The 55,710-nt window shown below is 70.3% G+C and carries 55 protein-coding genes (1 of these 55 running past the window's edge); 35 read left to right on the top strand and 20 right to left on the bottom strand.

The genetic code is table 11. The annotated features are described in order from the left end of the window. Positions 1–18: 18 nt before the first annotated feature. The 3 genes from IEY69_RS12160 (at position 19) to IEY69_RS12170 (ending at position 2,358) form a co-directional block, all read left to right on the top strand. On the top strand, positions 19–462 hold the full coding sequence (locus tag IEY69_RS12160) for a LapA family protein (RefSeq protein ID WP_189073422.1): 444 nt from the start codon (positions 19–21) through the stop codon (positions 460–462). Between the two features lie 91 nt (positions 463–553). Beyond that, a complete protein-coding gene (gene accD / locus IEY69_RS12165) occupies positions 554–1,408 on the top strand; it encodes an acetyl-CoA carboxylase, carboxyltransferase subunit beta (protein ID WP_189073423.1) in 855 nt (284 codons plus the stop codon). After that, positions 1,405–2,358, top strand: a complete 954-nt coding sequence (locus IEY69_RS12170) for an acetyl-CoA carboxylase carboxyltransferase subunit alpha (protein ID WP_189073424.1) — start codon at positions 1,405–1,407, stop codon at positions 2,356–2,358. Before accD ends, IEY69_RS12170 begins: the two co-directional genes overlap by 4 nt. 565 nt (positions 2,359–2,923) lie before the next feature. Here IEY69_RS12170 and IEY69_RS12175 read toward each other — a convergent pair. Next, positions 2,924–3,682: a hypothetical protein gene (locus IEY69_RS12175; protein WP_229783912.1), complete on the bottom strand. Its 759-nt coding sequence runs from the start codon at positions 3,680–3,682 to the stop codon at positions 2,924–2,926. Positions 3,683–3,724: 42 nt separating this feature from the next. Here IEY69_RS12175 and IEY69_RS12180 point away from each other — a divergent pair, with 42 nt between their 5' ends. Further along, positions 3,725–4,960 (top strand): MFS transporter, encoded by a 1,236-nt coding sequence (locus IEY69_RS12180; protein WP_189073426.1) that lies wholly within the window; start codon positions 3,725–3,727, stop codon positions 4,958–4,960. A 208-nt stretch (positions 4,961–5,168) separates the two neighbouring features. Further along, positions 5,169–5,804, top strand: coding sequence for a LysE family translocator (locus IEY69_RS12185; RefSeq protein ID WP_189073427.1), 636 nt, complete (start codon positions 5,169–5,171; stop codon positions 5,802–5,804). Here the strand turns inward: IEY69_RS12185 and IEY69_RS12190 are convergent. Further along, a complete protein-coding gene (locus tag IEY69_RS12190; RefSeq protein WP_189073428.1) occupies positions 5,799–6,320 on the bottom strand; it encodes an HAD family hydrolase in 522 nt (173 codons plus the stop codon). The genes IEY69_RS12185 and IEY69_RS12190 overlap by 6 nt on opposite strands. A gap of 149 nt (positions 6,321–6,469) precedes the next feature. Then, on the bottom strand, positions 6,470–7,369 hold the full coding sequence (gene ttcA, locus IEY69_RS12195) for a tRNA 2-thiocytidine(32) synthetase TtcA (protein ID WP_189073429.1): 900 nt from the start codon (positions 7,367–7,369) through the stop codon (positions 6,470–6,472). 140 nt (positions 7,370–7,509) lie between these two features. On the opposite strand from ttcA, the gene IEY69_RS12200 reads away from it, so the two are divergent. From IEY69_RS12200 to IEY69_RS12210, 3 genes are all read left to right on the top strand, one after another. Continuing rightward, positions 7,510–7,932 carry a hypothetical protein gene (locus IEY69_RS12200; RefSeq protein ID WP_189073430.1) on the top strand — a complete coding sequence of 141 codons (423 nt, stop codon included), beginning with the start codon at positions 7,510–7,512 and terminating at the stop codon, positions 7,930–7,932. Between the two features lie 251 nt (positions 7,933–8,183). Further along, entirely contained in the window at positions 8,184–10,586 is a 2,403-nt protein-coding gene (locus IEY69_RS12205; RefSeq protein WP_189073431.1) for a transglycosylase domain-containing protein, read from the top strand. Positions 10,587–10,831: 245 nt separating this feature from the next. Then, positions 10,832–11,071, top strand: coding sequence for a hypothetical protein (locus tag IEY69_RS12210; protein ID WP_189073432.1), 240 nt, complete (start codon positions 10,832–10,834; stop codon positions 11,069–11,071). An 80-nt stretch (positions 11,072–11,151) separates the two neighbouring features. Here IEY69_RS12210 and pnp read toward each other — a convergent pair whose 3' ends face one another. After that, positions 11,152–13,323: a polyribonucleotide nucleotidyltransferase gene (pnp, locus tag IEY69_RS12215; protein WP_189073433.1), complete on the bottom strand. Its 2,172-nt coding sequence runs from the start codon at positions 13,321–13,323 to the stop codon at positions 11,152–11,154. 158 nt (positions 13,324–13,481) lie between these two features. Here pnp and dkgB point away from each other — a divergent pair, with 158 nt between their 5' ends. Further along, positions 13,482–14,291: a 2,5-didehydrogluconate reductase DkgB gene (dkgB, locus tag IEY69_RS12220; protein WP_189073434.1), complete on the top strand. Its 810-nt coding sequence runs from the start codon at positions 13,482–13,484 to the stop codon at positions 14,289–14,291. 91 nt (positions 14,292–14,382) lie between these two features. Continuing rightward, positions 14,383–15,456: a M36 family metallopeptidase gene (locus IEY69_RS12225; protein ID WP_189073435.1), complete on the top strand. Its 1,074-nt coding sequence runs from the start codon at positions 14,383–14,385 to the stop codon at positions 15,454–15,456. 72 nt (positions 15,457–15,528) lie between these two features. Here IEY69_RS12225 and IEY69_RS12230 read toward each other — a convergent pair whose 3' ends face one another. After that, complete coding sequence (locus IEY69_RS12230; RefSeq protein ID WP_189073436.1) at positions 15,529–16,206, bottom strand: winged helix-turn-helix transcriptional regulator; 678 nt, start codon at positions 16,204–16,206, stop codon at positions 15,529–15,531. A 138-nt stretch (positions 16,207–16,344) separates the two neighbouring features. Here IEY69_RS12230 and IEY69_RS12235 point away from each other — a divergent pair, with 138 nt between their 5' ends. The 9 genes from IEY69_RS12235 to IEY69_RS12275 all read left to right on the top strand — a co-directional run bounded on the left by IEY69_RS12235 (position 16,345) and on the right by IEY69_RS12275 (position 22,074). Further along, positions 16,345–16,893 carry a dihydrofolate reductase family protein gene (locus IEY69_RS12235; RefSeq protein WP_189073437.1) on the top strand — a complete coding sequence of 183 codons (549 nt, stop codon included), beginning with the start codon at positions 16,345–16,347 and terminating at the stop codon, positions 16,891–16,893. 128 nt (positions 16,894–17,021) lie between these two features. After that, a complete protein-coding gene (locus tag IEY69_RS12240) occupies positions 17,022–17,579 on the top strand; it encodes a dihydrofolate reductase family protein (RefSeq protein WP_189073438.1) in 558 nt (185 codons plus the stop codon). A 9-nt stretch (positions 17,580–17,588) separates the two neighbouring features. Beyond that, complete coding sequence (locus IEY69_RS12245; RefSeq protein ID WP_189073439.1) at positions 17,589–18,137, top strand: DUF4287 domain-containing protein; 549 nt, start codon at positions 17,589–17,591, stop codon at positions 18,135–18,137. Next, a complete protein-coding gene (locus IEY69_RS12250; RefSeq protein WP_189073440.1) occupies positions 18,134–19,594 on the top strand; it encodes a DHA2 family efflux MFS transporter permease subunit in 1,461 nt (486 codons plus the stop codon). The genes IEY69_RS12245 and IEY69_RS12250 overlap by 4 nt, the downstream gene beginning before the upstream one ends. Positions 19,595–19,651: 57 nt before the next feature. Next, entirely contained in the window at positions 19,652–20,098 is a 447-nt protein-coding gene (locus IEY69_RS12255; protein WP_189073441.1) for a YdeI/OmpD-associated family protein, read from the top strand. Further along, positions 20,095–20,502, top strand: a complete 408-nt coding sequence (locus IEY69_RS12260; protein WP_189073442.1) for a VOC family protein — start codon at positions 20,095–20,097, stop codon at positions 20,500–20,502. The genes IEY69_RS12255 and IEY69_RS12260 overlap by 4 nt, the downstream gene beginning before the upstream one ends. 54 nt (positions 20,503–20,556) lie before the next feature. Further along, entirely contained in the window at positions 20,557–20,976 is a 420-nt protein-coding gene (locus tag IEY69_RS12265) for a VOC family protein (protein ID WP_189073443.1), read from the top strand. After that, positions 20,976–21,359, top strand: coding sequence for a VOC family protein (locus IEY69_RS12270; RefSeq protein ID WP_189073444.1), 384 nt, complete (start codon positions 20,976–20,978; stop codon positions 21,357–21,359). Before IEY69_RS12265 ends, IEY69_RS12270 begins: the two co-directional genes overlap by 1 nt. 49 nt (positions 21,360–21,408) lie before the next feature. Beyond that, positions 21,409–22,074, top strand: coding sequence for a Type 1 glutamine amidotransferase-like domain-containing protein (locus tag IEY69_RS12275; RefSeq protein ID WP_189073445.1), 666 nt, complete (start codon positions 21,409–21,411; stop codon positions 22,072–22,074). Positions 22,075–22,233: 159 nt separating this feature from the next. On the opposite strand, the gene IEY69_RS12280 is transcribed toward IEY69_RS12275, so the two are convergent. Together IEY69_RS12280 and IEY69_RS12285 are read right to left on the bottom strand one after the other, a co-directional pair. Beyond that, positions 22,234–23,604 carry a TldD/PmbA family protein gene (locus IEY69_RS12280; protein ID WP_189073446.1) on the bottom strand — a complete coding sequence of 457 codons (1,371 nt, stop codon included), beginning with the start codon at positions 23,602–23,604 and terminating at the stop codon, positions 22,234–22,236. Continuing rightward, positions 23,601–24,995, bottom strand: a complete 1,395-nt coding sequence (locus IEY69_RS12285) for a TldD/PmbA family protein (RefSeq protein ID WP_189073447.1) — start codon at positions 24,993–24,995, stop codon at positions 23,601–23,603. The genes IEY69_RS12280 and IEY69_RS12285 overlap by 4 nt, the downstream gene beginning before the upstream one ends. 181 nt (positions 24,996–25,176) lie before the next feature. Between IEY69_RS12285 and IEY69_RS12290 the strand changes: the two genes are divergently transcribed. The 3 genes from IEY69_RS12290 to IEY69_RS12300 are packed head-to-tail and all read left to right on the top strand — an operon-like array spanning position 25,177 to position 28,501. Next, on the top strand, positions 25,177–27,216 hold the full coding sequence (locus tag IEY69_RS12290) for a molybdopterin oxidoreductase family protein (RefSeq protein WP_189073448.1): 2,040 nt from the start codon (positions 25,177–25,179) through the stop codon (positions 27,214–27,216). An 11-nt stretch (positions 27,217–27,227) separates the two neighbouring features. Then, entirely contained in the window at positions 27,228–27,761 is a 534-nt protein-coding gene (locus tag IEY69_RS12295; protein ID WP_189073449.1) for a dihydrofolate reductase family protein, read from the top strand. Continuing rightward, a complete protein-coding gene (locus IEY69_RS12300) occupies positions 27,758–28,501 on the top strand; it encodes an SDR family oxidoreductase (protein ID WP_189073450.1) in 744 nt (247 codons plus the stop codon). The genes IEY69_RS12295 and IEY69_RS12300 overlap by 4 nt, the downstream gene beginning before the upstream one ends. Before the next feature lie 140 nt (positions 28,502–28,641). Here the strand turns inward: IEY69_RS12300 and IEY69_RS12305 are convergent, their stop codons facing one another. The 8 genes from IEY69_RS12305 to IEY69_RS12340 all read right to left on the bottom strand — a co-directional run bounded on the left by IEY69_RS12305 (position 28,642) and on the right by IEY69_RS12340 (position 37,332). Further along, positions 28,642–29,028, bottom strand: coding sequence for a DUF1801 domain-containing protein (locus tag IEY69_RS12305; protein WP_229783914.1), 387 nt, complete (start codon positions 29,026–29,028; stop codon positions 28,642–28,644). A gap of 14 nt (positions 29,029–29,042) precedes the next feature. Continuing rightward, the gene (locus tag IEY69_RS12310) at positions 29,043–29,402 is read right to left on the bottom strand and encodes an ArsC/Spx/MgsR family protein (protein WP_189073451.1); all 360 of its coding nucleotides are present in this window, start codon (positions 29,400–29,402) and stop codon (positions 29,043–29,045) included. A 96-nt stretch (positions 29,403–29,498) separates the two neighbouring features. Further along, complete coding sequence (gene ruvB, locus IEY69_RS12315) at positions 29,499–30,491, bottom strand: Holliday junction branch migration DNA helicase RuvB (protein WP_189073452.1); 993 nt, start codon at positions 30,489–30,491, stop codon at positions 29,499–29,501. Positions 30,492–30,548: 57 nt separating this feature from the next. Then, positions 30,549–31,253: an SCO family protein gene (locus IEY69_RS12320; protein WP_189073453.1), complete on the bottom strand. Its 705-nt coding sequence runs from the start codon at positions 31,251–31,253 to the stop codon at positions 30,549–30,551. 190 nt (positions 31,254–31,443) lie between these two features. Further along, on the bottom strand, positions 31,444–33,900 hold the full coding sequence (locus IEY69_RS12325) for a cbb3-type cytochrome c oxidase subunit I (protein ID WP_189073454.1): 2,457 nt from the start codon (positions 33,898–33,900) through the stop codon (positions 31,444–31,446). Beyond that, the gene (coxB, locus tag IEY69_RS12330) at positions 33,897–35,138 is read right to left on the bottom strand and encodes a cytochrome c oxidase subunit II (RefSeq protein WP_373291040.1); all 1,242 of its coding nucleotides are present in this window, start codon (positions 35,136–35,138) and stop codon (positions 33,897–33,899) included. Before coxB ends, IEY69_RS12325 begins: the two co-directional genes overlap by 4 nt. A 281-nt stretch (positions 35,139–35,419) precedes the next feature. Continuing rightward, positions 35,420–36,352: a heme o synthase gene (locus tag IEY69_RS12335; protein ID WP_189073456.1), complete on the bottom strand. Its 933-nt coding sequence runs from the start codon at positions 36,350–36,352 to the stop codon at positions 35,420–35,422. After that, the gene (locus IEY69_RS12340; RefSeq protein WP_189073457.1) at positions 36,349–37,332 is read right to left on the bottom strand and encodes a COX15/CtaA family protein; all 984 of its coding nucleotides are present in this window, start codon (positions 37,330–37,332) and stop codon (positions 36,349–36,351) included. The genes IEY69_RS12335 and IEY69_RS12340 overlap by 4 nt, the downstream gene beginning before the upstream one ends. A 172-nt stretch (positions 37,333–37,504) precedes the next feature. Here IEY69_RS12340 and IEY69_RS12345 point away from each other — a divergent pair, with 172 nt between their 5' ends. From IEY69_RS12345 to panB, 3 genes are all read left to right on the top strand, one after another. Continuing rightward, positions 37,505–37,984, top strand: coding sequence for a DUF420 domain-containing protein (locus IEY69_RS12345; RefSeq protein ID WP_189073458.1), 480 nt, complete (start codon positions 37,505–37,507; stop codon positions 37,982–37,984). Between the two features lie 235 nt (positions 37,985–38,219). Next, positions 38,220–39,479, top strand: coding sequence for an MFS transporter (locus IEY69_RS12350; RefSeq protein ID WP_229783916.1), 1,260 nt, complete (start codon positions 38,220–38,222; stop codon positions 39,477–39,479). Positions 39,480–39,556: 77 nt separating this feature from the next. Further along, positions 39,557–40,378 carry a 3-methyl-2-oxobutanoate hydroxymethyltransferase gene (gene panB, locus IEY69_RS12355; protein ID WP_189073460.1) on the top strand — a complete coding sequence of 274 codons (822 nt, stop codon included), beginning with the start codon at positions 39,557–39,559 and terminating at the stop codon, positions 40,376–40,378. Between the two features lie 327 nt (positions 40,379–40,705). Here panB and IEY69_RS12360 read toward each other — a convergent pair whose 3' ends face one another. After that, the gene (locus IEY69_RS12360) at positions 40,706–41,299 is read right to left on the bottom strand and encodes a PAS domain S-box protein (RefSeq protein ID WP_189073461.1); all 594 of its coding nucleotides are present in this window, start codon (positions 41,297–41,299) and stop codon (positions 40,706–40,708) included. Between the two features lie 123 nt (positions 41,300–41,422). Here IEY69_RS12360 and IEY69_RS12365 point away from each other — a divergent pair, with 123 nt between their 5' ends. The 4 genes from IEY69_RS12365 (at position 41,423) to IEY69_RS12380 (ending at position 47,466) form a co-directional block, all read left to right on the top strand. After that, positions 41,423–42,082 carry a hypothetical protein gene (locus IEY69_RS12365; RefSeq protein ID WP_189073462.1) on the top strand — a complete coding sequence of 220 codons (660 nt, stop codon included), beginning with the start codon at positions 41,423–41,425 and terminating at the stop codon, positions 42,080–42,082. Further along, complete coding sequence (locus IEY69_RS12370; protein ID WP_189073463.1) at positions 42,075–42,965, top strand: hypothetical protein; 891 nt, start codon at positions 42,075–42,077, stop codon at positions 42,963–42,965. Before IEY69_RS12365 ends, IEY69_RS12370 begins: the two co-directional genes overlap by 8 nt. A 24-nt stretch (positions 42,966–42,989) precedes the next feature. Further along, the gene (gene dnaE, locus IEY69_RS12375; RefSeq protein WP_189073464.1) at positions 42,990–46,982 is read left to right on the top strand and encodes a DNA polymerase III subunit alpha; all 3,993 of its coding nucleotides are present in this window, start codon (positions 42,990–42,992) and stop codon (positions 46,980–46,982) included. 133 nt (positions 46,983–47,115) lie between these two features. Beyond that, positions 47,116–47,466, top strand: a complete 351-nt coding sequence (locus tag IEY69_RS12380; RefSeq protein ID WP_189073465.1) for an endonuclease domain-containing protein — start codon at positions 47,116–47,118, stop codon at positions 47,464–47,466. Positions 47,467–47,522: 56 nt separating this feature from the next. Here the strand turns inward: IEY69_RS12380 and IEY69_RS12385 are convergent, their stop codons facing one another. Genes IEY69_RS12385 through IEY69_RS12395 form a run of 3 tightly spaced genes read right to left on the bottom strand, consistent with a single transcriptional unit; the run spans position 47,523 to position 49,856 of the window. After that, positions 47,523–48,599, bottom strand: a complete 1,077-nt coding sequence (locus IEY69_RS12385; protein WP_189073466.1) for a PilT/PilU family type 4a pilus ATPase — start codon at positions 48,597–48,599, stop codon at positions 47,523–47,525. Positions 48,600–48,626: 27 nt separating this feature from the next. Further along, positions 48,627–49,250, bottom strand: coding sequence for a DinB family protein (locus tag IEY69_RS12390; RefSeq protein WP_189073467.1), 624 nt, complete (start codon positions 49,248–49,250; stop codon positions 48,627–48,629). A 48-nt stretch (positions 49,251–49,298) separates the two neighbouring features. Continuing rightward, on the bottom strand, positions 49,299–49,856 hold the full coding sequence (locus IEY69_RS12395) for a 5-formyltetrahydrofolate cyclo-ligase (protein ID WP_189073468.1): 558 nt from the start codon (positions 49,854–49,856) through the stop codon (positions 49,299–49,301). 125 nt (positions 49,857–49,981) lie between these two features. Here IEY69_RS12395 and IEY69_RS12400 point away from each other — a divergent pair, with 125 nt between their 5' ends. The 6 genes from IEY69_RS12400 to IEY69_RS12425 are packed head-to-tail and all read left to right on the top strand — an operon-like array spanning position 49,982 to position 54,845. Then, positions 49,982–50,920, top strand: coding sequence for a carbon-nitrogen hydrolase family protein (locus IEY69_RS12400; RefSeq protein WP_189073469.1), 939 nt, complete (start codon positions 49,982–49,984; stop codon positions 50,918–50,920). Positions 50,921–50,925: 5 nt separating this feature from the next. Next, the gene (locus IEY69_RS12405; RefSeq protein WP_229783917.1) at positions 50,926–51,426 is read left to right on the top strand and encodes a GNAT family N-acetyltransferase; all 501 of its coding nucleotides are present in this window, start codon (positions 50,926–50,928) and stop codon (positions 51,424–51,426) included. Between the two features lie 8 nt (positions 51,427–51,434). Continuing rightward, entirely contained in the window at positions 51,435–52,451 is a 1,017-nt protein-coding gene (locus tag IEY69_RS12410; protein ID WP_229783919.1) for a S66 family peptidase, read from the top strand. A 14-nt stretch (positions 52,452–52,465) separates the two neighbouring features. Further along, complete coding sequence (locus IEY69_RS12415) at positions 52,466–53,227, top strand: metallophosphoesterase family protein (protein WP_189073564.1); 762 nt, start codon at positions 52,466–52,468, stop codon at positions 53,225–53,227. Between the two features lie 8 nt (positions 53,228–53,235). Further along, on the top strand, positions 53,236–54,168 hold the full coding sequence (locus tag IEY69_RS12420; protein WP_189073471.1) for a DNA polymerase III delta subunit-related protein: 933 nt from the start codon (positions 53,236–53,238) through the stop codon (positions 54,166–54,168). 32 nt (positions 54,169–54,200) lie between these two features. Further along, positions 54,201–54,845, top strand: coding sequence for an MBL fold metallo-hydrolase (locus IEY69_RS12425; RefSeq protein ID WP_189073472.1), 645 nt, complete (start codon positions 54,201–54,203; stop codon positions 54,843–54,845). A gap of 48 nt (positions 54,846–54,893) precedes the next feature. Here the strand turns inward: IEY69_RS12425 and IEY69_RS12430 are convergent, their stop codons facing one another. Beyond that, positions 54,894–55,710: the 3' portion of a S8 family peptidase gene (locus tag IEY69_RS12430; RefSeq protein WP_189073473.1), read on the bottom strand. 518 nt of this gene lie beyond the right edge of the window; only the last 817 of its 1,335 coding nucleotides appear in the window; its start codon lies off the right edge, out of view; the stop codon is at positions 54,894–54,896.

Raw genomic sequence — 55,710 nt, forward strand, 5'->3', positions numbered from 1 at the left:
GGCCGGTACGCTGAGCGGATGAGAACCGTCGTCTTGATCGTGGTGCTGGTCCTGCTGGGCCTGTTCGCGGTGCTGAACACCAACGCCCTGATGTTCCCGCACACCCTGGGTCTGGGGTTCGTGACGTACACGGGCGTGCCGATGGGCCTGATCCTGCTGATCGTGGCGGCGTTGCTGGCGCTGCTGTTCTACTTCTGGGCGGGCATCACGGGACTGCGCGCGCAGGCGGACAGTGCCAAGCTGCTGCGTGACATGGAGGCGCTGCGGGTCAGCCTGGACCAGCAGGAGGGCAGCCGGTTCGCGCAGCTGCAGACGCACCTTGACGAGCGCCTGAAGGTGCTGGGTCAGGGCAGCGGTTCGGGTGAGGTCGCGGCCCTGAGTGCCCGTGTGGACGCCCTGCAGCGTGACCTGAACGTGCAACTGGCGCAGATGGACGACTACCTGAAGAGCAAGCTGGGCTGAAGGGCGGCCCGATCGCAACTGGACGCTCGTTGCACCCGGTGCAAAAGCAGGGGGCCGCGCCGCCTAGAATGCCCACGGAGGAGTACACCGCATGGCCCTTGACCGTTTTTTCCGCCGCCGTCGCCCGCAGCAGCAGCCGGGCTCGGACGTGCCTGACCTGTGGACCCAGTGCCCCGCCTGCAAGGAAGGGGTCTACAACCGTGACCTCGAGGCGGGCGCCTACGTGTGCCCCAAATGCGGGCATCACATCCGCCTGGACGCCGCGCAACGCGTGCAGGTGCTGCTCGATGAGGGCAGCTTCAACCAGCTTTCGGGGCGTGTTCACCCCACCGACGCCCTGAACTTTCAGGACACCGAGGCCTACACCGACCGCCTGCGCCGCGCGCAGAAGAAGACCGGGCGCCCCGACGCGATCCTGACCGGCACCGGCACCATCCTGGACGTGCCGGTCACGCTGGCCGTCATGGACTTCGCCTTCTCCGGAGGCAGTATGGGCAGCGTCGTGGGTGAGGAGATCGCCCGCGCGGCCGAGCACGCCGCCGCGCACGGCACGCCCCTGATCATCGTGACCGCCAGCGGCGGCGCCCGCATGCAGGAGAGTGCGCTGTCCCTGATGCAGATGGCCAAGACCACCGTTGCGCTGGAAACCCTGTCGGAGAAGGGCCTGCCGTACGTGAGCGTCCTGACCGATCCCACCACGGGCGGCGTGACCGCCAGCTTCGCGACCATCGCGGACGTGATCGTCGCCGAACCCGGCGCCCTGATCGGCTTCGCGGGACCGCGCGTGATCCAGCAGACCATCCGCCAGAACCTCCCCGAGGGCTTCCAGCGCGCCGAGTTCCTGCTGGAGCACGGCATGGTGGACGCCGTCGTGGACCGCCGCGAGCAGCGCGCGTACCTCGCGTCCCTGCTGGGCCTGCTGACCAGCCGGGAGGTGAACGCGTGACCGCCCCCATCGACACCCTGAAAGAACTCGAGGCCCGCGTCAGGGACCTGGAAGTCACCGCCCAGAAGACCGGGCAGAACCTCGACGCCGCCCTGAACCCCCTGCGCGCCGAGGTGAACCGCCTGCGCGCCCAGCAGCCCAAAGCGGCCCCGACCCGCTGGGAACGCGTGCAACTCGCCCGCGCGCAGGGCCGCCCCACCGCGCTGGACTACGTGGATCACCTGTGCATCGAGTTCACCGAACTGCACGGTGACCGCCGCTACGGCGACGACCCCGCCCTGATCGGCGGTCCCGCCCGCTGGCAGGGCGTGCCCGTCATGCTGCTGCTGCAGCAGAAGGGCCGCGACACGAAGAGCAAGATCAAACGCCGCTTCGGCAGCGCCAACCCCGAGGGCTACCGCAAGGCCGTACGCCTGATGGATCTGGCCGACAAGTTCGGGCTGCCCGTCGTGGCCCTCGTCGACACCCAGGGCGCCTACCCGGGCCTGGAAGCCGAGGAGCGCGGCCAGGGCTGGGCGATCGCCGAGAGCATCCGCCGCATGCTGAACCTGCGCGTGCCGGTCGTGAACGTCGTCATCGGCGAGGGCGGCTCGGGCGGCGCGCTCGCCATCGGCGTGGGCAACCGCGTGCTCATTCAGGAGAACGCGTGGTACTCCGTGATCTCCCCGGAAGGCGCCGCGAGCATCATCTGGAAGGACGCCAGCAAGGCCCCCCTGGCCGCCGAGGCGCTGCGCCTGACCGCCCCGGACCTCCTGAAACTCGGGATTGTCGAGGAAGTCATCCCCGAACCCACCGGGGGCGCGCACCTGAACGCCGAGGAAGCCGCCCGCGCCGTCGGTGAGGCCGTCACGCGGCACCTGCGCGAACTGGCCGCGCAGGACCCCGCCACCCTGAAGACCGACCGGGCCGCGCGCTTCCGCCGCCTGGGCGCCTACACCGAGACGCCCTGAGCCCTCATCCGCCCTGACACCCGACCCCGCCCAGGGTCGGGTGTTCGCCTACCACCGGCGCGCCGGGCAGCACGAACTGCCGGTACAGCTGCTCCAGGCAGTCGTCAGGGCTCATGAAGTAACTACCGCGCCCCGCCCTCGTGCAGGGCCGCGCGGAACTGCCCGGCGGGACCGCCGCCGTCCTCAAAACGCACGCGCAGCACGAACACCCGCGACGCCTCGGCCGAGCGCTTCACGCGCACCACCGGCCCGGCCGGATGACGGGCCGCTCCCGGCCTGGAGCAGGGACGCACGTTCCAACGATTCGATGCTGGACGGGCGGGCGGACGGTGGGCAGGATTCGTGTCATGAGGGGACCTCCGGTGGCCCCAGGCTGCGGGGCCGTCGTGCCCTCAGCGGGGCATGTCTGGCCGATGGCAACGGCCCGCACGGGCAGGTGAGGGACCTCCGTGACGATTCACTCGCAGCGGTGTCCAGCTCCACCTCGGGGCCAAGGGCACGCCCCAGGGCTCCACTTTCAACCGCCCTTCCCAGGTGCTCGATTCCGAGGCACTGAGGAAGCCCTTCACTCCCTCGGGAGGCTGCTGTCAGTGGGGAGGGGGACGAGCGTCAGGCGCAGCAGATGCCGTTCGCCGTCCGGAACGCTGAGGGCCTTGAAGCGGCGGTGCAGGTCGCGCAACTCGCGTTGCAGGGCCTTGGCGTCCTCCGGGCGCAGGTGCAGGTGCGTGGTGTTGTCCCACAGGGCCGGGAAGGCGTCGCCCAGCAGCGCATCGAGCAGGCCCGCGCCCCCACGGCTGGGCGGCTGCGGCGGCGGGAACGGCAGCAGCACGTGACTGTGCAGGCCTCGCTCATCCCCGGCGGTGTACAGCCCGAACCAGCGGGGATCGTCGGCCAGTTCACCCCACGCGCGGGTCAGGGCGTCCAGCACCGAGCGGCGCGAGTTGTCCAGCGACTCCTCGTACAGGGCCTGCACGGTCGCGGCGTCCGTCGCGGCGAACGGCACGAAGTACCGCCGGGAGGACGCGCGGTAGTGCTGCACGGCGCGGCCCGCGCGGGCCTCGGTGCGCGTGACCACCAGCAGGCCCAGCCGCTGAAACTGCCGCGCGCGGTACAGCATGGCGTTCGTGGACACGCCCAGTTCGCGCGCCACGTCGGACACGCGCCGCTCGCGGTAGATGAACGGCTCGAAGAACTGCCGGGTGTACGCGTCGGCCAGGACCCGCGCGGCCGCCGGGTCGTCCAGCCGCTGCCACCCGCCGGAGTCCGTGGGGGCGCCGCTGGCCTCCGGACTGACCGCTGAGCTGGGTGAATCGGGGCGTGTCATGTTCACCAGGGTACGGCGCACGCTGCCCAGCATGGAGACCACATGCTGAACGTGCCCGCCTTCCTCCCCCTGTGGCTGGGACAGGTCATCACGCAGATCGGGGACCGCGCCCTGAGCCTCGCGCTGGGGTACTTCGTGTTCCGCGAGACCGGCTCGGTGACTGCCACGGCGCTGCTCGCGCTGGCCGGGTACCTGCCGGGCCTGCTGTTCGGGTCGTTCGCCGGAGTGCTCGCCGACCGCTGGGACCGGCGCCGGGTGCTGATCGTCAGCCAGCTGCTGCAGGGCGTCGTGATCCTGGCGCTGCTGCTCGCCACGCAGCCCGGCTGGCTGTGGGTGGCGTACGCCGTCATGTTCACCGAACTGACCCTCAGCCTGCTGGCCCTGCCCGCCGGGGGGGCGCTGCTGCCGTCCCTGGTCGGCGAGGCGCGCCTGGCCCGCGCCAACGCCACCCTGTCGGTCGGCATGACAGTCGCGCGCCTGCTGGGCCCGCCGCTGGGCGGCCTGCTGGTCGCCCAGGCGGGCGTGACAGGCGTGGTGGTGTTCGACGCATTGACGTTCTTCGGTGCGGCGCTGTGCTTCACGCGCCTGCCGCGCGTCCCGCAGGCCCGCCCCGCTCCGGTCGGGGTGGGGGAGACGCTGCTCGGCTCCTGGCACACCCTGGCCGGAGAGTGGCGCGCGGGCCTGCGCGTGATCGGCCGCAGCGGCGTGATCCTGGCCCTAATGACTGTCCTGGCCCTGACCGGCCTGGGCGGCACGCTCGTGGACGCCGCGTACATGCCGTTCGTGCAGGGCGTCCTGAACGCCAGCGCCGCGCAGGTGGGCCTGCTGAGCACCGTCATGGGTGCCAGTACCCTGCTGGGCGGCCTGATCGCCGGGCGGGCGGTGGAGCGCCTGCCGCTGCGGCCCCTGATCGCGGGCGGCACCGCGACCGTCGGGGCGCTGATGCTCCTGATTTACACCGGGCACTCCCTGCCCCTGATGTTCACGGTGTGCGCCCTGATGGGCCTGCCGATGGTCGTGTCGAACGTGGCGCTCTCCACGAAGATCCAGCTGGCCACCCCGGACGCCTACCGGGGCCGGGTCTACGGCGCACTGGGCACCACCAGCGCCCTGATGGGCGTGACCGCCACCGGCGGCGCCGCCCTGATCGGTCAGGGAGTCGGCCCGGTCGCGCTGCTGACCGTGGCGGGCAGCGTGACGGTGCTCGCCGGTCTGGTCGCCGCCGCGCTCCTCCCAGCCCGGCCCGCCGCCCCCACGCAGACTGGCGTGGAATCCTGACCGGCGCGGAGCTGAAGCGTGACGCGGTGGGATGGCAGTGAACCGATGCGCCCGGGAGCACCACCCGCAGCCACCCGGTGCAGCAGTTCCGGCGCACGCAGTCAGGCGGAGCGACGCCTTCGCATCTGGCCGCAGAGTGGGGGTTCCCGGTGGTGGCCGCACTGGACGACCCTCGTGTGCCGTCCTGCCGGGTGACGTAGCCTCGGGCATGCCTGACCTGTCCACCCTGCTGGCCTTCAGCGTCGCGGCGCTGGCCCTGATCCTGATTCCCGGTCCCAGCGTGCTGTACATCGTGGCGCGCAGCCTCCACCAGGGACGGCGCGCCGGGCTGGTGTCGGCGCTGGGCGTGCAGACCGGCGGACTGGTGCACGTCCTGGCCGCCACGCTGGGCGTCTCGGCGCTGGTGCTGTCCAGCGCGCTGCTGTTCAGCGTCCTGAAGTGGGTGGGGGCCGCGTACCTGATCGTGCTGGGCATCCGCACCCTGCGCGCGCCCGCCCCGGACACCCTGACGGTCACCGTGCCGGACGCGCCGCCGCTGACGCAGATCTACCGGCAGGGCGCGGTCGTGAACGCCCTGAACCCCAAAACCGCGCTGTTCTTCCTGGCGTTCCTGCCGCAGTTCGTGCATCCCGGGCACGGGCCCGTGTGGGCGCAGACCCTCACGCTGGGACTGGTGTTCCTGGGGCTCGCCACGCTGAGTGACGGCGCGTACGCCCTGCTGGCGGGCAGCCTGGGGCAGCGGTGGCAGGGGAACCGGGTGTTCGCCCGGCGGCAGCAGAAGGTCTCGGGTGGGGTGTACCTCGCGCTGGGCGTGGGCACCGCCCTGATCCCCCACGGGTCATGAGGGCTGGGGCAGGTCGGCTAGCGCTCCCACGCTGAGCGCCGCGCCACCCGCCAGCGCCCGCTCGCGCACGCGCGGGTGCGCGTGAACGTGCCACGCGGGCAGCCCCGCCGCGACCGCGCCGCGCACGTCATGCTCCGGACTGTCCCCCACGTACGCGCCCGCCCCGGCAGGCAGGCCCAGGGCGTCCAGCATCACCCGGACGGGCAGGGGATCGGGTTTCAGCGCCCCCACCTCACCCGCGATGACGACCACCTCGAACACATCGGGGAAGCAGGCCTGCACCCGCGCCCGCTGCGCCGGGCCGTCATACGCGTTGGATAGCAGCGCCAGCCGCACCCCGGCCCCCCGCAGATCACGCAGCAGCTCCGCCGCGCCGGGCATGGGCAACGTCGCCGCCACCAGCGCCCGCGTGTACAGGCCCAGGTGCTCCTCCGTCAGGGGCACGCCGTACGCCGCGAGCGTCCGCCCCAGCCGCTCGGCATCCTGCCGCAGCGGGTCGGCCAGTCCGGTCTCCACCCGCGCGTCGCAGTGTGTCCAGCGCGTGAATGTCCGCCGCGACGAAATCCGTCAGCGTACCGTCGAAATCGAAGGCCAGGAAACGCAGCGGGGCGGGCAGGTCGGGACGCACCCCGGCAGCCTACCCGCCCCACCTGTCGCGCGCGGCCTCAGCCGAGCATGTCGAGTTCCTGCACGCCGCTCAGGAACTCGCGTTGCGGGTACTCGTCCGGGTCGAAACCCCGGTCGCCCTCGGCGGGCGTGACGCTCAGGGACGCGAAATCGAACAGGGTGCGGTCCATCAGGTGGCTGGGGGTGACGCGGGTCAGGGCGCGGGCGATGTTCGTCAGGCGGCCCGGATGCTCCCGCTCCCAGCCTTCGAGCATCTCGCCGACGACCTTGCGCTGGAGGTTTTCCTGGCTGCCGCAGAGGTTGCAGGGAATGATCGGGAATTCGCGCGCCTGCGCGTAGCGGATGATGTCGGCCTCCGCGACGTACGCCAGGGGGCGGATCACGACGTTGGTGCCGTCGTCGCTCTGGAGTTTGGGCGGCATGGCCTTCAGGCGCGCGCCGAAGAACAGGTTCATGAACAGCGTTTCCAGGATGTCGTCGCGGTGGTGGCCCAGTGCGATCTTCGTCGCGCCGATCCTGCGGGCGTGGGCGTACAGGATGCCGCGGCGCAGGCGGCTGCACAGCGCGCAGGTGGTCTTGCCTTCCGGCGTCTTCTCCTTGACGACGCTGTACGTGTCCTGGGTCAGGATGTCGAAGCGCACGCCCAGTTCCGTCAGGTAGCGGGGCAGGACGTCCTTCGGGAAGCCCGGCTGACCCTGGTCGAGGTTCACCGCGACGATCTCGAAGTCGATGGGTGCTTTCTTCTGCAGGTGCAGCAGGACATCCAGCAGGGTGTAGCTGTCCTTCCCGCCGGACAGGCAGACCATCACGCGGTCCCCGTCCTCGATCATGCGGTAGTCGCCGATGGCCTGTCCCACCCCCTTCACGATCGTCTGGAAGAGGCGGGAGTCGGTGGTGGGGCCAGTGGCCGTTACGGGGGAAGAGGCAGTCTGGGTCATGGCGCGCTAACGGGTCATGGTACGTGCTGCACGGCGGGGCAAGTGTTCCCTGATTCCTGCATCCCTGACCTCCTCTCATGAACGGCCGGTCAAGGCCTGCTCATGAAGGGCCGTTATTCAGAAGTGTGTTCAAACAGACCATGCTGACCTCCGTCCTGCTGGGCGCGGCCCTGCTGATCGCCGGTTGTGGCGCCGCCCCGGCGCCGGTTCAGGTTCCAGTTCCGGGGCCCCCCAGCGCCGGGCAGGCCACGCCGGTCCCCGTCCTGCCGCCGACTGACCCGACCCCACCGGCGTCTCCCATACCGGTCGGGCCGACCCTGCACGTGCTGGACGACTCGCTGCTGCGCGTAACCCTGGACGACGACGCGCTGGTCATCGTGGGGACCGACCCGGGCGGCACCACCTTCGTCCGCCTGACTGGCTGCCCCGGCCCCTGCCGCCTGACCGGCCCGGCCGGGGTACTGCTGCCCGTCGCTGGCCTGCGGGTCAGGGTGCTGGACGGCCTGACCGTGCAGGCCCGCGCGCCGCTGGGTGACTGGACCGACGCCGCCCGCTACGACTGACCGTGCAGTTCAGAGGCATCGCGGGAAATCTGCGGCGTCCCTGAACACCCCCGACAGGCAGGGCGGCGCGGCTCCCCGGACAGCACAGGGGCCGGAACGAAACAGCGGCGTGAGTGCTGCGCGGGACAGCCAAGCCACAAGGGACGCTCATGCTTTCTGTGGACGGCGTAGTGGCCCGCGCGTGGCAGACTGCCACTCATGACGGCCCCCGCCGCAGCTTCCGTTCAGACTCACCCGCTAGAGTGGCGCGGATGAGAGCGTTCAATGTCCTGGGAGGCGTCCTGCTCGCCGGAGCGGTCGGCGTGGGCGGCCTGTGGGCCGCGTGGGGCCGCGACCTGCCCAGCGTCTCCGACCTGGACGTCCTGGAATTCAGCGGGCAGACCCGCGTGTACGACCGCGCCGGAACGCTGGTCGGCACCCTGACCCCCAGCCTCAGCAGTGGCGGCAGCGTGAACCGCGACCTGCTCAAGGCCGGGCAGATCAGCCCCTGGCTGCAGAAGGCGGTCGTGACCAGCGAGGACCGCCGCTTCTACCAGCACGGCGGCGTGGACGTGATCGGCATCGGGCGCGGCCTGCTGAAGGGCCTGCTGAAGAACGACCTGGAGGGCGGCAGCTCCATCACGCAGCAGGTCGTGAAGAACACCCTGCTCGCCGACCTGCAGGGCGCGCGCACCGCGGAACGCAAGTTCAAGGAGGCGGTGCTGGCCTACCAGCTGGAACGCAACTTCGAGAAGAAGCAGATCCTGAACGCGTACCTGAACGTCATCTACTGGGGTGACGGCGGCAACCGCGACATCATCGGGGCGGGCGGCGCGGCGCACGCGTACTTCGGGAAGGACGCGGCGGAACTGAACCTCGCCGAGAGCGTGTACCTCGCCACGATCATTCCCGCGCCGAACCGCCGCTACAAGGAATTCAAGTCATACCGGCCCCTGATGAAGAGCCTGCTGGACCGCATGGTCGAGGACGGGCAGGTCACGCAGGCCGAGGCGGACGCCGCCTGGAAGACCCCCATCTACCCGGCCGGGTGGCGCATCGGCTGGAATGCGGACGGCACGCTGCGCACCGCGAACCTGGAACGCCCGGACCGCCTGGGTGAGAACCTCCAGCGGACCGAGGGCGCGCAGCGCTACCCGAACTTCTACTACCTGCAGGCCGTCGAGAAGGAACTGCTGCCCCTGATCGGCCGCAAGGCCCTGTACGGCGGCGGGAAGATCTACACCGGCATGAGCGCCCAGGCGCAGGCCGCCGCCGAGCAGGCCAGCCGCGGCGCCCGCCTGCCCGACGGCGCGACCCTGGGCGCGGCCCTGGTCCGCCCGGACAGCGGCGAGGTCCTGGCGCTGGTCGGGCAGAAACTCACGGACGAGCGGCCCAGCGACTGGAACAACGCCACGCAGGCCCGGCGGCAGGTGGGCAGCAGCGTGAAACCCCTGCTGTACGCCCTGGCCCTCGAGAAGGGCTGGAAGCAGAGCGACACCGTCCTTGACGCGCCCATCAGCGGCGACTACCAGCCCATGAACTACGACCGCCGCTGGACCGGACGGTACGTCACCATGCGCTACTCGCTGGACCACAGCCTGAACCTCCCCACCGTCCGCATCGGGCAGGAACTCGGCATTCCCACCTTCGAGGCGAAACTGCGCGACCTGGGCCTCACGCCCCCCGCGAACGCCGGACTGTCCCTGACCATCGGCACGCTGGAGGCCAGCCCGCTGCAGATGGCGTCCGCGTACGCCACCTTCGCCAACGGCGGCCTGTACTACGCGCCCACCCTGGTCCGCAAGGTCGAGGACGCGCGCGGCAAGGTCATCTACACCCGCGCCGCCCCCACCCCGAAACGCGTGTGGGACGCCCGCGCCGCCTGGCTGGGCCTGGACATGCTGCGCGGCGTCGTCAACGACCTGACTCCCTCCCAGGGGGGCCTCGCCACGCGCGCCCTGATTCCCGGCTGGCCCGTCGGCGGAAAGACCGGAACCACCAACGACATCAAGGACCTGTGGTTCGCGGGTGTCACCCCCACCGTCGCCGGAGCCGTCTGGGTCGGCAAGCAGGAGGGCGGCCCGCTGCCCGGCTGGGCGTACAGCGGCGAGATCCCCACCCCCATCTGGCAGCAGTCGGTCGCGGGCACCCTGGCCGGGCAGCCCGAGGCGGACTTCCGGCAGCCGGACGGCATCACGTACCGCGTCGTGCGGAACGTGAACATGGCCTTCCGCACCGAGGACGCCGACAACGAACCCGTCGCCCGCGACGGCAGCGGCAGCACCACCGGCTTCTTCGGCCGCCGCCGCCAGCCCGCCCCACCCGCGCAGCCCACACCGGAACCCGAACCCACCCCCGTGCCCGAAGCGACCGAACCCGAGCCCGTTCCGGAAACTGACCCGATCGACCCGATCGACGCGATTCCCGTCACGCCCGTCGAGGAACCCGCCCCCGAGGCGGAACCCGTCCCCGTCCCGGAGGTGCCGGTGGACAACCCGCCCGAACCCCTGCCAGTCGAACCGGACCCCACCGTCATCCCGGACCAGAACCCCGGCGATCAGGGCCAACCGGTGGAGCCGGTCGAGATTCCCGAGGGCGAACAGGGCAATCAAGACGGCTTCAGCGGCGAGCCTCTGCTGGATCCGCCTGTCAACGAACTGCCGCCCGTGAACTGACAGCAGAATTCAGAGGGATTGAAGGTCTTTCTCAATCCCCCTGAATCGAGCGGACTCGAAGAGCTGCGCCGCAGAGCGGGCACCTGCGAAGGGCAGCGGTTGGAGGTGGAGTTGAGGGGCGTGATGTTGGCCCCTCACTGGAACTGGAAACCGCTGTGACCGGCGCACACCGGCAGTCAGGGCAGTCACGAGCCCCGGCCCCCTGCCAGCCGGTTCGTCGGGCCACCGCGCTCTACACTGCGCGCATGACGGCCCTGTTCTGGCTGATGGCCCTGCTGGCCGCCGCGCTGGCGTTCGGTAGCGTGACGCTCCTGACCCGCGATCTGCCGCGCGTGTCCGTTCCCGGCATCGTGGGCGAGGTACTGACCTTCGCGCTGCTGGGCGCACTGCTGCTGCTGGACGCGCCCCTGGCGGCCCTGCTGCCCGCCCTGATCGCCGGACTGATCGGCACTGGGGTCGGGCTGTACCGACTGCTGAACCGTTAAGGCGAACAGGCTGAAAGGGGAGGGGGCGTGCGAGTGATCCGCACGCCCCTCCTTCAACTTTCAACCTGCGACCATCACCCTCAGTCGCGGCGGGGTGGGCGGCCGCCACGGTCGCCGCGGTCGCCGGTGCGGGCGGGGCGGGGTTCGCGGGGGGCGATCTTGCCTTCGAGTTCGGGGCGGATCAGGTCGATCTTGCCGCGGTCGTCGATGTTGGCGATCTTCACGCGGAGTTTGTCGCCGACGTTCAGGACGTCCTCGACGGCGTTGATGCGTTCCTCGCTCATCTGGCTGATGTGGAGCATGCCGTCCTGGCCGGGGAAGAGGTTGATGAACGCGCCGAAGGGGGCGGTCTTGACGACGGTACCGTCGAATTCCTCGCCTACTTTCGCCTCGCGGGTGATGCCCTCGATGCGGGCCTTGACGGCCTCGGCGGCGGCGCCGTCCGCGCTGAAGATGCGGATGGTGCCGTCCTCTTCCACGGTAACCTGCGCGCCCATGGCCTCGAGTTCGCGGATCTGTTTGCCGCCGGGCCCGATGACCTTGCCGATCAGTTCGGGGTTGATCTTGATGCTGACGATGCGCGGGGCGGTGGGGCTGAGTTCGGCGCGGGGCGCGGCGAGCACCTCGGCCATCTTGCCGAGGATGTGCAGGCGACCCTCGCGGGCCTGCGCGAGCGCTTCACGCATGACCTGCGGGGTGATGCCGCCCACCTTGATGTCCATCTGCAGGGCGGTGATGCCGTCGGCGGTGCCGCACACCTTGAAGTCCATGTCGCCCAGCGCGTCTTCCAGGCCCAGGATGTCAGTCAGGACGCGGTACTTGTCGCCTTCCATGACCAGACCCATCGCGACGCCCGCCACGGGGGCCTGGATGGGCACGCCGGCGTCCATGAGGGCCAGCGTTCCGGCGCAGACGGTCGCCATGCTGCTGCTGCCGTTGGATTCCAGCACCTCGCCCACGAGGCGGATGACGTACGGGAACTGCTCGAAGGTGGGCAGCACGGCGCGGATGGCGCGCTTGGCGAGGTTCCCGTGCCCGATCTCGCGGCGGGACTGGCCGCCCATGCGCTTGACCTCACCGGTGCTGTAGGGGGGGAAGTTGTAGTGCAGGAGGAACTTGTCGCCGGTCTCGGTGGTCAGGTCGTCCACGAGGATCTCGTCGCGTTCGGTGCCCAGGGTCGCCACGCCGAGCACCTGCGTCTCGCCGCGCGTGAAGATCGCGCTGCCGTGCGCGCGGGGCAGCGCGCGGGCCTCGATCCAGATGGGGCGCACGGTGCGGCTGTTGCGGCCGTCGGCGCGCAGGTCGTCTTCCAGGATCAGGCGGCGCAGTTCCTGCTTTTCCACCTTGCTGAACGCGCTCTTGAGCGCGAGGATGCGGTCCTCGGCGCCCTCGATCTCACCTTCGGGGATGCGCGCCTGGATCAGGCGGTCGCGCAGCGCCTTGATGGCCGCCGACCGGTCCTTCTTCTTCGCGGTCAGCAGCGCGTCGCGCAGGCCCGCCGCGCGCGCCGCCTCGGCCAGTTCCGGCACGAGGTCGGTGCTGAGGTCACCGTCGGCCAGGAAGTTGAACTTCTCCTGACCCAGTTCGGCGCGCATCTGCTCGATCAGGTCCAGCACGCCCTGCATCCCGGCGTGCGCGAACTCGATCGCAGCGACCAGATCTTCCTCGGACACGTTCTGTGCGCCGGCCTCGACCATCATCACGGCGTCACGGGTGCCCGCCACGACGAGGTCCATGCGGCTGCGTTCCAGCTGGTCGGTCGTGGGGTTCAGGATGAACTGCCCGTCGACCTGCCCCACGCGCACGCACGCGGTCGGCCCGGCCCAGGGAATGTCGCTGATGCTCAGCGCCGCCGACGCCCCGATGGGGCCCAGCACGTCCGGCAGGTTCTGCTGGTCGGCGCTGAGGACCGTGATGATGACCTGCGTCTCGTGGCGGTAGCCCTTCGGGAACAGCGGGCGGATCTGGCGGTCGGTGATGCGCGCGGACAGGATGGCCTTCTCGCCGGGGCGGCCCTCGCGGCGGTGGAAGCTGCCGGGGATCTTCCCGACGGCGTAGTGGCGTTCCTCGAACTCCACCGTCAGCGGCAGGAAGTCCAGTGTGCTCTTCTCCTCGCGGGCCTGCGCGGTCACCAGGACGACCGTGTCGCCGTAGCGCAGGGTCACGGAGCCGCTCACCAGTTTGGCGAGCTTGCCCGTCTCGATGCTCAGCTCACGGTCTCCGAGCATCGTCTTGTAAGTCTTTCCAATCATAAAATCCAGTCTATCCCGCCCGGACAGGCCCGCGCCGTGACGCGCGGCAACCGCCGGGCCGTTCTTGAACCGTGGGACAGGCCCTGCCGTGCGTGGCGCTGCTGTCCCTGAAGATCCGCTGAAGTCGGCCGGGGCGGCGGGCGTGGCAGAGTGCGGCCATGACCGTACCGAAGTTCGGACTGGGAACGTTCCGCCTGAAAGACGACGTGGTGCGCCGCGTGGTCGCGGACGCGCTGGAACTCGGCTACCGCGCCATCGACACGGCGCAGGGCTACGACAACGAGGGCGAGATCGGCGAGGTGCTCGCCGGGAGTGGCGTGCCGCGCGCGGACGTGTACCTGACCACGAAGATCAAACCCGCGAACTACCGCCGGGACGCGCTGATAGGCAGCCTGCGCGTCAGCCTGGAGAAACTGCGCGTGGAGCAGGTGGACCTGACTCTGATCCACTGGCCCGTCCCGAACGGCGAGGTGCGCCCCGAGGAGTACCTCGCGGCGCTGGCCGAGGCGCGCGAGCAGGGCCTGACGCGCGAGATCGGCGTGTCGAACTTCAACATAGGGGGGCTGCGCCAAGCGCGGGAGATCCTGGGCGGGGTGCCGCTGGCGACGAATCAGGTGGAGATCCACCCGTACCTCCAGAACCGGAAACTGGTGGAGTTCGCGCGTGGGGAGGGTCTGCACCTCACGTCGTACATGACGCTGGCGGTCGGCAAGGTCATGGACGACCCGGTGTTGCGCGACATCGCCGCGGCGCACGGCGCGAACCCCGCGCAGGTGGCGCTGGCGTGGGCGCTGGCGCAGGGCTTCAGCGTGATTCCCAGCAGCACCAAGCGCGAGAATCTCGCCGGGAACCTCCGCGCGCAGGACCTGACGCTGACCGAGGAGGACCTGAAGCGCATCGCCGCGCTGGAATTGGGCGAGGACGCCCGCATCGCCAACCCGGAGAGCGCCCGGCCCGACTGGGACTGAACCCGACCGGAAAACCGTTCAGTATGCCCAGGTGATGACGATGGGGGTGTGGGGTTTTCGTCTCACCCGGCGGGTGTAGACTGCCCGCACGATGAAACTCAATGCACGGTCGGCCCTGACGGGACTTCTCGGTCTTTCGCTGCTCGCGGCCTGCGGGCAGACTCCGGCGGGCGGCACGCTGAGCGCGCAGGGCGGCAACGGGAAACCCGCGACCGGTCAGACGAGCGCCGCGGCGCGCGCCTTCGTGCCGAACCCCGTGCAGACCACCGGGAACCAGAACCTGACGGACGGCAAGGACAGCGCGGCTGCCGTGCCCGCCAGCGCGTACTTCAACGTCACGCTGACGAACCTGGACGGCAGCGGGTACCTGAGCGGCGACTACGCGAAGGTCGTCAGTGAGACCGGCACGCCCGTGTACGGCAGCGGGCCGTTCAACTTCACGCGGGATCAGGACGGCTTCGAGCAGGTCATGGCGTACTTCTGGGTGACCGAAGCGCAGAAGTACATCCAGTCGCTGGGGTTCGGCAGCGAACTGCGGCCCGTGAACAAGCGGCAGCAGGCGCTGAAGGTCAGTCAGTACGGGATCGACAACTCGTACCAGAACGACCAGCCGGACATCATCCGCCTGGGCAAGGGCGGCGTGGATGACGCCGAGGACGGCGAGGTGATCGTCCACGAGTACGGGCACGCGGTGCACAACGCGCAGGTGCCGGGCTTCGGCACCAGCCTGGAGGCCGGGAGCATCGGCGAGGCGTTCGGGGACTACCTGGCGCTGACGGTCGGGGAGTCCGTGGCGAAGGCGAACGGCGCGCCCATCAAGGCGCCGCTGCCGTGCCTGATGGACTGGGACAGCGTGTCGTACTCGGCCGGGCCGGTGCACTGCATCCGCCGCACCGATACGAACAAGCACTACCCCGAGGACGTGCGCGGCGAGGTGCACGCCGACGGCGAGATCTGGGCGCGGGCGCTGTGGGACATCCGCCTGGGCCTGAATGATGTCCGCAAGGCGGACCGCATCATCATCAACGCGCAGTTCGACTTCGTGCCCGACACGACCTTCGCGGCCGCCGCTCAGGCCACCGTGAACGCCGCGCAGACCATGTACGGCGCGCAGGCGGCGGCCACCGTGAAGGCGGCGTTCGTGGCGCGGGGCATCCTGCAGTAAGGGTCGTCCCTGGGCCGGTTTCGCCGCGCAGGAGTCGCGGGGCGGGGCCGGTTCTGCTGCCGTTGGGGCCGGTTACCGCGCAGGCAGGGTGGGGGGCAGTGGGAACAGCGTGACGTACCGCGCGGCGAGATCGCGGTCGCCCGTGACGGTCAGGGTGCCGCCCGCCTCGGCCTCGTCGAGCGGCAGGCCGCCGAAGATCACGCCGCCCAGCGTGGGCACGTCGCCGGTGAGGGTCGCGTCGGGCGGGCCGTGCAGGCCGGACCGGAGGTTCAGGGTGCCGTGCGCGACGCGCGCCGTGAAGTGCTCGCGGCCCACGTGCAGGTGCACGGTGGCGCTCAGGTTCGCGGCGGCCTGGGCGCTGAACATGGTGTTCTGCGCGGTGATCAGCGTGGCGAGACTGATGGGCGCGGGTGCCCTGAACGGCGACTGCGCGCCCCAGCGGCCGAGCTGCATCAGGATGGGTTCGAGTTCGCGGCCCCAGGGGGTCAGGGCGTACATGTGGCCGGTGGCGGGTGCGGGCAGCGGTTCGCGCCGCAGCACGAGGAAGCCCTCGAGGTCGGTCAGTCGCTGGGTGAGCACGGTGGCGCTGATGCCGGGGAGGGCCGCGCGCAGGTCGGTGAAGCGGCGGGGGCCGAGCAGCAGTTCGCGCACGACGAGCAGCGCCCAGCGGTCGCCGATCAGGTCGAGGGCGTGGGCGGCGGCGCAGCCGTCGTCGTAGGAGCGGCGCGTGGGTTCGCGCGGCGGGGACATGGGCCCAGTGTACCGGGTGCAGTCCGGAAAACGGAGTGAGGGGTTGCAATTTCCTACTGTTCTGTTTTAGGCTAAATGGGTACAGAGATTACGATCTGAGGAGGCCCGTATGCGACCACCCCCCACCGAAACGCGCCCATGAGCCGCGTGTTTCTCGACCTCGCCCTGTCCCTCGACGGCTTCATGGCCGCCCCCGGCGGCGCGGACGGCGGCCTGCACGACTGGTACTTCGCACCGGACGCCGCAGAGGACATCAAGGCCGAACTCCTCTCCCGCATCGGGGCGATCATCCTGGGCCGCGCGGCCTTCGGCACCGCCCCCGACGGCTTCGACACCGAATACCACGTCCCGCACTTCATCCTGACGCACACGCCCAGGCCCAGCGTCCACCGCGGCGGCGCGAGCTTCCACTTCGTCACCGGCGGCGTGCACGACGCACTGACCCAGGCGTGCGCCGCCGCCGGCGACCGGGACGTATGCGTGGCCGGCGGCGCGGACGTGGCCCGCCAGTTCCTCGCGGCAGACCTGCTCGACGAGATGCAGCTGCACGTCGCGCCCGTCCTGCTGGGCGGCGGCCTGCGCCTGTTCACGGACGCCCCGCCCACCCGCCTGAAACACCTCCGCACCGTGCAGTCCGCCCACGCCACCCACGTCACATACCGCCTCCGGACACCCCCGCAGGCGTGAACCCGGCGCCCGCTCCACCATGACCCTGGACCTCCTCCACGCCCCGCAACCCCTCACCCTGCGCGCCACGCGCACCCTCACGCACGGCGGGACGCTCCCGGCGTCCGCGCACACCAAGGAGCACTGACATGGGCCGACTCGTGATCTCGGAATTCATCTCACTGGACGGCGTGATCGACACGCCCTCATGGACCGCCCCGTACTGGAACGACGACATCGCCGCCTTCAAGGGCGAGGAGATGGGCGCCGCCCGCGCGCTGCTGCAGGGCCGCGTCACGTACGACGGCATGGCCGCCGCGTGGCCGGGGCGCGGCGACGAGGACCCCGGCGCGGCGATCATGAACTCCATTCCCAAATACGTCGTGTCCACCACGCTGCGCGAGGCGACGTGGAACAACTCCACCATCATCCGCGAGAACGTCGCGCAGGAAGTGCAGGCCCTCAAGGACCGCACGGACGGCGACCTGCTGGTCTACGGCAGCAGCCAGCTGTTCCGCTTCCTGTCCGCCCACGGGCTCGTCGACGCGCTGAACCTCCTCGTGTACCCCGTGGTGCTCGGCGAGGGCCAGCGCCTGTTCGCCCAGGACGGCGGGACCGCGACCTCCCTGACCCTCACCGCGTCCCGGCCCATGGGCGGCGGCGTGATGCTGCTGCAGTACGAGCCCGCACCCACCGCCAACCCGTAAGGAGACCCCATGTCATTTCAGGCGTATCTGGACACCGTGAAGGCGAAAACTGGCAGGACCGTCGCGGACTTCCGCACCGAGAGCGCGGCGCAGGGCCTGACGAAACACGGCGAGATCGTGGCGTGGCTCAAGACCGGGTACGGCCTGGGCCACGGGCACGCGACCGCCGTGGCCGCGGCCCTGCTGAAAGCCGAGCACTTCAGCGCCCCGAAGGACGACCGCGCGGACGCCGTGTTCAGTGGGAAGAAAGCCGCCTGGAAGCCCACCTACGAGGCGCTGTGGGCCGCCGCGCAGACCTACGGCGAAGACGTGGCGATTGCCCCCACCGACACGTACGTGAGCTTCACGCGCGGCGGGAAGAAGTTCGCCCTCGTGCAGCCTGGCGCGACGCGCCTCGACCTCGGCCTCAAGCGCCGAGGCGCAGAGGCCACCGAGCGCTTCGAGGCCGCCGGAACGTGGAACAGCATGGTCACGCACCGCGTCCGCATCACCGACGCCGCGCAACTCGACGCCGAGGTCATGGACTGGCTGCGCGCCGCGTACGAGGGCGCGTCGTGAGCGGCCCGCCCGACACCCTGGCCCCCCGCGACCGCGCCGTGATCGTGATCCTGCTGATCGCGACCTTCGTGGTCATCCTGAACGAGACGATCATGAACGTCGCCCTGCCCGTCCTGATGACCGACCTGCGCGTGGACGCGGGCCGCGCACAGTGGCTGTCCACGGCGTTCATGCTGACGATGGCCGTCGTGATTCCCGTCACGGGCTTCCTGCTGCAGCGCCTCGCGACGCGCACCGTGTTCCTGCTCGCCATGGGCCTGTTCAGCGCGGGCACGCTGCTCGCGGCGCTCGCGCCGGGCTTCGTGCCGCTGCTGCTGGCGCGGATCGTGCAGGCCAGCGGCACGGCGATCATGCTGCCCCTGCTGATCACGACCGTGCTGACGGTCGTGCCCCAGCGCGGGCGGGGCGCCGTGATGGGCAACATCAGCATCGTGATCTCGGTCGCGCCGGCGCTCGGGCCGACCATCTCGGGCCTGATCCTGCAGGCGTTCTCGTGGCGTTTCATGTTCGTGTTCGTGCTGCCCATCGCGCTGGCGGCACTGGCGTACGGCGCGCGCATGCTGGGCAACGTGGGCGAGCGGAAGGCCGCGCCGCTGGACCTCGTGTCCGTCCCGCTGTCCGCGCTGGGCTTCGGGGGTGTCGTGTACGCGCTGAACCAGGCGAGTGGCCCCGGCGGTTTCGGCAGCCCGGCGGTGCTGTGGCCGCTCGGCGTGGCCACCTTGGCCCTGACGGCCTTCGTCGCCCGGCAGCGCGCGCTGATCCGGCGGGACGCGCCGCTGCTCGACCTGCGCGCCTTCCGGTACCCGCAGTTCACGCTGGGCGTGGGCGTCATGGTGATCGCCATGATGGCCCTGTTCGGCGGGGCGATCCTGCTGCCGCTGTACGTGCAGGGCGTGCGCGGCCTGAGCACCCTGCAGACCGGCCTGCTGCTGCTGCCCGGCGGGCTGGTCATGGGCCTGCTGGCCCCCACCGTCGGCCGCTGGTACGACCGCGTGGGGCCGCGCCCGCTGACGCTGCCCGGCACGGTCCTCATGGCGGGCGCGCTGTTCGGCTTCGGGGGCCTCACGGTCGCCACGCCCGCGTGGACGCTCGTGGCGCTGCACGTGACCCTGAGCACCGGGCTGGCGCTGCTGTTCACGCCGGTGTTCACGAGCAGCCTCTCGCCGCTGCCGCCCCGCCTGTACTCGCACGGCAGCGCGATCCTCAGCACCCTGCAACAGGTCGCGGGGGCCGCCGGGACCGCCCTGCTCGTCACGCTGTACGCCGCCCGCAGCGCCGCCCAGACCGCGCAGGGGGCCGCGCCCACCCTCGCGCAGCAGAGTGGGATCGGACTGGCCTTCACCGTCTCCGCGGGCATCGCCGTGCTGGCCATCCCACTCGCCCTGGGCCTCAACCGCACCGGGCAGGCCGGACACGGCGCGCCCGCCCCGGAAACCGCCCCCCAGCCGGGCGACTGACCCCCGACCCCCGCTCCCACCCCCGACCCTCGCTCCCACCCCCGACAAGGAGTCCGCATGCCCACGTTCACCGCACCCCTGAAGCAGGAAGGCAGGACCGCGACCGGCCTCGAGGTGCCGCCCGAGATCATGGCGGCACTGGGCGGCGGCAAGAGGCCCGCCGTGACCGTCACCCTGAACGGGTACGCGTACCGCAGCACGGTCGGCGTGATGGGCGGCCGCGCGATGATCCCCGTGAGCGCCGAGCACCGCCGCGGCGCAGGCGTCAGCGCCGGGGACCTCGTGACTGTCACCCTGGACCTTGACGCGGCCCCGCGTGAGGTCGAGGTGCCCGCCGACCTGCGGGCGGCGCTGGACGCGAACCCGGCCGCCCTGGCGGCGTTCGCGACGCTGTCGTACAGCGGAAAACGCCAGCACACCCTGTCGGGCGAGGGCACCAGGAACCCCGACACGCGGGCGCGCCGCGTCGCGAAGGCCATCGAGGCACTGGCGGGAGGCGCGTGAACTGGACGCTGGAGGTCGTCGTGGTGCCCGTGACCGACATCGACCGCGCGAAGGCCTTCTACGAGGGTGGCCTGGGCTTCCACGTCGACCATGACGTCCAGACGGGCAGTGGGCGGATCGTGCAGCTCACGCCGCCCGGCTCCGGCTGCTCCATCGTGCTCGGGCCGCAGCCCGCCCGCATGCCGCCCGGCTCACTGCAGGGCGTGCAACTCGTCGTGAACGACCTGCGGGCCGCGCGCGAGGAACTCCGGGCACGTGGGGTGGCCGTCCCGGACATCCAGATTCTGGGCGGCCCGGCGCGCCCCGCCACGCCGGACGACGACCTGAACCACGTCGGGTTCCTGTTCCTGCACGATCCCGACGGGAACGGCTGGGCCGTGCAGCAGATCACCGCCCGCTCCTGACGCTCCCCGCACCGCCCTCATTCACGCGGGGCACGCCCCGCCCGGAGGTCAACCATGCCGTCCACCCTCACCGTGCAGCCGTACCTGGGATTCAGCGGGCAGGCCCGCGACGCCCTGACCTTCTACCAGTCGTGCCTGGGCGGCGCCGTCGAGCTCATGACGGTCGCCGACTCCCCGGTCGCCGCGCACTTCCCGCCGGACGCGCAGGAGCACGTGCTGCACGGCACCCTGACCAGCGGCCCGCTGATCCTGAACGCGTCGGACATGCGGGAGGACACCACGCGCACCCACAGCGTCTCGCTGGCCCTGCAGTGTGTCGACGCCGCTCAGGCCCGCAAGGTCTTCGACGCGCTCGCGCAGGGCGGCACGGTCACGCAGCCGCTCGGACCCTCGTTCTGGGGCGGGCAGTTCGGGGAGCTCACGGACCGCTTCGGACTGCACTGGCTGCTGAACGTGCCCGCAGAGGTCCGCTGATGCCGCGCGCCATCACCCCGGCCCTGATGTTTCAGGGCGCGTGCGCGGACGCGCTGGCCCTGTACACCCGCGTGTTCCCGGATGCCCGCGTGGAGAACCTCCAGCACGCCGGGGACGGCACCGTGCGCGGCGCGACCCTGCACCTGACGCCCACGCTGAGCGTGCGCGTGTCCGACAGCCCGCCCGTCCACTCGTTCACGTTCACGCCCTCCACGTCACTGTTCGTGGACTGCACCGACACGGCCGAGTTCGAGACGCTGTACGCGGGCCTGTCCGACGGCGGCGAGATCCTCATGCCGCCGGGCGACTACGGCTTCAGCGTGCGCTTCGCGTGGCTCAACGACCGCCACGGCGTGTCCTGGCAGCTGAACGTCCCCGCATGAACCCCGCCGTGACCGCCGTGCCGGTGCGGACCTGCCGCCGGAGGAGCCCATGAAACTCCTGCTCACGTCCGGCGGGGTCACGAACGCCAGCATTCACGCCGCGCTCGTCGGGATGCTGGGCAAACCCATCTCAGAGTGCCGCGCGCTGTGCATTCCCACCGCGCAGCACGGCCACCCGTGGTGCACGCCCGACAGCGCGTGGCGGTTCGTGGCCGGGCGCAGCCCCGCGCCGATGGTGGACCTGGGCTGGGCCAGCGTGGGCCTGCTGGAACTGCTGGCCCTGCCGCACCGGCCCCGCGACCGCTGGGAGGCGTGGGTGCGCGCCGCCGACGTGCTCCTCGTGGACGGCGGCGACGCGGCCTTTCTGACCCACTGGCTGCGGCAGACCGGACTGGCCGACCTGCTCCCCGACCTGACGGACACCGTCTGGGTGGGCGTCAGCGCCGGGAGCATGGCCCTCACGCCCCGCATCGGCCCGCAGTTCCTCTCCTGGCCCGGCGCGAATGGCGACGACTGGGGACTGGGCCTGGTGGACTTCTCGATCTTCCCGCACCTGAACTACCCGGACTTCCCCGACAACCGCATGGCGAACGCCGAGGCGTGGGCCGCGCAGATCGGCGGGCCCGCGTACGCCCTGGACGACCAGAGCGCCGTCCGGGTGGTCGGCGGCGTGGCCGAGGTCATCTCGGAAGGGGAGTGGCGGGCGTTCCCCTGACGGGCGCCCGCCACCCCCTGCACGTTATACGGATTCCGTCTGTTTCGCCCTCCACCCGGAACTTTACCGGGTGGCCAACTCCACGCCCGGAACCCGTTCTTCTCCTGCTCGCTCTGCTCGGGTTGAAAGCTGTTGCAAACCTTTCAACCGGAGTCGGTCTTACTGTCCGGCGATGGACAGGGACCCGACCAGCACGTCCGGCGCGCCCGTGCCCATGTACGTCCAGTGCAGGTCAGCCCCCACCCACTGTACGTCCCGCAGCAGGTCCAGGAAGTTCCCGGCGACCGTGAACACGTCCAGCGCATGCTGCCGCTCGCCCTCCTGCACGAGGAACCCGCTGGCCTCCAGGCTGAAGTCCCCGGTCACGGCGTTCGCGCCCGCGTGCCCGCCACTGACACCCAGCAGCTGAATCCCGCTGAACGACGCGGTCGGCACGTCTGCCCCGGTCGCGTGCGGCACCAGGTAGAGGTTGCTGTGCCCCACGCCCACCGGGCTGCCCAGACCGTACCGTTTGGCGTGCCCGGTGCTGCTCACGCCCGCGCGGGCGGCGGTGCCCTGGTTGTGCATCACGGCCTGCAGCTGGCCGTCCTCCACCAGCGTCAGGGGCGCGCTGGGGCAGCCCTCCGCGTCGAACGGGCGGGCCATCAGTCCCGTCTCCAGCGTCGCGTCGTCCATCAGGGTCACGCCCGGCGCGGCGATCACGTCGCCCACCCGCCCGGCCAGGGGGCTCTTGCCCTCCTCGATCATGCGGCCACTGAACATCGGGGCGAACAGGCCCAGCAGTTCCGCCATGGCCCGCCCGGTGATCCACACCGGGAACGCCCCGCTCGGCGCGGGCTGCGCGCCCAGCAGCGCCGCCGTGCGCTCCACGGCCGTCAGCGCGGTGCGGGTGGGGTCCAGCTGCGTGAACTCCCGCGTGAACTGCCAGTCGCCGTCCATCTTGCTCTGCCCGTTCTCCGACAGCAGCGGGTACACGGCCGTCATGGCGTACAGCGCCTGCGCACTGCGCTCCAGCCCGCTCGTGTTCGCCACCTGCCAGTCCCGCACGCTGTCCGAGTACCCGCCGTACGGGACGCTGATCACGCGTGGGTCCGCCCCGGCCGCCGCGCGGTCCAAGTCCAGCGCCGCCGCGACCTTCTGCGCGACCGTCACGCCGCTCAGGCCCTCGCCGCTCAGGTCCATCGCGGGCGGCTCAGGCCAGTTCACCAGCGCCGCGCCCGCCTCGGGGACCGTCAGCTCGGCGTTCTCCGCCGCGCGGTCCAGGGCGCGCTCCAGCGCCGCCTCGCTCAGGTTCTCCGTGAAGCTCTCGCCCCACGCGCCGCCCCGCAGGACGCGCAGCGCCACGCCCTGCTGCGTGGACAGCTGGAACTTCGTCACCTCGCCCTTCAAGGCACTGACGCTGGTGTCCTGCTCACGCTGCGCGAACACCTCCAGCTCCAGGCCCCGCGCCCGCGCGAGGTTCAGCAGGAACGCCTGCGCCCCTTCCGGGGAGAGCTGAGCGTCCGGCGCGCGGTTCAGTTTCCGGTTCATGCGCGGCCCCCCACGGTGATCTCCGAGATCAGGATGTGCGGCTGCCCCACGTCCGTCGGCAGGCTGCCGGACACGCTGCCGCACATGCCCTGCCCCAGCTGCAGGTCCCCGGCGACCCCCACGATGTTCATCAGGTCCTGCGCGCCGTTCCCCACGAGCGCCGCGCCCCGCAGCGGTTCGGCCACCTCGCCCCCGCGGATCATGTATGCCTCGTTCACCGAGAAGTTGTAGTCCCCGGTGCCCGGCACGACGCTCCCGCCGCCCATGGTGCGCGCGTAGATGCCGTGCTCCACGCCCCGGATCAGTTCCTCGGGCGTGCGGTCCCCGGCCGCGATGAACGTGCTGCGCATGCGGCTGGCAGGCGCGAAGCGGTAACTGGCGCGCCGACCGCTGCCCGTGCGGGCCTCACCGGTCTTCAGGTGCCCCACGCGGTCCACCATGTACGACCGCAGCATCCCATTCTCGATCAGGGTGGTCCGCTGCGGGACCATGCCCTCGTCATCCACGCCCAGCGCACCCCACGCGCCGGGAATCGTGCCGTCATCCACGGCCGTCACGCAGTCGTGCGCGATGCGCTGCCCGATCTTCCCGGCGAACACGCTGGCGTTCTTCTCCACCGCGGTCGTCTCCAGGATGTGCCCGCACGCCTCGTGGAAGATCACGCCGCCGAACGCGTTCCCGATCACGACCGGGTACTTGCCCGCCGGGGCGTACGCCGCGCCCAGCATGGCGTTCGCGATCCGCGCGGCCTCCGCGCCGATCGCCTCGGGCGGGCGCTCCTCGAAGAACTCCAGGCCGCGCCCCGCGCCGGGTCCCGACATGCCGGTCGCGCGGTCCGTGCCGTCCTGCGCGATTGCGGTGCACATGATCCGCGTGCTCAGCCGCTCGTCCTCCGCCCACAGCCCCTCGGAGTTCGCGATCAGCACGCGCTGCACCATGTCCAGGTAGTGGACATCCACCGTCCGCACCGCGCCCGCCCCGGCCGCCGCCGCGTGCGCGCGGCGCATCAACGCCAGTTTCTGCGCCTTCGCCGCGTGCAGCGGATGCTCCCGCGCCACCTGCATGGGCGTCACGTCCACCCGCGTGAAATCCAGGCCGCCCGCGCCGCCCGAGTCCGTCACGCCCGCGTCCCCGCGCGCCTGCGCCACCTGCCGCGCCAGCTCCAGCAGCCCGGTCGCCGTCACGTCGTTCGTGTACGCGTACACGACCTGCGTGCCGTACAGCAGCCGCACGCCCGCCCCGAACAGGTTCCCGTCCCGCGCGTCCCTCAGTTCCCCCTGATGCAGCCGCAGGGCCGTATTCACGCGGTCCTCCACGAACAGCTCCGCGAACTCCGCCCCGCCCCGCCGGGCCGCGCCCAGCACCTGCGCCACCAACGCCTCATCCAGCATGACTGCCTCCTGTTGTCCGTGACGGTCACCATACCGGCCCGCCAGGCCCGCGCGAGGCAGAAACCCGCCGGGCAGGCCAGATGGCCTATCGGTCTGCCCACCACATCGCCCGCCACCTCACTGGCTGCGCCCGCCTGAACCGGCCCTCCCGGCGTGGGGTGGGGGCGGGTATCCTCGCGGTATGACCGCGCCCGACTCCCTTTCGCGTGATGTGCTGCTGACCTGCCCGCTGGACTGCCCGGATGCCTGCCGCCTGAAGGTGACGGTGGGCCGCGACGCGCCGGGCGGGCCGGAGCGGATGCTGAAGGTGACGGGGGACGCCGCGCATCCGGTCACGAGGGGCTTCGCGTGCGCGAAGACCGTGCACTACCCGGCCCGCGCGAACCACCCGGACCGGCCGCTGTACCCCCTGCGGCGCGTAAACCCCAAGACGGACGCCGAGCCGATCTGGGCGCGTGTGACGTGGGACGAGGCGCTGGACGACATCGCCGCGCGGATGCGGACGCTGCTGGACACGCGCGGGCCGGGCAGCATCCTGCGCTACAACTACGCCGGGACCATGGGCCTGATGGAGGGCACGCACGTGCACGCGCTGTTCCGCGCGCTGGGTACCCTGGAACTGGACGAGACGATCTGCGCCACGGCGGGCACCGAGGCCTGGAGCATGGGCTACGGCACCCGCTACGGCGTGGACGTGACGGACGTGGCGCACGCCCGCCTGATCGTGCTGTGGGGCATCAATTCCCTGAGTACGAACAGTCACCTGACGCCGCACCTGACGGCGGCCCGCAAGGCCGGAGCGCGGATCGTGTGCGTGGACCCCTACCGCAACCGCACGGCCGCCTTCGCGGACGAGCATCTGAAGATCATTCCCGGCACGGACGCCGCGCTGGCCCTGGGCGTGATGCACGAACTGTTCGCGCACGGCTGGACGGACGAGGCTTACATCGCCGAGGCGACGACCGGCGTGGGGGAGCTGCGCGAGGCGGCCCGCGAGTGGACCCCCGAACGCACCGCCGAGGTCACGGGGCTGGACGCGGACGTGATCCGCGCGTTCGCCCGCGCGGTCGGCACGACGCGCCCCACCTACATCCGCGTGGGGTACGGCATGACCCGCCACGAGCACGGCGGCACGAACCTCCGCGCGGTCACGCTGATTCCCGCGCTGACGGGGGACTGGCGCTGGCGGGGCGGAGGCTGCACGCTGAGCAGCAGCGGCGCGTTCAAACTGAACCGCGCCCGGCTGGGCGCCGAGCATCTGGTGCAGCCGGGCGCGCCCAGCGTGAACATGAACTCGTACGCGGACGCCCTGCGGCCCGAACGCGGGCTGGGCGCGACGTTCATCTACAACTGCAACCCGGCCGTGGTCGCCCCGGACGCCGGGCGCGTCCGCGCGGGCCTGCAACGGGACGACCTGCTGGTCGTCGTGCTGGAACAGGCCATGACCGACACGGCGCGACTGGCGGACTACGTGCTGCCCGCCACGACCTTCGCCGAGCACGCCGACGTGTACACCAGTTACGGTCACGCGTACCTGGGCTACAACCCCGCCACGCTGGACGCCCCCGGCGAGGCGCGGCCGAACTCGTGGGTGTTCCAGGAACTCGCGCGCCGCCTGGGCGTCACGGAACCCAGCGTGTACTGGACGGTGGACGACCTGCTGGAGGACCTGCTGGACACCGATCATCCGTTCCTGAGCGGCATCACCCCCGCGCGCCTGAAAGAGGAGGGCAGCGTGCGCCTGAACATCCCTGACGGGTTCCTGCCGTTCGCACACGGCGCGGAGACGCCCAGCGGGCGGGTGCAGCTCAGCCCCGCGCCCGCCCACCGCGAACCGTTGGCGGGCCTGAACGCGGAGTACCCGGTGCGGCTGCTCACGCCGCCCGCGCATCACTTCCTGAACAGCACGTACGGCAACTTGGCGAACCTGAACCGCGCCGAGGGGGGCGAGCCGCACCTGCTGCTGCACCCAAGTGACGCGCAGGCGTCCGGCGTGACCGACGGGACGCTCGCCACGCTGACCAGCGAGATCGGCAGCGTGCAGCGCCGCGTGAAGGTCACGGACGCCGCGCAGCCCGGCGCGGCCATCCTGGAGGGGACGTGGTGGGGCCTCAGCGCGCCGGACGGGCGCAGCATCAACGAGCTCACCGCGCAGACCCTGACGGACCTGGGGGGCGGGAGTACCTTCCACAACACCCGCATCCGCATCGAACCCGCTTAAGGAGGTCACGCGTGCGCCCCCTGATCGTCACCGAATTCGTATCCCTGGACGGCGTGTACGAGGAACACTCGCCGTGGCGCGCACCCTATCGCCCGGACGACGGGCCGTTCAAACGCGACGAACTGTTCGCCAGCAGCGCACTGCTGCTGGGCCGCACCACCTACGAGGCCTTCGCCGCGTACTGGCCGACCGCGACCGGTGCGTTCGCGGACCGCATGAACGCCCTGCCCAAACACGTGGCGACCTCCCGTCCCGGCCCGCTGGGATGGAACGCCACACGCCTCGGCCCGGATGTGCTGGCGGACGTGCAGTCGCTCAAGGCGCAGCCGGGCGGCCCGCTGCTGGTGTACGGCAGCGGCACCCTCGCCCAGACGCTGCTCAGGCACGGACTGGTCGACGAACTGCGCCTGATGGTCTTCCCACTCGTGCTGGGGCACGGGAAACGGATCTTCGACACGCTGGAGCACCTCCCCCTGACCCTGCTCTCCACGCGGGAGCTGGGCGCGGGCGTCCTCCTGCTCACGTATGGCCCGGCGCGCCCATGACCACCGTCCTCATCACCGGCGGCAGCCGGGGCATCGGCGCGGCCACCGCCCGCCTCGCCGCGCAGGCCGGGTACGCGGTCGGCCTGGGCTACCGCCAGGACGCGCAAGCCGCTGCCGGAATCGTCCGGGAGATCGAGGCGATGGGGGGCCGCGCGCTGGCCGTGCAAGCGGACGTGGGCGATCCCGACGACGTGGAACGCCTCTTCGACACCACCCAGACCGGACTGGGCGACCTGCACGCCCTGGTGAACAACGCCGGGACGCTGGAACGGCAGGCGCGCGTGGACGAACTCGACGCCGCCCGCCTGCAGCGGGTCCTGACCACCAACGTGATCGGGGCGTTCCTCTGCGCGGGCGCGGCCGTCCGGCGACTCTCCACCCGGCACGGCGGGCCGGGCGGCGTGATCGTGAACGTCTCCTCCCGCGCGGCCGTCCTCGGGTCGGGCGGCGAGTACGTCGACTACGCCGCCTCCAAGGGCGCGGTGGACACCCTGACCGTCGGCCTGGCGCGCGAGGTCGCCACCGAGGGCGTCCGCGTGTGCGGCGTCCGCCCCGGCCTGATCGAGACGGACATCCACGCGCTGGGTGGCGAACCCGGCCGCGTGGCGCGGCTCGCGGGCAGCGTCCCCCTGGGGCGCGGCGGCACGTCCGAGGAGGTCGCACAGGCCATCCTCTGGCTGCTGTCCCCGCAGGCGGCGTACGTGACCGGCACGCTGCTGGACGTCAGCGGCGGCCGCTGACCGCGGGGCTCAGGTCCACCCTGGGGCCAGCCGCACGCCCCTGACGTCCACTGCCCCCGCCGTTTTACGCGAGTCCTGGCCTGGCTCGGTTCAGGGAGACCGAGGGGTTGTCCCGGCTGCCCTGCAGACCGCCGTGATGCTCAAGGCCGCCGACCCTTCTGCGTCGCCTGCGCCTGTTCGTTCGCGGCGGCGGCCGCGCGGATCAGGTCCCGGAACGCCGCGTCGTCCAGGGCCGCGCCCTCGGGCAGGTCGATGGCGCGGCGGGTGGTGCCGTCCAGGCTGGCGTTGAACAGCCCGGCCGGGTCGGGCAGGCTGGCCCCGCGCGCGAACGTGAGTTTCACGGCCCGCGCGTAGGTTTCACCGGTGCAGAGGATCCCCGCATGCTCCCACACGGGCACGCCGGGGGATGTCGCCTTGGCCCACTTCACGTTCTCCTGCACGCCCGGCAGCGCCTCCAGGATCAGGTCGCGGACGCGGCGCAGGGTGTCGCCGCGCCAGTCGGTCAGGGTGGCCAGCCGCTCGCCCACGGGGTCGGGGTTGGTCAGGAGCCCGTCACCATGGCCTTCCAGCCCTCGGTGTCCTCGCCGACCGTCAGGTGCTTCCCGGCGCGCACGAGGGGCAGCCGCAGCAGCTCGGGGTCGTCGATGATCTTGGCGATCACGCCGTCCTCGGTGGTGCGCAGGTACGCGAGGTTGCTGCGCTCGTACGCCTTGCCCTCCAGGTCCAGCAGGGCGTTCAGGCCGAACTTCTGCACGAACCGGCTGAGCTCCCCTTTGGCGATGGGCCGCTCCTTCAGGTCCACGAAGTGAATCTTGATCTTCCGTTCCTTGAAGAACCGCTCGGCGGCGCGCGTCTCCTTGCTCTTGCGCGTGCCGAACACCTGCACCTGCAACTCACTCATGCCTTCAAGTGTAGGGCGATGCGGCGCGCCGTCATCAAGAGGGAAGGCGGGGCGCGATGACGGCCCCGCCTCCTGCCGCCCCCGGCGGATTCCGGTTCAGTTCGTGTAGAAGCCCAGGTCGTGGTCGCCGCTGACGGGCAGCCCCAGGTGGTCGTAGGCGTGCGCGGTGGCCACGCGGCCTCTGGGCGTGCGTTTGATGAAGCCCAGCTGGATCAGGTACGGCTCGTACACGTCCTCCAGCGTCAGGCTGTCCTCGCTGATCGCGGTCGCGAGCGTGTCCACGCCGACCGGGCCGCCCGCGAAGCGGTGGATCAGGGTTTCGAGGTACTTCTTGTCGCGGTCGTCCAGGCCCGCGCTGTCCAGGCCCAGCTTGTCCAGCGCGTCCTGCGCGCGGGGCAGGCCGATGGTCGTCTCGCCCGCCACGTCGGCGTAGTCGCGCACGCGGCGCAGCAGACGCTTGGCGATGCGCATGGTGCCGCGCGCGCGGGCGCCGATCTCGACGGCGGCGTCCTCCTCCAGCCCGAAGCCGAGCAGGCGGGCGTCGCGCAGGAGGTTCACGCCGATCTCGTCGGGCGTGTAGTACTCCAGGTGCTCGATGATCCCGAAGCGGCTGCGCATGGGCGCCGTGATCAGGCCGGGGCGGGTGGTCGCGCCGACCAGCGTGAAGCGCGGCAGGGGCAGCTCGATGGTCCGCGCGGCCGGGCCCTGCCCGAGGACGATGTCCAGCTTGAAGTCCTCCATGGCGGGGTACAGGTGTTCCTCCGCGACGCGGCCCAGGCGGTGGATCTCGTCGATGAACAGCACGTCGCCTTCCTCCAGGCTGTTCGTGAGAATCGCGGCCAGATCGCCGGGTTTCTCGATGGCCGGGCCGGAGGTCACGCGGATGTTCACGCCGAGTTCCGCGGCGATGATGTGCGCCAGGGTGGTCTTGCCCAGGCCGGGCGGGCCGAACAGCAGGGTGTGGTCGAGCGCTTCCTTGCGGCCGCGGGCGGCCTGGAGGTACACGCCGAGTTTCTCCTTCAGTCGCGCCTGCCCGACGTATTCCGTCAGGGTCTTGGGCCGCAGGGCCGCGTCGAGCGGTTCAGTCATAACAGAGAGTCTAGCGCAAGTTCGCTGTCAGCGGAATATGGGCGGGTCGTTTCAGCCTCAGCTCTTCGCGTACAGCCGGATCAGCCCCGGCAGGTCCCGCGCCAGCGCGCCGCCCACCACGTCCAGGTTCCCGTACACCCGCACGAAACGCCCCTGACCGTCCACGACACTCACCTGATCTCCGTGAATCCGCGCCGCCACCGCCGCGCCGGCACCCACTGCCTCAGCGTTCGCCGCGCCGCTGGCCGTCTTCCCTGACTGTGGCGTGGTCATGTGCGCGCTGTGATCCTCGGCGGGCATCGGCGCCACGTTCGCCACGAACATCTCCCGCGCCGCCGCGTCGATCGTCTCAGCCCTCCCGGTCAGGCCCGTGAACGCCGGATCGAAGCGGTCCAGGTACTCACGCACCACGTCCGGCGTGTCGTGCACAGGGTCCACCGTGACGAACTGCACCTGCACCCGCGAGCGCTGCTCCTCACTCAGCGCCGCGTACATGGTCTTCAGGGTCGCCAGCGTCGCCGGGCACACGTCCGGGCAGCGCACGAACCCGTAGAACACCAGCCGCACCCGCCCATCCGCCGCGTTCAGCGTCGTCGCCCGCCCCCGGTCATCCACCAGCGCCAGTGCGCTCAGGGCCTTCGGTTGATCCAGCGCCTCACCCGCCGTCACGCCCGGCGCGGCCCGCCTCATCACCAGCAGTCCACCCAGCACCGCCGCGACCACCAGCAGCGCCGCCGTCACCCATTTCGACACACCCGTCATGCCCGCAGGGTAGGGGAGAGGCGCGGGGTGACGTGTCCCCAGGCAGGGGAGTGGGGAGTGGGGAGTGGGGAGTGGGGAGTGGGGAGTGGGGAGTGGGGGACGATCGCTTACCGCCGCTCACCCACGGCTGACCTCACACAACGCGAAAGGGACGCCCTCTCAGGCGTCCCCCTCTGTCTTCCGCGCGGTGTTACCAGGCGTAGAAGATCGCGACGATCAGCAGCCACACCACGTCCACCAGGTGCCAGTACAGGCTGGCGGGGGTGATGGAGCCGTGGTTGTACTTGTCCATCTTGCCGGTCAGGGACTGGTAGAAGGGCAGGGCGATGCCGGTGCCGCCGATCAGGATGTGCAGACCGTGCAGGCCGACGATGGTGAAGAAGCACGCCTGCCACAGGTTCTGCTTCCAGTCGCTTTCCACGCCGAACAGCGTGAACTCGTACACCTGGAAGATCATGAAGATCGCGCCGAGCAGCAGCGTGACGAACATGCCGATGCGGAAGCGGGTCAGTTTGCCGTGGTGGTTGTCCTGCTCGGCGCGGTGGATCACGAAGGAACTCGCGACGAGGACCAGGGTGTTCAGCGCGGCCAGCCAGATGCTGGGGCGCAGCGCGGGCGGCTCGGCGGCGCCGATGACGCGCAGGTACGCGTACCCGGCGATCAGCACGCCGAACAGGCCGACTTCGCTGATGATGAACCAGGCCATGCCCATGAATCCGTTGTCGTACTTGGTTAGGTGGTGGTGCGCGACCGGCACGGCGTACTCGCGGGTGCCCGCCCACTTGAACAGGCTGTACAGGAACACCGGGAAGCTGAGGTACAGCACGACCGTAGCCAGCTTGAACGCGAAGCTCGCGTCAGCGAAGGGCTGCAGGCCCGCCGTGGCGGAGTAGTTCGTGAACCAGCCGAAGCTCAGGCCGTAGCCCATCAGCAGCAGGCCGACGGCGGTCATGAACGGCCAGATGCTGTCCTGCGGTAGGTGGATGCTCTTGGGGTCCACGGGCGTTAGGGTCTGCCCGCTCTGCTCCCAGTCGTACAGGGGACGCTCGGTGGGGAAGGTGGTGGGGAAGTCATGCGCGAAGTTGTAGGGCTTGGGCGGGCTGTCCGCCGTCCACTCCAGCGTGAAGCCACCCCAGGGGTTGGCGGACGCCGTGGCGGGCTGACGGAAGCTCTGGAGCATGTTCCACACCCACACGATGCCGCCGGCCAGCAGCGTCAGCGCGCCCAGGGTGGAGATGAAGTTCAGTTCCGTCCACGCGAAGTTGCCTTCGGGGTAGGTGTAGTAACGCCTCGGCATGCCCAGCAGACCCAGGATGTACTGGGGCAGGAAGGTCATCCACGAGCCGATCATGAACAGCCAGAAGTGCGCCAGGCCCAGCTTCTCGCTCATGAAGCGGCCGGTCATCTTGGGCCACCAGTAGTACAGGCCCCCCATCGCCAGGAACGCCGTGCCGAACATCATCACGTTGTGGAAGTGCGCCACCACGTAGTACGACATCGTCACCTGGTAGTCGAAGGGAATCAGGCCCAGGGACACGCCGGTGATCCCGCCGATCAGGAAGTTGAAGATGAAGCCGACCAGCCAGTACGTGGGGGACTTCATGATGATCCGCCCGCCCCACAGCGTGCCGATCAGGTTGAAGATCTTCACGCCGGTCGGGACGGCCACGATCAGGGTGGCGATCATGAACGCGATCTGCCACGCCTCGGGCAGGCCCACGGCGAACATGTGGTGGACCCACACCAGCAGGCTGACCAGCACGATGCCCAGGATCGAGTACACCATCACGCGGTACCCGAACAGCGGCTTGCGGGCCATGGTGCTGGCGATCTCGGCGCCGATGCCCAGGTAGGGCAGCAGCATCACGTACACCGCCGGGTGCGAGTAGAACCAGAAGAACTGCTGGAACATCACGGGCACGCCGCCGATCCCGGGGTTGAACATGCTGATGCCCAGCTTCAGTTCCAGGTACGTGACGAGCGCCGCGGCGGTCAGGCCGCCCAGGGACACCAGCTGCAGCATGGACGTCGCGAAGATGCTCCACGCGAACACCGGCATCTGCCACAGGCTCATGCCGGGGGCGCGCATGTTCACGACGGTGGCGGCAAAGTTCGCGCTGCCCAGCAGCGACGCGATGCCGTTCAGGGTCAGGGCGACCATCAGCACGGCCACGCCGGTCTGGTTCGCATCGACGCTCAGGGGGTAGTAGAAGGTCCAGCCGACGCCGGGGGCGCCGCCGTTGGCGAGGCCCAGCACGACCAGGATCAGGCTGAAGATGAACAGCCACACCGCGAAGGTGTTCACGCGCGGCAGCGCCACGTCGCGTACGCCCAGCTGCAGCGGCAGGAACCAGTTCCCGAAGCCGAACAGGCCGATCGGGATCAGGAAGAAGAAGATCATCAGCGCGGCATGCATGGTCAGCACCTGGTTGTAGGTGTTGCCCACCAGGAAGGTGTTGTCCGGCACGGCCAGCTGCAGGCGGATCAGCACTGCGAGGATCCCCGCGATGGCGAAGCCCAGGATGCTGGTGGCGATGTAGAGCGTCCCGATCTTCTTGTGATCGGTCGTCATCATGTAGTCCTTCAGGACCGTCCACAGGCCCGGGCGGGCACTGGCGTCCTGAACGGGGGCATGCTGAACGGTCACTGGGTGCCTCCGTTGGGGGCGCCCTGCACGGGCGTGCCCTTCCAGTAGTCCGCTTCCTCGGGCAGCTTGAGGCTGCGCAGGTACGCGGCGATGTCGTCGATCTCGGCGTCGGTCAGCGTGCCGTTGGCACCTTGGTCGCCCGTCTTGATGAGCTTCCCACCCTTCATGTAGGGCGTTCCGTCATAGGGGGGCATCAGGCTGCCGGGCTTCACCTTCTGGCTGTGCTTGATCCAGGCGTGCAGTTCGGCTGCGGCCTTCTCGTCGATCCACTGGGCGGCACTCATGGCTTCCCACATGCCGGCACCCAGGGTGCGGCGCGTGCCGAAGAAGCTCAGGTCCGGACCGGCGGCGCCGGCGGCGGGCGTACCCTGCACGCGGTGGCAGCCGGCGCAGGACACGGCGCCCGTGCTGGCCTTACCCTGCATGAACAGCGTGTACCCGCGGGCCTCGGCGCTGCCGGGGGCGGGTTCGGGGGCGCGGTAGGCCTTCATGGCGGCCAGGGTCGCGTCGTAGCGGGTCTTGTCCAGCGCGATGACCTTGTAGCGCATGTTGGCGTGACTGGCCCCGCACAGCTGCGAGCAGTTGCCCTGGTACGCCCCGGCGCGGTCGGTGTCGACCTGCCAGGTCTTCTTCACGCTGGGCATCGCGGCGCGCTGACCGCCGATGTTCGGCGCCCAGAACCCGTGGATGACGTCGCCACTGGTGATGGTCAGCGCCACGGCTTCCTTGGTGGGCATGATCAGCTCGTTGCCGTTGGTGACCACGCCGCCCGCGTCGCTGGTGGTTTCGGGGTACGCGAAGTTCCACCAGAACTGCTTGGCAAGCACGTCCACCTTCGTCGCCTGGTTGGGCGTGGGGTTCAGAACAGCCATGCTCTTGACGGTCAGGACGCTCAGCAGGATCACTATCACGACCGGCACGGCGACCAGGATGGTTTCGAGCTTGTTGTTCCCATGGAACTGCGCGGGGGGCGCGTCGTGCTTGTCTTCACGGAACTTCTGCACCGTGTAGAACAGCGCGTACGACACGCCGATGAAGATGATGATGGACAGAGCGATCGCCCAGATGCTCATCCAGAAGATTTCCCGGTTGTAAGCAGACGCCATGTCCCCGATGCTCAGGGACTGATTCGTCTGCTGGCAGCCGGTCAGTAGAGTCGCACCCAGGATCGTCAGGGTGGGCAGAGCCTGCCGGACTCGCCTCCGTGTGCCGCTGTGGCGGTGTGTGGTGGTATTCAACGTCACTCCTTTCCTCTGCTTGCAGTCTAAAGCGTCACGCGGGCGCGTGGAACGCGTGAGCCGCCGCTCGCGGTCAGCGTTCAAGCTTCCGCCCACATTCTACCGACCGGTCAGGCATACCCCCCATGAGAACAGATGAGGCGCGGGCAAGTGTCCTGACCCTCCACGTCACCCTTCATCATGCGCCATTCCAGCCCCAGAGCGAGAGGAACGCGCGTACGGCGCAACGGCGGCGCGGCCCCTGTCCTACGTGAGGCAGGGGCCGCGCCGCGCGGGAAGATTCAGCTCAGCGCCGCGAAGATCATCCGGTCGGCCGCCGCCGCCACGAACAGCAGCGCCAGGTACAGCATCGAGTACAGGTACAGCGGCACCGCCACCTTGCGCTCGACGGCCTTTCCGGCCATCACGTGCCGGTACAGGCGCCAGGACAGCACCAGCAGCCACCCACCCAGCCCGGCCGCCGACACGAAGTAGATCGCCCCGACCTCCCGGAAGAACACCGGCATGATCGACAGCACCACCGTGTAGATCGCGTACAGCCCGATCTGCGCGACCGTCAGCTTGTCGCCGTGCACGACGGGCAGCATGGGAATGCCGACCTCGCGGTACTCCTCCTTGATCATCAGCGCCAGCGCCCAGAAGTGCACGGGCGTCCAGAAGAAGATGATCGCGAACAGGAACCACGCGAACAGGTTCAGGTCCCCGGTCACCGCCGCCCAGCCCACCAGCGGCGGGAAGCACCCGGCCGCGCCGCCCAGCACGATGTTGTGCCAGGTGTTGCGCTTGAGCAGCTGCGTGTACACCACCACGTACGTCAGGAAGCCCGCGAGGCTCATCCACGCACTCAGGGGCGTGGCCCACACCCACAGCATGGCGAACGACAGGATCTGCAGCGCCCCGCCGAACGCGGCGGCGTCCCGCGTGCTGATCAGGCCGCTGGTCGTGGGCCGCTGCGCCGTACGGGCCATCTTCAGGTCGATGTCCCGGTCGATGATCATGTTGAACACGCCCGCCGACCCGGCCGACATGTACCCGGCCAGACTCACGACGACCAGCAGCCACAGGTCCGGCACACCGCGCTCGGCCATGAACATCGCCGTGATGGTCGTCCACAGCAGCAGGCTGATGACCTTCGGTTTGGTCAGCGACAGGTAATCCCGCCACGTCGCCCGGGCGGGCACGCGGTCAGCGGGGATGGGATCGGAAGTCGTCATACGTTCCCCCCTACCCTAGCGCGCCCCTGCACCGACAGACCCGTCAGCGCGCGGTACACCAGCATCACCAGCGCCAGCCACAGGCCCAGCGCCAGCAGCAGGTGCACCAGCTGCATCCAGCCCGGCGCCTTCAGGGTCACGTTCGCGAAGCCCGCCACCATCTGCGCGGCCAGCAGGCCCCACACCACGGCGCTCCAGCGCTGCACCCCGGCGCCCGGCCGTTCGCGGCGCAGGAACACGCCCAGCCACACCAGGAACGCACTGGTCAGCACCGCCAGCATGGGGTGCACCACCCGCAGGTTCTCGATCACCGACGCGGTCACCGCGAAGTCCCGCTTGACCGTCTCGATGGGCGTGCTGCCATCCGCCGGGAGGAACAGCAGGTCCCCCAGCGCCGTCACGGCGCCCGCCATGCCCAGCACCAGCATCAGGCCCAGGCCCACGTAACTCCAGCCGCCCACCAGCCCCTGACGGCGCAGCCGCAGGCCCGGCGCGCCGCCCGCCCACAGCGCCGTGAGTAGCAGCGCCGCCAGCAGCAGGAACGTATTCGCGAGGTGAATACCCTGCACGAACCCACGCGCCGGATCGGTACTGTCGGCCGTCAGGCCCAGCAGCACCTGCACGCCTCCCACCAGCCCCTCGAGCAGGATCAGCCCGAACGACACCACTGCGCCCAGCCGCGCCGGGTGGCCCCTGGGCACCGCCCGGAACGCCACGACGATCAGCGCGATCGCCAGCAGGCCGCTGGCCATGCTCGTCAGGCGGTGACTGAACTCGATCACGGTATGCAGCGTGGGGCTCTGCGGGACCACCACGCCGTTACACAGCGGCCAGTGATCCCCGCAGCCCGCCCCGGCCCCCGTGATACGCACCACCGCGCCCCACAGGATCACCAGCACGTTATAGATCAGCGCCGCCCACGCCAGTCGGGGGAGCCACACGCCCGCGCGGGCGCGCGGAACTGTCAGCGTTCCACTCATCGTCACCATCCTCGCCGCCCGTCAGGCCCGGCCACGGGGGCCAGGGCGGGGGTCTACCTCCGGGCATTCTATGCGTGCCCCCCCGCTGAGAATTGTCCCCCCACCCCCCGGCGGACGCACACCCCGCCCCGGACACCTGACCTGCGGCCACGCCCGTACACTGGGCGGGACTATGGCGGAAACCATCAACCAGTGGGCGGTCATCACGATCGTCCTGAGCGGCCTGGCCCTGTGCGTGGGCGTGTACCTCATCAAGCGGGGCCTGCGAGAGGCGCACATGCGCGCCATGATCATCGCCACCAGCCTCGCCACCATCTTCCTGGTGCTGTACCTGACCCGCCTGGGCCTGGGCTACGAGAAGAAATACGCCGGACCCGAGGAGTGGCGCGCGGCGTACTTCGCGCTGCTGATCAGCCACATCATCCTGGCCGCCGCGAACCTCCCGCTCGCGCTGGGCGCCCTGTGGAACGCGTACAAGGGCCTGAAGGCCGCCCGCACCCTGAACAACATTGACCTGCCCGCCGCGCGCGGGTACTTCAACAAGCACCGCGCCTGGGTCCGCTGGACGGTCCCGGTGTGGCTGTACGTCGCCGTGACCGGCTGGATCATCTACCTCGTGCTGCACAGCTACGGCGAGGTCATCAAGAGCTGACGCGACGGCCACAGAACCGGGGGCGGCCTGAGACGGGTCGCCCCTTGTCCTGTTCCAGCGGTGCTCAGGTCCATCGAAGCGCGAACAGCACGTCCTTCACCTCCAACCACTGCCTTGCTCAGGTGCTCGCTCTGCTCGATTCAGAGATCTTGCGGGTGTCCCTCAGGACCTCTGGATGCTGCTCTGTGTGACCCGCGCCGCGCCGAGAAGGAGAGGACGTGCGTACACTCACGCGGTGACCGTCCCCGCCCCGACGCCTGACCCCACCCCCCCGGCCGGGCGGGACGTGCTGGCCTACCCGGAATTCCGCGCCATGCTCGTCGCGGCCGTTACCAGCACCCTCGCCTCGCGCGCCGTCGCCCTGACGGTCGCGTACCAGATGTACCAGCTCACGAAAGACCCCCTCACGCTGGGCCTGCTGGGTCTCGTGGAGGCCATTCCCGCCCTGAGCCTCGCGCTGCTGGGCGGCGTCGTCGCCGACCGGACGGACCGGCGCCGCATCCTGCTCCTGACCATCGGCGTGGAGGTGCTGTGCGCACTCCTGTTTGCGCTGTACGCCCCGCACGCCCAGACGGGGGGCATCGGGCCGCTGCTGGCACTGATCTTCGCGCTGGGCGTCGCGCGGGGCTTCTCCGACCCAGCCCTGCCCGCGTTCCAGGCGCAGGTCGTGCCGCGCGAGCTGCTGCTGCGCGCCAGCGCCTGGAGATCCAGCGCGTGGCAGGCCGCCGCGATCATCGGCCCTGCCCTGGGCGGCGCGCTGTACGCGTGGCGCGGCCCGCAGGCGGCCTACGCCTTCGCGCTGGGGTTGTTCCTGGTCTCGCTGGGCTGCGTGGTCTCCGTGAAGAGCAAGGGCCGCCCCGCCTTCACGCCCGGCGAACCACTGGGCCAGAGCATCAAGGTGGGCCTCGCGTTCGTCCTGCAGCGGCAGGTGCTGGTCGGCAGCATGGCCCTGGACCTGTTCAGCGTGCTGTTCGGCGGGGCCATCGCTCTGCTGCCCGTGTTTGCCAGCGACATCCTGCGCGTCGGCCCCACCGGGCTGGGCCTGCTGGTCGCGGCGCCCAGCGTCGGCGCGCTGGCCGTCATGCTGTTCGCCACCCGCCGCCCCCCAGGGCAGGGCGCGGGCCGCACGCTACTGCTGGCCGTCGCGGGCTTCGGCGTCAGCATGATCGTCTTCGGCCTGTCCCGCAGCCTCGCCCTGAGCGTCGTGGCCCTGGTCGCCGCCGGGGTGTTCGACGGGATCAGCATGGTCATCCGCAGCGCCACCCTGCAGCTGAACACCCCGGATCACATGCGCGGCCGCGTGAACGCCGTCAGCGGCATGTTCATCGGGGCCAGCAACGAACTCGGCGCGTTCGAGAGCGGCGTCGCCGCGCGCCTGCTCGGCACCGCCCGCAGCGTCTGGCTGGGCGGTCTCGTCACGCTGATCGTCGTCGCCGCCACCGCCGCGCTGGCCCCCGAACTGCGCGCCATGAACCTCGCCGACGTGGAGGACTGACGCCGGGGCAGACCGCACCGCCCTGTTCCCCGCGCCGGTCACCGTTCTCCTCCCGCGGGCCCTGCTACGCTCCGGGCATGAAACGCAGCATTCCGGAGTTGCAGCACTCCGCGCAGCCGCTGGTCATGGTGACCGCGTACGACTACCCCGGCGGGAAGCACGCGCAGGCCGCCGGCGTGGACCTGATCCTGGTCGGCGACAGCTTGGGGAACGTCGTGCTGGGCTACGACAGCACCGCGCCCGTCACGCTGGGCGACATGATCCACCACGCGCGCGCCGTGCGCCGCGGCGCCCCAGACACGTTCATGGTCGTGGACCTGCCCTTCGGGACGTACCACACCGGCGTGCAGGACGCCATGCGCAACGCCGTGCGCGTCATCCAGGAGACCGGCGCGGACGCCATCAAGATGGAGGGGTCAACCCCCGAGATCCTGCAGGTCGTGCAGACCCTGACCCGCAACGGCATTCCCGTCATGGGCCACGTGGGCCTGATGCCGCAGACCGCCACCGCGCAGGGTGGCCTGCGCGTACAGGGCAAGGACGACGCGACCGCCCGCGCCACCCTGGACGGCGCCCTGGCGCTCGAGGAAGCCGGGGCGTTCAGCGTCGTGCTGGAGGCCATCCCCGCGCGGCTGGCGCGCCTCATCAGCGAGCGTCTGACGGTGCCCACCATCGGCATCGGCGCGGGCGTCGGCTGCGACGGGCAGGTGCTCGTCACGCACGACCTGCTCGGCATCTACGAGGGCGAGGAGAAGAAGATCGCCAAACGCTACGCCGAACTGGGCCGCGCCGCCCGCGAGGCCATCGCCGCGTACGCCGCCGAGGTCCGCGCCCGCGAGTTCCCCACCCGCGACAACGCCTTCGTCATGAAAGACGACGTGCTCGACAAACTGTACTGACAGCGGTTTCCAGTTCCGCCCAGGGGCCAACACCACGCCCCAGGGCTCCACCTCCAACCGCTGTCCTTCTCAGGTGCTCGCTCTGCGGCGCAGCTCTTCGAGTCCGCTCAATTCAGAGATATGGAGACAACCCTTCAAGACCTCTGAATTCTGCTGTGACAGCGGTCACCCGTTCCAGTGAAGGACGTGCTGCTTGCCCTTCACTGCCACTTCCAACCACAGGGCTGAACGGGGACCCGCTCCGCTCGTTTCAGCGGTGTCGCGGAGCGGGTGACCGACGACCGCAGCCGCCGAAGGCGCCCTGGGGCTGGCCTCTGAAGTCTGTGGTCAGAAGCTGCGGTCGTTGCCGTCCCCTGCCTCACGGAGTTCCCGGAGCGGCACCACGGCCGCCACGTTCCCCACGATCCGCCCCGCGAGCCAGCGGGGTGAACCCGTCACGGCGACCTCCAGGAGCGATCCGTCCGGGCGGCGCAGCCGGGTGCGGTACGTGCTGGTCGTGCCCAGGTCCCGCTGATCCCGCGCCTGGGTCAGCGTCTCGTGATCTTCAGGCAGCGTGAACTCGAACGGCGTGCGGCCCAGCACCCGCTCGGGCGTCACGCCCAGCATGCGGGCGTACGCGCGGTTCACGAACACGAACCGGCCGTCCTCGTCCGTGACGGTCAGGCCGTGCTCGACGGATTCCATCAGCTGCCTCGCGAAGCCCAGCTCGTGCGCGTACGCGTCCTTCAACTCGCGGTGCCCGCGCACCAGCCGCACCACGCGCGGCGCCAGCCACGCCGCCACGCCCAGCGTCGCCAGGGGAGGCAGGACCACCACGAATGCCTGCGGGCGCGGCACCAGCCACGCCACCAGAAAGGACTCCAGGATCAAGAGGGCGAACAGCGCGTACGCCACCCGCAACTCCACCTGTCCCGGTCTCATGAGCACAGCGTGCCCCGCCTGCCCTTGCAGGGTTCTTACTGCAGGGCAGCCTTGTCGGCCCATGAGGGTCCTGACCGCAGATGAGGCAGCCGGGCCGCGCCGGGACTGGTAGGGTGCAGCCCGATGACTCTCAGCCGGCACCTGCTGACGACTGCAGCTCTGCTGGGGCTGGGCGCTGCGGTGCAGACCCGCTCCCTGCTGGTGGACGTGCAGCGTGCGGATGCCGGCTTTCCCTGGCTGAACCTGATCAGTGTGGCCCTGAGCTGGGGCGCGGTGACCGGCGTCCTGCTGCACGCCCTGTGGCCCGTGCGGGGGGAACGGCCGGTCCGGGACTGGCGGGCCTCGCTGCCCTTCTACCTGCTGCCCACCCTGGCGCTGCTGCTGGGCGGTACGTTCCTGATCGACCGTGAGCTGACGCGCGACGTGAACCTCACGGCCTGGACTGCCTTCAATCGGTCGGCCCGCGACCTCGAACTGATCGAGGCGCTCTGTCCGGTGCGGGGCAACCGGTGCGTGCAGGCGAACGTGGACGGCCCCCTGATGGCCGAACTCCTGCAGTCGGCGGTCACGGCAGCTGGGGGTCGGGTCGCGGGCGGCACCCTGTCCCTGACCCGCCAGGGAGACCGCGTGATGGGGGAGGCGAAGATTACGCTGCGCGCTGGCTTGCGGCAGGTGCCGTTCACGTTGCGGTACGACGGGCCGGTGATCGTGGGCCGCGCCGCGCCCCTGCCCGACGCGGCGCTGCCCCTGGCGCAGGCCACCCTGGAGCGCGCCGATGACTGAGCGTACCTCGACCCTGGCCCGTGAGGACGGCCCGCAGTTCCGTCCGCGCCCCGGCCCGCTGCGGCTGATGCTGGTCCTGCAGGGGGTGTTCCTGCTGGGAATGCTGGCCGGACTGGTCGTGCTGCTGGTCAGCAGTCCCCTGTCGCGGCTGGCGGACCGGGTCGTGGCGCTGTTCCCGTGGTGGTTCCTGGTGCAGGCGCTGTTCTTCGGTGCGTACGCGCACGCCTACTGGGGGGCCTTCGGCACCCTGGGGAAGGCCGCCGCGCCCATGCAACTCTGGCGGAACCCGGAGCTGCGGAGCCTGCCCGCGCTGCCGCCCCTGCCGCTGTGGCGGGCCGCGCTGCTGTACGCCGTGCCGCTGGCACTGGTCGGGGCCATGTTCGCGTGGGGCTCGCGGGATCGCGGGACGCAGGTGGCGCGCTACACCACGAGCGGTCAGTGGACCTCGGCCGCTGCGCTGGGCTTCACGCGGGTCAGCTGCCGGGACTTCCCGGCAGGCCGCGTGCAGCCGGACTCGCTGTGTCTGGTGGCGTGGCAGGACTTCCCGCAGGGGCGGTCCTTCGCGGACACGGTGCGCGCGTGGGTGCAAGGCGAGCGGCGCACCTACACGGACGCCGGGCAGCCGGTAGGGGCCCCCGCGCTGAACCTGCCCTTCCGGCAGGCGGGCGGCGTGACGGGCGGGCAGTGGACCGTGCCGCTGCGCCGCATCACCGAGGACGACACCCAGCCGTTCACCGTGACCGCCGTGTCCCGGCGCGACCCGGCCCCGGAATCAGGCGCGGCCCCGGCCCCTGATCTGTCCTCCTGGCTGCGGGGTCAGGCGTTCCATTCGGTGCTGATCGTGACGCCCGGCGCGTCAAGTCCCGGTGTCACAGCGCCGTGACCGGGCGGGCTCTATCCTGATTGGATGACCGCGCCTGCCGATTCCGCGAAGCCTCACATTCACGTTCCGGACGGCTCCTGCTGCACCCCCAAGAAGTTCGCGCACCTGCACCAGCACACGCAGTACTCGCTGCTGGACGGCGCGGCGAAACTCAAGGACCTCCTCAAGTGGGCCAAGGAGGTCACGCCGGAAGGGCAGACCCCGGCGCTGGCCATGACGGACCACGGGAACATGCACGGCGCGGTGCACTTCTACAACTACGCGACCGGGATGGGCGTCAAGCCGATCATCGGGTACGAGGCGTACGTCGTGCCGGGCGAGGGCACCCGCCGCGACCGGACGCGCGCGCAGGACGGCGAGAAGGGCATCTTTCACCTGACGCTGCTCGCCCGTGACTTCGAGGGGTACCAGAACCTCTGCCGCCTGAGTTCCCGCGGGTACACGGAAGGCTACTACTACAAGCCGCGTATCGATCACGAACTGCTGCGCGAGCACCACAAGGGCGTGGTTGCGTTCAGCGGGTGCCTGGGCAGCGAGGTGCAGCAGCTGCTCCTGCAGGGCCGCGAGGACGACGCGAAGAAACGCCTGCTGTGGTACCGCGAGCTGTTCGGCGAGAACTACTTCATCGAGATCCAGGATCACGGGCTGCCCGAGCAGAAGCGCAACAACCCCATCCTGCGGGCCTGGGCGCAGGAACTCGGGATCGGGATGGTCGCCACGAACGACGGTCACTACGTCAAGAAGAGCGACGCCACCGCGCACGAGACGCTGCTGGCCATCCAGACGAAGGCGACCCTGGCGGACGAGAACCGCTTCAAGTTCCCCTGCGACGAGTTCTACGTGAAGAACCTCGAGGAGATGCAGGCGTCCCTGCCGGTCAGCGAGTGGGGCGAGGAACCCTTCGACAACACCGCCCTGATCGCCGAGATGTGCAACGTGGACCTCCCGGTCGGCAAGAAACGCGTGTATCAGATGCCCGCCCTGCCCATCCCCGAAGGCCGCACCATGCCCGAGGAACTGCGCGTGCAGACGTACCGGGGCACCGTGAAACGCTACCCGGCGCACGCCACGGAAGCGCTGCTGCGCGACTACGCGACCCGCACCCTGACCGCGCTGGGCGCCGACGCGCAGAAGGTGCTGGACCGCGCCGGGAACTGCGACCCTCAGACCTGTGACCTAGAGACGCTATACACCCTGCTGGCCTTCGCGGGCAGCGAATGGGAGGCGCGCGGCAAGGCTGCCGGGGAGAAGTACACCAAGTACCCCGCGCTGGAACTCATGGAACAGGAGGGCGAGGCCGGGACACTCCCCGCCTACGCGCACGAGGACTGCCGCCGCGCCGGGCAGAAGGACAGCGACACCAGCATCGCCCTGGACGGCGAGCACGATGAGGAGACCACCCGCGCCCACCACCGGCACGCGCTGGTGATCCTGCGCCGCGCCGAGTACGAACTGAGCGTCATCAACAACATGGGCTTCCCCGACTACTTCCTGATCGTCGCGGACTACATCAACTGGGCCAAGGATCAGGACATCAGCGTCGGGCCGGGGCGTGGCTCGGGCGCAGGGTCGCTCGTGGCGTACGCGATGCGCATCACGAACCTCGACCCGCTGGAATTCGAGCTGCTGTTCGAGCGCTTCCTGAACCCCGACCGCATCTCCATGCCGGACTTCGACATCGACTTCAACGACGCGCGGCGCACGGAAGTCATCCAGTACGTGCAGGACAAGTACGGCGAGGACAAGGTCGCGCAGATCGCCACCTTCGGGACCATGGCGTCCAAGGCGTGCCTGAAGGACGTGGCGCGCGTCATGGGCCTCGAGTACGCCAAGGTCGACAAGGTGTCGAAGCTCATTCCGATCAAGTTCGGCAAGAGCTACAGCCTCGAGCAGGCGCGCGAGGCCGTGCCGGACATCCAGCAGATGCTGAACGAGGACGCCCAGCTGAAAGAAGCGTACGAGTTCGCGCAGAAACTCGAAGGACTGACCCGCCACGCCAGCGTCCACGCCGCCGGGGTCGTCATCGGCAAGACGCAACTGACCGACCTCGTACCCGTCATGCGCGACACCTCAGGCGCGGGCATGGTCTGCCAGTACGACATGAAAGCCGTCGAGGACATCGGCCTGATCAAGATGGACTTCCTGGGCCTGCGCACCCTGTCCTTCCTGGACGAAGCCAAACGCATCCTCAAGGAATCCGGCACCGACTTCGAGGAGAGGTACGGCACCTTCGACGACATTCCCTTCGACGACGCCCGCACCTACGAACTCCTCAGCCGCGGGGACACCAAGGGCGTCTTCCAGCTTGAAGGGGCCGGGATCGCCGACGCGTCCAGGCGCCTCAAACCGCGCCGCCTCGCGGACATCATCGCCCTGTCGGCGCTGTACCGCCCCGGCCCGATGGAGAACATCCCCACCTACGTCCGCCGCCACCACGGCCTCGAACAGGTGGACTACGTCCGCGACGGCTTCCCCAACAGCGCCCAGTACCTCGAAAAGATCCTCGCCGAAACGTACGGCATTCCCGTGTACCAGGAGCAGATCATGCAGATCGCCTCCGAAGTCGCCGGATTCAGCTTAGGTGGGGCCGACCTGCTGCGCCGCGCGATGGGCAAGAAGGACGCCGAGGAGATGAAACGCCAGCGGCAGATCTTCGTCGAGGGCGCAGGCGGCAACGGCGTCCCCAAGGACGAGGGGAACAAACTGTTCGACCTGCTCGACGCGTTCGCGAACTACGGCTTCAACAAAAGCCACTCCGCCGCGTACGGCGTCATCACGTACCAGACGGCGTGGCTCAAGGCGAACTACCCCGTGCAGTTCATGGCCGCCCTGCTGACCGTCGAACGCAAGGACAGCGACAAGGTCGCCGAGTACGTCAGCGACGCCCGCAAGATGGACGTCCACGTCCTCCCCCCCGACATCAACAAGTCCGCGCCCGACTTCGCGGTCGTCGGGCAGGACATCCTCTTCGGCCTGTACGCCATCAAGGGCCTCGGCGAGGGCGCCGTGCTGAAGATCCTCGAGGAACGCGAACGCGCCGGAGCCTTCAAGAGCCTCGCGGACTTCTGCTCCCGCCTGGGCAACAAGGTCTGCAACCGCAAAGCCATGGAAAGCCTCATCAAGAGCGGCGCGTTCGACCAGTTCGGCGACCGCCGCCAGCTCCTCGAGAGCCTCGAGGAATCCATGACCTGGGCACAGGGTGCCGCCGCACTCGCCAACAGCGGCATGGACGCCCTGTTCGGCGCGCAGGAAGTCGCCCCCGAACCCAAACTCAGGGCGGGCGTCACCCCCTACACCGACCTGGAACGCCTCAGCATCGAGAAAGAAGCCCTGGGTCTCTACATTTCCGGCCACCCTCTCGAACAGCACGAAGGGCTGCGCGAAGCCGCCAGCTGCCGCATCAGCGACCTCGACACGTGGTTCCAGACGCAGAACGTCGCCCCCGGCAAACGCATCAAGGCCGTCCTCGCGGGCATGATCGAAAGCGTCGTCAAGAAACCCACCAAATCCGGCGGCATGATGGCCCGCTTCATCCTCGCCGACGAATCAGGCCAGACCGAACTCGTCGCCTTCAGCCGCGCCTACGACCGCATCCAGGACAAACTCGTCAACGACACTCCCGCCCTCGTCATCGTCGAACTCGAATCGGAAGATGGCGGCCTGCGCGCCATCGCCGAGGAAGTCGTCAGCACCGAACAACTCGGCGAAGTTCCCAAAGTCATGTACGTCACCATCGACCTCGAGAACGCCACCCCCGACGCCCTCGGCGAATTCCAGAGCCTCCTCGACGAACACGCCGGCAGCATGCCCACCTACCTCCGCCTCGAGACCCCCGAACAGTTCGTCCTGTACCAACTCGACCACGGCATGGGCAGCCCAGACGCCATCCGCGTCCTGAACCACACCTTCCCCTGGGCCGACGCGTACCTCGCCTACGACCAGCAGACCATCCTCGGCCGCTTCGCCCCCAAACCACCCGCCTGGATGAACAAACAGAATGGGGGCATGCGGGCGTAAGCGCGAGCTGACCCCTCCGCTGCGCGGAGAACCCCTCAGTCAGCTGCGCTGCCAGCTCCCCTCACAGGGGAGCCTGTTTTTGCCTCCCCTTGAGGGGGTTCCCGCAGGGGGCGGAGGGGTTACGCTGCGGATCATGCGTGACCTGCATTCGCGCCGTCTGGTGCCGCGTGCGCGTGAGTTGCGTCGGGCCATGACGTCTGCGGAGCGGCGGTTGTGGTTCGACCTGCTGCGGGCGCATCCCGGGCGGTTTCTTCGGCAGGTGCCGCTGCTGGGGTTCATTCTGGATTTCTACGCGCCGTCCGCGAGGTTGTGCGTGGAGGTGGATGGCGGCAGTCATGACGGCGTGGAGGCTCAGGCGTATGACGCCGAGCGGTCGCGGGTGCTGGCTGGGGCGGGCATTCGGGTGCTGCGCGTGCAGAACGTGGAGGTCATACGGAACCTGCCGGGGGTGGCGGCCCTGATCGAGTTGTCGCTCCGGGCATAAAAAAGGCTCCCCTGTGAGGGGAGCTGTCAGCGCAGCTGACTGAGGGGTTTTCCCGCTTACGCGTATTTGGTGCGCATCATCATGATCTTGAGTTCGTGGGGGCTGGTGGCGCTTTGCAGGGCGTCGTCCTCGTGCATCAGGCCTTCCTGGACGAGGTGCGCGAGGTGCTGATCGAAGGTGTGCATGCCGCGCGAGCCGCCTTCCTGGAGGGCCTGTTTGATTTCTTCCATGCGTTCGGGGTCCTTGATGCATTCGCGGACGGTGGGGGTGCCGAGCATGATTTCGAGGCCGAGGACGCGGCCGCCGCCGACTTTGGGCAGGAGGCGCTGGCTGACGATGCCGACGATGCTTTCGCTGAGACCCTGGCGGATCTGGTCGCGTTCGTGCGGAGCGAAGAAGTCGATGATGCGGTTGACGCTGCGGATGGCGTCCTGGGTGTGCAGGGTGCTGAAGACGAGGTGTCCGGTCTGCGCGGCGCTCAGGGCGGCTTCGACGGTTTCCTTGTCGCGCATCTCGCCGATGAGGATGACGTCAGGGTCCTGGCGCATGCTGGCGCGCAGACCGTTGGCGAAGCTCATGGTGTCCAGGCCCAGTTCGCGCTGGCTGATCATGGCCATGCGGTCTTTGTGCAGCACCTCAATGGGGTCTTCGAGGGTGACGATGTTGACGGGCTGGGTGGCGTTGATGTGGTCCAGCAGGCTGGCGAGGGTGGTGGTCTTGCCGCTGCCGGTGGGGCCGGTGACGAGGATCAGGCCGCGTTCGTGCTGCGCGAGCTGTTCGAAGGTCTCGACAGGCAGGCCGAGCTGCTGGAAGCTGGGGATGGGTTTGTCCTCGATGACGCGCATGATCAGGCCGATGCTGCCGCGCTGCCAGTAGGCGTTGACGCGGAAGCGGGCGAGGCCGGAGATGCCGTACGCGAAGTCGGCTTCGCGGCGGTTGACGAAGTCGTCCCACATGGCGGGGGTCATCATCTCGCGGGTGAATGCCTCGACGTGTTCGTGGCCGAGTCGGGTTTCCCCGAAGCGTTTGATCTCGCCGTTGATGCGCCCGGCGGGGGCGCTGCCGGTGCGCAGGTGGATATCGCTGGCACCTTCGGTGACAATGGCGGTCAGTACGCTGTTCAGGACACTCATGGCGTCCTCAGGGTAGGTGGTGGGGTCTTACAGTTTCGTTGCGGCGGGCTGGTGTGGTCCTTCCGTGAGCCCACCTGCCTGGGGGGTGGGTGCCCCGCGCAGGCGGCGGCTCTCGAGGTCGGCGTGGTGGATCAGGTAGCGGAGCCACGCCTTGGCGGTCAGCGCGCCGAGGCTGTTGTGGTGGATGGTCAGGTCGTCGTTCGGGGGCTGGTTGTGGAGGCGGCGGGCGAGGTCGACGGTGGCGGCGCGGGTGCTGGTGATCAGCGCCTGAAGTTGCGGCAGGGTGGTGTCCTGGGGGGGGCGGTGGGTGTGGTAGGGCGCGGTGAGTTCGGGGTGTTTGCCGAGCGCGGCCCCGAGGCGGTACTGACCCCAGCGTTCGATGCCGATGATGTGCGCGAGGACTTCGCGGTTGGTGTGGGTGTCGGCGGCGCGCTGGGCGCGTCCGGTGAGGTGGGTGCCGCTGCTTTCGAGGCTGTGGGCCAGTTCGGTGTAGGAGCTGCGTCCGGCGGGGCGTTCCAGGACGCGGCTGACAACGGCGCCCTTGAGCTCGCGCTGGCGGGTGCGGGCGAGGTACGCGGCGCCGGCGGCCACGCCGACGGTGGCGACCGTGATCAGGGCGGGCACGGCGGGGCTGGTTCTTCGCTGGCTCATGCCGCATGGTACGCGCTTTGTGGGGGTGGGGTTCCGTCCGGTGGGGGGTCAGGGTGGGCAGGTCAGGACCTGGTCCGGCATCCCGATCAGGTGTACGTGCGAGTCGGCGGGGCAGGGGAGGGCCTCCCGGAGCATCAGGGGGTGCGCCAGGGTGTACTCGGGCAGGTCCAGCGGCAGGCCGCGTGCGCCCCAGCCGAAGCCCTTCCCGAGCCGCGCGCCGCGCGTGTCCACGGCGACGCACGCGAGGACTGCCCCCTGCGCGCCGTCGGGCGTCAGGGTGGGCTCGCCGTACTCCGGCAGGGTGCTCAGGCGCGCGCCGCGCGGGTCGGTGACGCGCCAGTACCAGCCGTCCTTCTTCTGATGGGGGACGTACAGCGTCTTCCCGGCCTTCAGCGCCTGCTGCCGCAGCGGGAGCAGCGCGCGTTCTGGCCCGACGATCAGGGTGTGCCGCGCCTCCAGATCGGGGTGCGCGAGGAGCTGCGCGGCGGCCTTCTTCGCGTGCGTGAAGTTCGGGCAGTGCCCGTGCGGCGGCAGCGGGTACGCGCAGGCCTGCCTGCCCATCAGGTCGTCCCACACGCTCTCCCGGACTGCGCCCGCCGTGGTCATGCCCGCACGCTAGCAGAGCGTGGGGAATGGAGGACGGCTGCTGGTGTTGTTCCCACAACCCATACCCTCCCCGATAGGTCATCTGGCGGCGGCGCGGCGTGGGCGCGGGGTCTACACTCGGGCGCATGAGTGATGGCGTGCGGGCAGAGGTGGTGCGGGTGGCAGCGGCGGCTTACCCGGTGGACTTCCTGGCGGACTGGGCCGCGTACGAGGCGAAGGTGTCGCGCTGGGTGGCGGACGCCGTGGCGCAGGGGGCGGGACTGCTGGTGTTCCCGGAGTACGCGCCGCTGGAACTGATCAGCCTGCTCCCGCAGGACCTGCACCATGACGTGCGGGGCATGCGCCCGGCGTTGCAGGCGTTCGTGCCGGAGTTCGTGGCGCTGCACGCCCGGCTGGCCCGCGAGTACGGGGTGGGCATCGTCGCCGGGAGTTACCCCGTGGCGCACGCCGGGGTGTTCGTGAACCGGGCGTTCGTGTTCGGCCCGGACGGTACGCAGGCGCATCAGGACAAGCTGCTGATGACCCGTTTCGAGGCCGAGGAGTGGGACATCGCGCCGGGCGAGGGCGCGGCGGTCTTCGACCTGCCCCTGCCGGGCGGGACGCTGCGTTTCGGGATCGCCATCTGCTACGACAGCGAGTTCCCCACCCTGGCGCGCGAACTGGCGGAGGCGGGCGCGGAACTGCTGGTCGTGCCGTCCTTCACCGGGAGCCGCGCGGGCTTCACGCGGGTGCGGGTGGGCAGCATGGCCCGCGCGCTGGAAAACCAGTGCTACGCGCTACACGCCCCGCTGATCGCGGACGCCCCCTGGACGTACGCCGTCGAGGACGCGCACGGGGCCGCGGGCGTGTACGCCCCGTCGGACAACGTCCTGCCCGAGGACGGCGTCGTGGCGCAGCTGGGCTGGAACGAGACGGGCTGGCTGGTCACGGACCTGGATCTGCGCCTGACCCGCAACGTGCGGGTGGACGGGCACGTCCTGAACTGGCGGGACCGCGTGGCGGGCGCGACTCGCCCGACGCCCGCGCAGGTCGTGAGTCTGGGCGGCGTCCCGGAGCACGCCTGAACGCCGTGCAGGTCCGCCGCCTGACGCCCGGGGACGCCCCGGCGTACCGCGTGGCGCGGCTGGCGGCATTGCAGACGGACCCGGCGGCGTTCCTGATGACTGCCCCGGAGTTCGCGGCACAGACTGAGGAGGCACTGGCGGCCCGCCTCGCGCCGGACGCGGCGGGCGTCACGCTGGGGGCCGTCGTGGATGGTCAACTGCTGGGCCTGCTGACTCTGATGCGCGAATCGGCCCCGCCGCTGGCGCACCGCGTGAACGTGTACGGCGTGTCCGTCGCCCCGCAGGCGCGCGGGCAGGGCCTCGGCGAGGCGCTCGTGCGGGCCGGGGTGACCCTGGCGTGCTCGTGGGCGGGCGTGACGTCCCTGCACCTCGCCGTCATGGACACGCAGGACGCCGCGCGGCGCCTGTACGAACGCTGCGGGTTCCGCGTGTGGGGCACCCAGCCGGACGCGGTGAGGCGGGATGGCCGCGTGCACGCCGAGCACTGGCTGGTGCTGGAGTGCTGACGGGCTTCGTGCGTCCGCCCCGGCTGGTTCCGGGGTCGCGGGTGGCGGCCCTGGGCCTCTCCAGCGGTTTCGTGACCGAGGTCATGAACCGGTACCGCGCCGGGGTGCGGCAGGTCGCGCAGGAATTCGGGTGGGAGGTCGTGGCCGCGCCGAACGCGCTGCGCGGCCCGGCGTTCCTGGCGGCGAACCCGCAGGCCCGCGCGGACGACCTGCACTGGGCGCTGGAGTCGCCGGATATTCACGGGATGGTGAGCATCATCGGCGGGGACGACAGCGTGCGCCTGCTGCCGTTCCTCCGCCCGGAGGTGATCCGCGCGCACCCGAAGGCGCTGCTGGGCTTCAGCGATACCACCGTGACTCTGACGCAGTTCGTGCGTGCCGGGGTCATGGCGTATCACGGCCCGGCACTGCTGACCGACCTCGCGGAGAACGGTGGGCTGCACCCCTTCGTGGTGCAGGGCGTGAGGCGCGCTCTGATCGATCCGCCCGCGCCGTTCGATCTGGCGCCCGCGCCGGAGTGGACGCAGGTCAGCCCGGACTGGCGGGACGAGGCCGCGCAGGAGACGCCGCGGACCTTCCAGCCCGGCGACGGCTGGGTGTGGCTGCAGGGCGACGCGCCCGCGCAGGGGCACCTGCTGGGCGGCTGCATCGAGGTGCTGGACATGTTCAGCGGCACGCCCGGCTGGCCGGACCCCACCCTGTGGCGCGGGGCAGTGCTGGCCCTGGAGACCAGCGAGGACGTCCCCCCGCCCCGGCAGGTGGGGTACTGGCTGCGGAACCTCGCCGCGCAGGGCATTCTGGGCGGTCTCGCGGGCCTGATGCTGGCCCGCCCGCGCGGGTACACGCCCGAGATGGTCGCGGACCTGTCCGCCTGGGTGCGCCGCGTCCTGCACGAGGCGGACCGCCGGGATCTGCCGGTCGTGGCGAACGTGGACTTCGGGCACACCAGTCCGCAGCTGACCCTGCCGCTGGGCGCGCCGGTGCGGCTGGACCCGCAGGCGGGACGCGTGACGGTCCTGCCCTGAGCGGGCGCGCTATCATCTCCGCTGTGCGGCTGCTGCTGCTGTCTGACATTCACGCGAACCACACCGCCCTGCAGGCGGTCCTGAGCGACGCCGCCGGGCGCCGCTACGATCAGGTCGTGCACCTCGGCGACGCGCTGGGGTACGGCCCGCACCCGCGCGAGGTGCTGGACGCCTTGCGGGAACTGGACGCCGTGTGCGTGCTCGGCAACCACGACGACATGCTCCTGCAGTACGCCGATGGCCGCAAGGCCGTGAAGGAATCCATCGTGAGCGCCGCCCTGACCTGGCAGCTGACCCGCCTGTCCGACCGCGACGTGGACTGGGTGCGGACCTGGCGGGACGGCATCGACGACCCGGACGTGGGGGCCCGCTACCGGCACGGCACGCCCGTCAGCCTGGATCACTACGCGGATTCCGTTCCGGCGGCCCGCGAGGCGTTCACGCAGTGGCAGGGCCGCCTGGGGTTCGTGGGGCACACGCACATCCCGGCCGTGTACGCCACGCTGAACTCCCCGGTGGGCGACTGGGTGAAGGTGCAGGCCTTCCCGGACGGCGGGAGTTACATGGTGGCCCCCAGCACCCGCGTGATCCTGAACCCCGGCAGCGTCGGGCAGCCGCGCGACGGGAACCCGAAGGCCAGTTACGCCATCTACGATTCCGCGCGCGGGTACTTCGAGGTGTTCCGCGTGGCGTACGACGTCGGGCGGGCGCAGGAGGCGGCGCTGGAGGCCGGGCTGCCGCAGGTGCTCGCCGCGCGGCTCGCGATCGGTAAGTGAACGCCGCCATGACGGCCGCTGACCTGCATGGGCCGCTGCTGGAACAGACCGGCGCCTTCCGCGGGAACGCGCTGCTGCTGACCGGCCCGGCCCGCGTCGGTAAGCTGGACGTGGCGCGCGCCGTGGCCGCGCAGCACAACTGTCAGGGCGCGCGGGGCATGTACGGCGAGGCGTGCGGGGCGTGCCCGTCGTGCCGGGCGCTGGCGGCGGGCGCGCACCCGGACCTGCTGCTCGTCGAGCCGCGCGCGACGACCACCACCGGCAAGGCCGCGCGCCGCAAGCTGATTCCCATCGGCGCGGTGCTGTCCGCCCGCGACAAGAGCCGCGAGTACGAGACGCACGTGTTCGAGTTCCTGGAGGTCCGCCCCACCTTCAGTCGGCGCGTCGTGATCGTGAACGGCGCCGAGCACCTGGGTCCCGAGGCCGCGAACGCCCTGCTGAAACTGGTGGAGGAACCCCCGCACGGGGCGCTGTTCGTGTTCCTCGCGGAGGACCTGCGGTCGGTGCTGCCCACCATCGTCAGCCGCAGCGCCCGCCTGACCGTCGCGCCCGCCAGCGACCCGGCGCTGGAACGCGCCCTGATGCGGGCCGGGCAGGCACCGGACCCGGAACTCGTGGCGTTCGCCGCGGGGCGCGCCGGGGTGCTGAACGATCCGGACACCGTGCGCGGGGCGTTGCAGGACGCGCGGGAACTCACGAACGCGCTGGGCGAGAGCCTGCTGGCCGCGCTGGAGGCCGCCGAGGCGCTGGAGAAACGCTTCGACCCGGCGTGGCATCCCGAGGCGCTGCGCTTCACGTGGCGGGACCAGCCGCCGCACGTCCGCGCGCGTGCGGATACCGCCCTGACCGCCGTGCAGGAGGCGCTGGAGGCGTACGCGAGTCCCAGCCTGAGCTTCCAGGTGTTCGCGCTGGCGCTGCGGGACGCGTTCGGGCACGCCTGAACCGGACGGTCCCCCGGCGTAGACTGCCGGGCATGAGTGCTCCTTTCACGCATGGCGCGCTGCGCCTCTGGTCGGTGCCGACCGGTCCCATTCAGGAGAACGCGGTCCTGATCGCCGGGGCTCAGCAGGAGGGGTTCCTGATCGACCCGGGCGACGACGCGGACCGCCTGCTGACGCTGGTGCGCGGGTCGGGCGTGACGGTGCGGGGCATCCTGCTCACGCACGCGCACTTCGATCACATCGGGGCGGTGCAGCCGCTGCGCGAGGCGCTGCAGGTGCCGGTGTGGCTGCACCCGGCGGACCTGCCGCTGTACCGGGCAGGCGCGCAGAGTGCGGCCCGCTGGAACCTCCCGTTCGTCCAGCCCGCCGATCCCGACCATGAGATCACGCCGGGGCAGGCGTTCACGGCGGGCGACCTGACCCTCACGGCGCGGTTCCTGCCGGGGCACGCGCCGGGTCACGTGGTGTTCACTGCGCCGGGCCTCGTGGTGGCGGGGGACACGCTGTTCCGGGGTGGGATCGGCCGCACGGACCTGCCGGGCGGGAACCACCAGCAGCTCCTGGCGGGCATCCGCGAGCAGCTGCTGACCCTGCCGGGCGACACGGTGGTGTACCCAGGTCACGGGCCGCGCACGACGGTCGCCACGGAAGCGCAGACGAACCCGTTCCTGCAATGAGAAGGGCGCCGCCCCCGTTCACCGGGGGCAGCGCTGATCTGGAAGAGGTTAGAAGCCGCTGACGTTCAGGCGGCCACCGGTGACGGTCTTGCCGCTGAGGCTGGGGGTGGGCGTGGCGCTGCTCAGGATCGCGGCGCGGATCTGCGCGGCGGTGGCGTTCGGGTTGAGGCTGGCGTACAGGGCGACGCCGCCCGTGACGTGCGGGGTGGCCATGCTGGTGCCGTTGTAGCTGCTGTACTTGTTGTACGGCACGCTGCTCATGATCGCCACGCCGGGCGCGCCGATGTCCACGCTGGTCTTCCCGTACTGGCTGAAGGAAGCCAGCGCGCCGGCCTTGTCGATGGCGGCCACGGCGATCACGGCGTCATACCCGGCGCCGGCGGTCGTGTCGTAGTTGCTGGGGTAGCTGGCGGTCACGTCGTTGTCGGTGCCGCTGTTGCCGGCGGCCGCGACGAACAGGATGTTCGCCTTGGCGGCGCGCACGACGGCCTCGTACATGGCCTGGCTGTAACCGCCGCCGCCCCAGCTGTTGTTCGTGGCGACGATGTTCAGCCCGTGGCGCGTCTTGAGGTCCGTGAAGTAGTCCACGGCCTTGATCGCGTCGGCGGTGTTCCCGCCGCGGCGGCCCAGGAACTTGCCGCTGATGAACGTCACGTTGTGGTTCACGCCGACCACGCCGCCGTCGTTCGCGGTGCCGCCGATCGTTCCGGCGACGTGCGTGCCGTGCGAGTCCAGGCTGCCGCGCGTACCGCCGTCGTAGACGCTGTTGTCGTTGTTCGCGAAGTCCCAGCCGCGCGTGTCGTCCACGTAGCCGTTGCCGTCGTTGTCGCGCCCGTCGGCCGGGTCGTAGGGGTTCAGCCAGGCG

The organism is Deinococcus sedimenti (assembly GCF_014648135.1).
Taxonomy (GTDB): domain Bacteria; phylum Deinococcota; class Deinococci; order Deinococcales; family Deinococcaceae; genus Deinococcus; species Deinococcus sedimenti.

Excerpts from the sequence above, each read along its gene's own strand:
- IEY69_RS12160 (WP_189073422.1), top strand. The coding sequence starts at position 19 with ATGAGAACCGTCGTCTTGATCGTGGTGCTGGTCCTGCTGGGCCTGTTC.
- accD (WP_189073423.1), top strand. The coding sequence starts at position 554 with ATGGCCCTTGACCGTTTTTTCCGCCGCCGTCGCCCGCAGCAGCAGCCG.
- IEY69_RS12175 (WP_229783912.1), bottom strand. The coding sequence starts at position 3,682 with ATGACACGCCCCGATTCACCCAGCTCAGCGGTCAGTCCGGAGGCCAGC.
- IEY69_RS12180 (WP_189073426.1), top strand. The coding sequence starts at position 3,725 with ATGCTGAACGTGCCCGCCTTCCTCCCCCTGTGGCTGGGACAGGTCATC.
- IEY69_RS12185 (WP_189073427.1), top strand. The coding sequence starts at position 5,169 with ATGCCTGACCTGTCCACCCTGCTGGCCTTCAGCGTCGCGGCGCTGGCC.
- ttcA (WP_189073429.1), bottom strand. The coding sequence starts at position 7,369 with ATGACCCAGACTGCCTCTTCCCCCGTAACGGCCACTGGCCCCACCACC.
- IEY69_RS12200 (WP_189073430.1), top strand. The coding sequence starts at position 7,510 with ATGCTGACCTCCGTCCTGCTGGGCGCGGCCCTGCTGATCGCCGGTTGT.
- IEY69_RS12205 (WP_189073431.1), top strand. The coding sequence starts at position 8,184 with ATGAGAGCGTTCAATGTCCTGGGAGGCGTCCTGCTCGCCGGAGCGGTC.
- IEY69_RS12210 (WP_189073432.1), top strand. The coding sequence starts at position 10,832 with ATGACGGCCCTGTTCTGGCTGATGGCCCTGCTGGCCGCCGCGCTGGCG.
- pnp (WP_189073433.1), bottom strand. The coding sequence starts at position 13,323 with ATGATTGGAAAGACTTACAAGACGATGCTCGGAGACCGTGAGCTGAGC.
- dkgB (WP_189073434.1), top strand. The coding sequence starts at position 13,482 with ATGACCGTACCGAAGTTCGGACTGGGAACGTTCCGCCTGAAAGACGAC.
- IEY69_RS12225 (WP_189073435.1), top strand. The coding sequence starts at position 14,383 with ATGAAACTCAATGCACGGTCGGCCCTGACGGGACTTCTCGGTCTTTCG.
- IEY69_RS12230 (WP_189073436.1), bottom strand. The coding sequence starts at position 16,206 with ATGTCCCCGCCGCGCGAACCCACGCGCCGCTCCTACGACGACGGCTGC.
- IEY69_RS12235 (WP_189073437.1), top strand. The coding sequence starts at position 16,345 with ATGAGCCGCGTGTTTCTCGACCTCGCCCTGTCCCTCGACGGCTTCATG.
- IEY69_RS12240 (WP_189073438.1), top strand. The coding sequence starts at position 17,022 with ATGGGCCGACTCGTGATCTCGGAATTCATCTCACTGGACGGCGTGATC.
- IEY69_RS12245 (WP_189073439.1), top strand. The coding sequence starts at position 17,589 with ATGTCATTTCAGGCGTATCTGGACACCGTGAAGGCGAAAACTGGCAGG.
- IEY69_RS12255 (WP_189073441.1), top strand. The coding sequence starts at position 19,652 with ATGCCCACGTTCACCGCACCCCTGAAGCAGGAAGGCAGGACCGCGACC.
- IEY69_RS12265 (WP_189073443.1), top strand. The coding sequence starts at position 20,557 with ATGCCGTCCACCCTCACCGTGCAGCCGTACCTGGGATTCAGCGGGCAG.
- IEY69_RS12270 (WP_189073444.1), top strand. The coding sequence starts at position 20,976 with ATGCCGCGCGCCATCACCCCGGCCCTGATGTTTCAGGGCGCGTGCGCG.
- IEY69_RS12275 (WP_189073445.1), top strand. The coding sequence starts at position 21,409 with ATGAAACTCCTGCTCACGTCCGGCGGGGTCACGAACGCCAGCATTCAC.
- IEY69_RS12280 (WP_189073446.1), bottom strand. The coding sequence starts at position 23,604 with ATGAACCGGAAACTGAACCGCGCGCCGGACGCTCAGCTCTCCCCGGAA.
- IEY69_RS12285 (WP_189073447.1), bottom strand. The coding sequence starts at position 24,995 with ATGCTGGATGAGGCGTTGGTGGCGCAGGTGCTGGGCGCGGCCCGGCGG.
- IEY69_RS12290 (WP_189073448.1), top strand. The coding sequence starts at position 25,177 with ATGACCGCGCCCGACTCCCTTTCGCGTGATGTGCTGCTGACCTGCCCG.
- IEY69_RS12300 (WP_189073450.1), top strand. The coding sequence starts at position 27,758 with ATGACCACCGTCCTCATCACCGGCGGCAGCCGGGGCATCGGCGCGGCC.
- IEY69_RS12310 (WP_189073451.1), bottom strand. The coding sequence starts at position 29,402 with ATGAGTGAGTTGCAGGTGCAGGTGTTCGGCACGCGCAAGAGCAAGGAG.
- ruvB (WP_189073452.1), bottom strand. The coding sequence starts at position 30,491 with ATGACTGAACCGCTCGACGCGGCCCTGCGGCCCAAGACCCTGACGGAA.
- IEY69_RS12320 (WP_189073453.1), bottom strand. The coding sequence starts at position 31,253 with ATGACGGGTGTGTCGAAATGGGTGACGGCGGCGCTGCTGGTGGTCGCG.
- IEY69_RS12335 (WP_189073456.1), bottom strand. The coding sequence starts at position 36,352 with ATGACGACTTCCGATCCCATCCCCGCTGACCGCGTGCCCGCCCGGGCG.
- IEY69_RS12340 (WP_189073457.1), bottom strand. The coding sequence starts at position 37,332 with ATGAGTGGAACGCTGACAGTTCCGCGCGCCCGCGCGGGCGTGTGGCTC.
- IEY69_RS12345 (WP_189073458.1), top strand. The coding sequence starts at position 37,505 with ATGGCGGAAACCATCAACCAGTGGGCGGTCATCACGATCGTCCTGAGC.
- panB (WP_189073460.1), top strand. The coding sequence starts at position 39,557 with ATGAAACGCAGCATTCCGGAGTTGCAGCACTCCGCGCAGCCGCTGGTC.
- IEY69_RS12360 (WP_189073461.1), bottom strand. The coding sequence starts at position 41,299 with ATGAGACCGGGACAGGTGGAGTTGCGGGTGGCGTACGCGCTGTTCGCC.
- IEY69_RS12365 (WP_189073462.1), top strand. The coding sequence starts at position 41,423 with ATGACTCTCAGCCGGCACCTGCTGACGACTGCAGCTCTGCTGGGGCTG.
- IEY69_RS12370 (WP_189073463.1), top strand. The coding sequence starts at position 42,075 with ATGACTGAGCGTACCTCGACCCTGGCCCGTGAGGACGGCCCGCAGTTC.
- dnaE (WP_189073464.1), top strand. The coding sequence starts at position 42,990 with ATGACCGCGCCTGCCGATTCCGCGAAGCCTCACATTCACGTTCCGGAC.
- IEY69_RS12380 (WP_189073465.1), top strand. The coding sequence starts at position 47,116 with ATGCGTGACCTGCATTCGCGCCGTCTGGTGCCGCGTGCGCGTGAGTTG.
- IEY69_RS12385 (WP_189073466.1), bottom strand. The coding sequence starts at position 48,599 with ATGAGTGTCCTGAACAGCGTACTGACCGCCATTGTCACCGAAGGTGCC.
- IEY69_RS12390 (WP_189073467.1), bottom strand. The coding sequence starts at position 49,250 with ATGAGCCAGCGAAGAACCAGCCCCGCCGTGCCCGCCCTGATCACGGTC.
- IEY69_RS12395 (WP_189073468.1), bottom strand. The coding sequence starts at position 49,856 with ATGACCACGGCGGGCGCAGTCCGGGAGAGCGTGTGGGACGACCTGATG.
- IEY69_RS12400 (WP_189073469.1), top strand. The coding sequence starts at position 49,982 with ATGAGTGATGGCGTGCGGGCAGAGGTGGTGCGGGTGGCAGCGGCGGCT.
- IEY69_RS12420 (WP_189073471.1), top strand. The coding sequence starts at position 53,236 with ATGACGGCCGCTGACCTGCATGGGCCGCTGCTGGAACAGACCGGCGCC.
- IEY69_RS12425 (WP_189073472.1), top strand. The coding sequence starts at position 54,201 with ATGAGTGCTCCTTTCACGCATGGCGCGCTGCGCCTCTGGTCGGTGCCG.